General features: G+C 41.3%; 57 protein-coding genes (2 of these 57 running past the window's edge). 40 read left to right on the top strand and 17 right to left on the bottom strand.

Annotated elements, in window-relative coordinates; genetic code table 11:
- The 3 genes in view from ACFVAD_RS04365 to nagA are tightly spaced (at most 19 nt apart) and all read right to left on the bottom strand, a layout consistent with a single transcriptional unit that may run on beyond the window.
- A protein-coding gene (locus tag ACFVAD_RS04365) for a GntR family transcriptional regulator (protein WP_386636471.1) crosses the window boundary here: on the bottom strand, positions 1 to 224 show its 5' portion. The gene continues 505 nt to the left of window position 1, outside the view; the window shows 224 of its 729 coding nt (coding positions 1–224); the start codon lies at positions 222 to 224; the stop codon falls past the left edge of the window.
- Between the two features lie 19 nt (positions 225 to 243).
- On the bottom strand, positions 244 to 981 hold the full coding sequence (gene nagB, locus ACFVAD_RS04370) for a glucosamine-6-phosphate deaminase (RefSeq protein WP_386636473.1): 738 nt from the start codon (positions 979 to 981) through the stop codon (positions 244 to 246).
- 6 nt (positions 982 to 987) lie between these two features.
- Positions 988 to 2,178, bottom strand: coding sequence for an N-acetylglucosamine-6-phosphate deacetylase (gene nagA, locus ACFVAD_RS04375; protein WP_386636475.1), 1,191 nt, complete (start codon positions 2,176 to 2,178; stop codon positions 988 to 990).
- Between the two features lie 201 nt (positions 2,179 to 2,379).
- On the opposite strand from nagA, the gene nagE reads away from it, so the two are divergent.
- From nagE to ACFVAD_RS04395, 4 genes are all read left to right on the top strand, one after another.
- Positions 2,380 to 3,735 carry an N-acetylglucosamine-specific PTS transporter subunit IIBC gene (nagE, locus tag ACFVAD_RS04380; protein ID WP_386636477.1) on the top strand — a complete coding sequence of 452 codons (1,356 nt, stop codon included), beginning with the start codon at positions 2,380 to 2,382 and terminating at the stop codon, positions 3,733 to 3,735.
- A gap of 103 nt (positions 3,736 to 3,838) precedes the next feature.
- Positions 3,839 to 4,348, top strand: a complete 510-nt coding sequence (locus tag ACFVAD_RS04385; protein ID WP_386636479.1) for a GNAT family N-acetyltransferase — start codon at positions 3,839 to 3,841, stop codon at positions 4,346 to 4,348.
- A gap of 17 nt (positions 4,349 to 4,365) precedes the next feature.
- Positions 4,366 to 4,704, top strand: a complete 339-nt coding sequence (locus ACFVAD_RS04390; RefSeq protein ID WP_386636481.1) for a hypothetical protein — start codon at positions 4,366 to 4,368, stop codon at positions 4,702 to 4,704.
- Positions 4,705 to 4,714: 10 nt separating this feature from the next.
- Positions 4,715 to 5,266 carry a GNAT family N-acetyltransferase gene (locus ACFVAD_RS04395; protein WP_386636483.1) on the top strand — a complete coding sequence of 184 codons (552 nt, stop codon included), beginning with the start codon at positions 4,715 to 4,717 and terminating at the stop codon, positions 5,264 to 5,266.
- Positions 5,267 to 5,362: 96 nt separating this feature from the next.
- On the opposite strand, the gene map is transcribed toward ACFVAD_RS04395, so the two are convergent.
- Complete coding sequence (map, locus tag ACFVAD_RS04400) at positions 5,363 to 6,115, bottom strand: type I methionyl aminopeptidase (protein ID WP_386636485.1); 753 nt, start codon at positions 6,113 to 6,115, stop codon at positions 5,363 to 5,365.
- A gap of 172 nt (positions 6,116 to 6,287) precedes the next feature.
- Between map and ACFVAD_RS04405 the strand changes: the two genes are divergently transcribed.
- The 9 genes from ACFVAD_RS04405 to ACFVAD_RS04445 all read left to right on the top strand — a co-directional run bounded on the left by ACFVAD_RS04405 (position 6,288) and on the right by ACFVAD_RS04445 (position 15,353).
- Positions 6,288 to 6,911, top strand: a complete 624-nt coding sequence (locus ACFVAD_RS04405; RefSeq protein WP_386636487.1) for a TetR/AcrR family transcriptional regulator — start codon at positions 6,288 to 6,290, stop codon at positions 6,909 to 6,911.
- A 290-nt stretch (positions 6,912 to 7,201) separates the two neighbouring features.
- The gene (locus ACFVAD_RS04410; RefSeq protein ID WP_386636489.1) at positions 7,202 to 8,092 is read left to right on the top strand and encodes a GNAT family N-acetyltransferase; all 891 of its coding nucleotides are present in this window, start codon (positions 7,202 to 7,204) and stop codon (positions 8,090 to 8,092) included.
- Between the two features lies 1 nt (position 8,093).
- On the top strand, positions 8,094 to 9,341 hold the full coding sequence (locus ACFVAD_RS04415) for a GNAT family N-acetyltransferase (protein ID WP_386636491.1): 1,248 nt from the start codon (positions 8,094 to 8,096) through the stop codon (positions 9,339 to 9,341).
- 15 nt (positions 9,342 to 9,356) lie between these two features.
- The gene (locus ACFVAD_RS04420) at positions 9,357 to 10,949 is read left to right on the top strand and encodes a M3 family metallopeptidase (protein WP_386636493.1); all 1,593 of its coding nucleotides are present in this window, start codon (positions 9,357 to 9,359) and stop codon (positions 10,947 to 10,949) included.
- Between the two features lie 63 nt (positions 10,950 to 11,012).
- On the top strand, positions 11,013 to 11,480 hold the full coding sequence (locus tag ACFVAD_RS04425) for a GNAT family N-acetyltransferase (RefSeq protein ID WP_386636495.1): 468 nt from the start codon (positions 11,013 to 11,015) through the stop codon (positions 11,478 to 11,480).
- A gap of 196 nt (positions 11,481 to 11,676) precedes the next feature.
- The gene (locus ACFVAD_RS04430; RefSeq protein WP_386636497.1) at positions 11,677 to 12,915 is read left to right on the top strand and encodes a D-alanyl-D-alanine carboxypeptidase family protein; all 1,239 of its coding nucleotides are present in this window, start codon (positions 11,677 to 11,679) and stop codon (positions 12,913 to 12,915) included.
- A gap of 173 nt (positions 12,916 to 13,088) precedes the next feature.
- A complete protein-coding gene (locus ACFVAD_RS04435; protein ID WP_386636499.1) occupies positions 13,089 to 13,535 on the top strand; it encodes a PNPOx family protein in 447 nt (148 codons plus the stop codon).
- A 150-nt stretch (positions 13,536 to 13,685) separates the two neighbouring features.
- The gene (locus ACFVAD_RS04440) at positions 13,686 to 14,558 is read left to right on the top strand and encodes a GNAT family N-acetyltransferase (RefSeq protein WP_386636501.1); all 873 of its coding nucleotides are present in this window, start codon (positions 13,686 to 13,688) and stop codon (positions 14,556 to 14,558) included.
- Between the two features lie 30 nt (positions 14,559 to 14,588).
- Positions 14,589 to 15,353, top strand: a complete 765-nt coding sequence (locus ACFVAD_RS04445; RefSeq protein ID WP_386636503.1) for a hypothetical protein — start codon at positions 14,589 to 14,591, stop codon at positions 15,351 to 15,353.
- A 272-nt stretch (positions 15,354 to 15,625) separates the two neighbouring features.
- Here the strand turns inward: ACFVAD_RS04445 and ACFVAD_RS04450 are convergent, their stop codons facing one another.
- The 5 genes from ACFVAD_RS04450 to ACFVAD_RS04470 all read right to left on the bottom strand — a co-directional run bounded on the left by ACFVAD_RS04450 (position 15,626) and on the right by ACFVAD_RS04470 (position 21,244).
- The gene (locus tag ACFVAD_RS04450; RefSeq protein WP_386636505.1) at positions 15,626 to 16,579 is read right to left on the bottom strand and encodes an ABC transporter ATP-binding protein; all 954 of its coding nucleotides are present in this window, start codon (positions 16,577 to 16,579) and stop codon (positions 15,626 to 15,628) included.
- Positions 16,580 to 16,590: 11 nt separating this feature from the next.
- On the bottom strand, positions 16,591 to 17,589 hold the full coding sequence (locus ACFVAD_RS04455; protein WP_386636507.1) for an ABC transporter ATP-binding protein: 999 nt from the start codon (positions 17,587 to 17,589) through the stop codon (positions 16,591 to 16,593).
- Between the two features lie 14 nt (positions 17,590 to 17,603).
- Complete coding sequence (locus tag ACFVAD_RS04460) at positions 17,604 to 18,542, bottom strand: ABC transporter permease (protein WP_386636509.1); 939 nt, start codon at positions 18,540 to 18,542, stop codon at positions 17,604 to 17,606.
- The gene (locus ACFVAD_RS04465; RefSeq protein WP_386636511.1) at positions 18,539 to 19,471 is read right to left on the bottom strand and encodes an ABC transporter permease; all 933 of its coding nucleotides are present in this window, start codon (positions 19,469 to 19,471) and stop codon (positions 18,539 to 18,541) included. Before ACFVAD_RS04465 ends, ACFVAD_RS04460 begins: the two co-directional genes overlap by 4 nt.
- A gap of 78 nt (positions 19,472 to 19,549) precedes the next feature.
- Positions 19,550 to 21,244 (bottom strand): peptide ABC transporter substrate-binding protein, encoded by a 1,695-nt coding sequence (locus ACFVAD_RS04470; RefSeq protein WP_386636513.1) that lies wholly within the window; start codon positions 21,242 to 21,244, stop codon positions 19,550 to 19,552.
- A gap of 271 nt (positions 21,245 to 21,515) precedes the next feature.
- Between ACFVAD_RS04470 and ACFVAD_RS04475 the strand changes: the two genes are divergently transcribed.
- The 12 genes from ACFVAD_RS04475 to treR all read left to right on the top strand — a co-directional run bounded on the left by ACFVAD_RS04475 (position 21,516) and on the right by treR (position 35,725).
- On the top strand, positions 21,516 to 22,682 hold the full coding sequence (locus ACFVAD_RS04475; RefSeq protein WP_386636515.1) for an acyl-CoA dehydrogenase family protein: 1,167 nt from the start codon (positions 21,516 to 21,518) through the stop codon (positions 22,680 to 22,682).
- Between the two features lie 50 nt (positions 22,683 to 22,732).
- Entirely contained in the window at positions 22,733 to 23,005 is a 273-nt protein-coding gene (locus ACFVAD_RS04480) for a YhdT family protein (RefSeq protein WP_386636617.1), read from the top strand.
- Entirely contained in the window at positions 23,002 to 24,465 is a 1,464-nt protein-coding gene (panF, locus tag ACFVAD_RS04485) for a sodium/pantothenate symporter (protein WP_386636517.1), read from the top strand. Before ACFVAD_RS04480 ends, panF begins: the two co-directional genes overlap by 4 nt.
- Positions 24,466 to 24,499: 34 nt before the next feature.
- Entirely contained in the window at positions 24,500 to 26,740 is a 2,241-nt protein-coding gene (locus tag ACFVAD_RS04490) for a hypothetical protein (RefSeq protein WP_386636519.1), read from the top strand.
- 111 nt (positions 26,741 to 26,851) lie between these two features.
- A complete protein-coding gene (locus ACFVAD_RS04495) occupies positions 26,852 to 28,135 on the top strand; it encodes an MBL fold metallo-hydrolase (RefSeq protein ID WP_386636521.1) in 1,284 nt (427 codons plus the stop codon).
- Between the two features lie 84 nt (positions 28,136 to 28,219).
- Positions 28,220 to 28,699, top strand: coding sequence for a hypothetical protein (locus ACFVAD_RS04500; protein ID WP_386636523.1), 480 nt, complete (start codon positions 28,220 to 28,222; stop codon positions 28,697 to 28,699).
- A gap of 158 nt (positions 28,700 to 28,857) precedes the next feature.
- The gene (locus tag ACFVAD_RS04505; protein ID WP_386636525.1) at positions 28,858 to 29,391 is read left to right on the top strand and encodes a CBO0543 family protein; all 534 of its coding nucleotides are present in this window, start codon (positions 28,858 to 28,860) and stop codon (positions 29,389 to 29,391) included.
- Between the two features lie 100 nt (positions 29,392 to 29,491).
- On the top strand, positions 29,492 to 30,001 hold the full coding sequence (locus ACFVAD_RS04510) for a PTS sugar transporter subunit IIA (protein ID WP_386636527.1): 510 nt from the start codon (positions 29,492 to 29,494) through the stop codon (positions 29,999 to 30,001).
- 26 nt (positions 30,002 to 30,027) lie between these two features.
- On the top strand, positions 30,028 to 31,446 hold the full coding sequence (gene treP, locus ACFVAD_RS04515; RefSeq protein ID WP_386636529.1) for a PTS system trehalose-specific EIIBC component: 1,419 nt from the start codon (positions 30,028 to 30,030) through the stop codon (positions 31,444 to 31,446).
- Between the two features lie 113 nt (positions 31,447 to 31,559).
- Positions 31,560 to 33,242, top strand: coding sequence for a glycoside hydrolase family 13 protein (locus ACFVAD_RS04520; RefSeq protein ID WP_386636531.1), 1,683 nt, complete (start codon positions 31,560 to 31,562; stop codon positions 33,240 to 33,242).
- A 47-nt stretch (positions 33,243 to 33,289) separates the two neighbouring features.
- On the top strand, positions 33,290 to 34,990 hold the full coding sequence (gene treC, locus ACFVAD_RS04525; RefSeq protein ID WP_386636533.1) for an alpha,alpha-phosphotrehalase: 1,701 nt from the start codon (positions 33,290 to 33,292) through the stop codon (positions 34,988 to 34,990).
- A 27-nt stretch (positions 34,991 to 35,017) separates the two neighbouring features.
- A complete protein-coding gene (gene treR / locus ACFVAD_RS04530; protein WP_386636535.1) occupies positions 35,018 to 35,725 on the top strand; it encodes a trehalose operon repressor in 708 nt (235 codons plus the stop codon).
- Between the two features lie 50 nt (positions 35,726 to 35,775).
- On the opposite strand, the gene ACFVAD_RS04535 is transcribed toward treR, so the two are convergent.
- Positions 35,776 to 36,435, bottom strand: a complete 660-nt coding sequence (locus ACFVAD_RS04535) for an HAD family hydrolase (protein WP_386636537.1) — start codon at positions 36,433 to 36,435, stop codon at positions 35,776 to 35,778.
- A 767-nt stretch (positions 36,436 to 37,202) separates the two neighbouring features.
- On the opposite strand from ACFVAD_RS04535, the gene ACFVAD_RS04540 reads away from it, so the two are divergent.
- Both ACFVAD_RS04540 and ACFVAD_RS04545 read left to right on the top strand, forming a co-directional pair.
- On the top strand, positions 37,203 to 38,105 hold the full coding sequence (locus ACFVAD_RS04540; protein ID WP_386636539.1) for a chemotaxis protein: 903 nt from the start codon (positions 37,203 to 37,205) through the stop codon (positions 38,103 to 38,105).
- A 12-nt stretch (positions 38,106 to 38,117) separates the two neighbouring features.
- On the top strand, positions 38,118 to 38,831 hold the full coding sequence (locus tag ACFVAD_RS04545) for an alpha/beta fold hydrolase (RefSeq protein WP_386636541.1): 714 nt from the start codon (positions 38,118 to 38,120) through the stop codon (positions 38,829 to 38,831).
- A gap of 40 nt (positions 38,832 to 38,871) precedes the next feature.
- Here ACFVAD_RS04545 and ACFVAD_RS04550 read toward each other — a convergent pair whose 3' ends face one another.
- The 3 genes from ACFVAD_RS04550 to ACFVAD_RS04560 all read right to left on the bottom strand — a co-directional run bounded on the left by ACFVAD_RS04550 (position 38,872) and on the right by ACFVAD_RS04560 (position 41,558).
- On the bottom strand, positions 38,872 to 39,351 hold the full coding sequence (locus tag ACFVAD_RS04550) for a YkyB family protein (RefSeq protein ID WP_386636543.1): 480 nt from the start codon (positions 39,349 to 39,351) through the stop codon (positions 38,872 to 38,874).
- A 74-nt stretch (positions 39,352 to 39,425) separates the two neighbouring features.
- Complete coding sequence (locus tag ACFVAD_RS04555; RefSeq protein ID WP_386636545.1) at positions 39,426 to 40,949, bottom strand: HD-GYP domain-containing protein; 1,524 nt, start codon at positions 40,947 to 40,949, stop codon at positions 39,426 to 39,428.
- 111 nt (positions 40,950 to 41,060) lie between these two features.
- Positions 41,061 to 41,558, bottom strand: coding sequence for a L,D-transpeptidase family protein (locus ACFVAD_RS04560; RefSeq protein WP_386636547.1), 498 nt, complete (start codon positions 41,556 to 41,558; stop codon positions 41,061 to 41,063).
- 100 nt (positions 41,559 to 41,658) lie between these two features.
- On the opposite strand from ACFVAD_RS04560, the gene ACFVAD_RS04565 reads away from it, so the two are divergent.
- Both ACFVAD_RS04565 and ACFVAD_RS04570 read left to right on the top strand, forming a co-directional pair.
- Complete coding sequence (locus tag ACFVAD_RS04565; protein WP_386636549.1) at positions 41,659 to 43,173, top strand: Ppx/GppA phosphatase family protein; 1,515 nt, start codon at positions 41,659 to 41,661, stop codon at positions 43,171 to 43,173.
- Positions 43,174 to 43,258: 85 nt separating this feature from the next.
- Positions 43,259 to 45,340, top strand: a complete 2,082-nt coding sequence (locus ACFVAD_RS04570) for an RNA degradosome polyphosphate kinase (RefSeq protein WP_386636618.1) — start codon at positions 43,259 to 43,261, stop codon at positions 45,338 to 45,340.
- Between the two features lie 71 nt (positions 45,341 to 45,411).
- Here the strand turns inward: ACFVAD_RS04570 and ACFVAD_RS04575 are convergent, their stop codons facing one another.
- Both ACFVAD_RS04575 and ACFVAD_RS04580 read right to left on the bottom strand, forming a co-directional pair.
- Positions 45,412 to 45,597, bottom strand: a complete 186-nt coding sequence (locus ACFVAD_RS04575; protein WP_386636551.1) for a hypothetical protein — start codon at positions 45,595 to 45,597, stop codon at positions 45,412 to 45,414.
- A 91-nt stretch (positions 45,598 to 45,688) separates the two neighbouring features.
- Positions 45,689 to 46,552 carry a metallophosphoesterase gene (locus ACFVAD_RS04580; protein ID WP_386636553.1) on the bottom strand — a complete coding sequence of 288 codons (864 nt, stop codon included), beginning with the start codon at positions 46,550 to 46,552 and terminating at the stop codon, positions 45,689 to 45,691.
- Between the two features lie 224 nt (positions 46,553 to 46,776).
- Here ACFVAD_RS04580 and fadH point away from each other — a divergent pair, with 224 nt between their 5' ends.
- The 4 genes from fadH to ACFVAD_RS04600 all read left to right on the top strand — a co-directional run bounded on the left by fadH (position 46,777) and on the right by ACFVAD_RS04600 (position 50,894).
- Positions 46,777 to 47,547 (top strand): 2,4-dienoyl-CoA reductase, encoded by a 771-nt coding sequence (gene fadH, locus ACFVAD_RS04585; RefSeq protein ID WP_386636555.1) that lies wholly within the window; start codon positions 46,777 to 46,779, stop codon positions 47,545 to 47,547.
- 87 nt (positions 47,548 to 47,634) lie between these two features.
- Positions 47,635 to 48,204: a LysM peptidoglycan-binding domain-containing protein gene (locus ACFVAD_RS04590; protein ID WP_386636557.1), complete on the top strand. Its 570-nt coding sequence runs from the start codon at positions 47,635 to 47,637 to the stop codon at positions 48,202 to 48,204.
- Positions 48,205 to 48,320: 116 nt separating this feature from the next.
- Entirely contained in the window at positions 48,321 to 49,538 is a 1,218-nt protein-coding gene (locus ACFVAD_RS04595; protein WP_386636559.1) for an EAL domain-containing protein, read from the top strand.
- Positions 49,539 to 50,144: 606 nt separating this feature from the next.
- Positions 50,145 to 50,894: a DUF3993 domain-containing protein gene (locus ACFVAD_RS04600; RefSeq protein WP_386636561.1), complete on the top strand. Its 750-nt coding sequence runs from the start codon at positions 50,145 to 50,147 to the stop codon at positions 50,892 to 50,894.
- A gap of 101 nt (positions 50,895 to 50,995) precedes the next feature.
- On the opposite strand, the gene ACFVAD_RS04605 is transcribed toward ACFVAD_RS04600, so the two are convergent.
- A complete protein-coding gene (locus ACFVAD_RS04605) occupies positions 50,996 to 51,232 on the bottom strand; it encodes a glutaredoxin domain-containing protein (protein ID WP_386636563.1) in 237 nt (78 codons plus the stop codon).
- 220 nt (positions 51,233 to 51,452) lie between these two features.
- Here ACFVAD_RS04605 and ACFVAD_RS04610 point away from each other — a divergent pair, with 220 nt between their 5' ends.
- The 6 genes from ACFVAD_RS04610 (at position 51,453) to ACFVAD_RS04635 (ending at position 55,657) form a co-directional block, all read left to right on the top strand.
- Positions 51,453 to 51,692: a YkuJ family protein gene (locus ACFVAD_RS04610; RefSeq protein WP_204418601.1), complete on the top strand. Its 240-nt coding sequence runs from the start codon at positions 51,453 to 51,455 to the stop codon at positions 51,690 to 51,692.
- Between the two features lie 63 nt (positions 51,693 to 51,755).
- A complete protein-coding gene (locus ACFVAD_RS04615) occupies positions 51,756 to 52,145 on the top strand; it encodes a YueI family protein (RefSeq protein WP_386636565.1) in 390 nt (129 codons plus the stop codon).
- A 305-nt stretch (positions 52,146 to 52,450) separates the two neighbouring features.
- A complete protein-coding gene (locus tag ACFVAD_RS04620; RefSeq protein WP_386636567.1) occupies positions 52,451 to 52,969 on the top strand; it encodes a ribonuclease H-like YkuK family protein in 519 nt (172 codons plus the stop codon).
- 28 nt (positions 52,970 to 52,997) lie between these two features.
- Positions 52,998 to 53,168, top strand: a complete 171-nt coding sequence (gene abbA / locus ACFVAD_RS04625; protein WP_386636569.1) for an antirepressor AbbA — start codon at positions 52,998 to 53,000, stop codon at positions 53,166 to 53,168.
- Between the two features lie 169 nt (positions 53,169 to 53,337).
- Positions 53,338 to 53,784 carry a cyclic-di-AMP-binding protein CbpB gene (gene cbpB / locus ACFVAD_RS04630; RefSeq protein ID WP_386636571.1) on the top strand — a complete coding sequence of 149 codons (447 nt, stop codon included), beginning with the start codon at positions 53,338 to 53,340 and terminating at the stop codon, positions 53,782 to 53,784.
- Between the two features lie 364 nt (positions 53,785 to 54,148).
- Positions 54,149 to 55,657 (top strand): MDR family MFS transporter, encoded by a 1,509-nt coding sequence (locus tag ACFVAD_RS04635; RefSeq protein ID WP_386636573.1) that lies wholly within the window; start codon positions 54,149 to 54,151, stop codon positions 55,655 to 55,657.
- 574 nt (positions 55,658 to 56,231) lie between these two features.
- Here ACFVAD_RS04635 and ACFVAD_RS04640 read toward each other — a convergent pair.
- A complete protein-coding gene (locus tag ACFVAD_RS04640) occupies positions 56,232 to 56,972 on the bottom strand; it encodes a sulfite exporter TauE/SafE family protein (protein WP_386636575.1) in 741 nt (246 codons plus the stop codon).
- 129 nt (positions 56,973 to 57,101) lie between these two features.
- Between ACFVAD_RS04640 and ACFVAD_RS04645 the strand changes: the two genes are divergently transcribed.
- Positions 57,102 to 57,671: the 5' portion of a transcriptional regulator CcpC gene (locus ACFVAD_RS04645; protein WP_386636577.1), read on the top strand. Its footprint extends 324 nt past the window's final position; 570 of the gene's 894 nt are visible here — the first part of the coding sequence; it begins with the start codon at positions 57,102 to 57,104; its stop codon lies off the right edge, out of view.

The following is a 57,671-nucleotide window of genomic DNA, read 5'->3' on the forward strand; positions in this document are numbered from 1 at the left end:
TTTGCTACAAAAGTGCCGCTTCCTTTTTTACGATAGAGAAGCCCTTCGGTCACCAGTGAATTAATGGCTTGCCTGACGGTCATCCTGCTTATTCCGTAAGCTTCGGCATATTCTCTCTCTGAAGGTATAGTATCTCCAGGAACAAGATTACCTGAGTTAATTTGATCCTTAATGAAAGATTCTAGTTGGTAATAAAATGGTATGGGGGAACTTTTATCAATCATTTACCCTGTTTATCTCCTTTCAAGCAATAATACTGGAGTTCTGAAGAACCGTATTGTCTGCAATAATTCTAACACAAGGATGCTTTTTTAGGATAGATGCAGGAAAGGAGTCCGAAAAGCTGCCATTCATCAGTTGTTCATAAGCTTTGGCTTTGTTCTTTCCAGAAACTAAAAGTAGTATTTCTTTCGCATTCATAATGGAATCTATACCCATTGTAATAGCGTGAGAGGGAACATCTTCCATCGTTTCAAAAAAACGTGCATTCGCTTTTCTAGTCGATTCTGTAAGTTTTACAACATGTGTTCTGCTGTCAAAACTGGTTCCAGGTTCATTAAAACCAATATGTCCATTTTCGCCTAAACCTAAAATCTGGATATCGATAGGGCCATTGTCATGGAGTTTCTGTTCATAATTTATGCATTCTTTTTCGAGATCTTCTGCTTTTCCATTCGGAATATGAGTATTTTCTATACTGATGTTGATATGTTTGAACAAGTTTCTGTACATATATTCGTAATAACTGCTCGAATCATTTTTATCTAAACCAACATATTCATCCAGATTAAAAGTAGTAATACCTTGATAGGGGGTACCATTTTCCTTATGGTCTTTTATCAAATATTCGTAGAGTTTTTTTGGTGTGCTTCCTGTTGCCATTCCTATTACAAGGTTAGGATTCTGTTTTACTTTTTTTATTATTATTTCAGCAGCTACTTGACTTAGGTCGTCATAGGTATTAGCGGTGATAATATCCATTAGGGACTACTCTCCTTTATAAACTAATTGACCCTTACAAAAGGTCATCTTGACTTCGCAATTTTGATTCATGATTACAATATCAGCATCTTTACCAACTTCGATACTACCTTTTCTTTCCCAAACATTGAGTCTTTTAGCAGGGGTGGTAGAAGCCATTCTGACGGCTTCTACTAGTGTACAGCCTGTGAAATTTTTCATATTTCTTAATGCTTCATTCATTTTTAGAACACTTCCTGCAAGTGTGCCATTTTCAAGTAGTGCAGTATTGTTTGCCACTGAGACTTTTTGGCCACCCAATTCATATTCTCCATCTTCGAGCCACTTTGCTCTCATGGAATCTGTTATTAAAAGAATTCTATCTGCTCCCTTGGCAAGATAGGTTGCTTTTACGACAGCAGGGTGAACGTGAATACCGTCAGCTATCATTTCGACTAACAGGTCATCATGGGCAAGTCCCGCACCTACAACACCCGGTTCACGATGGTGGCTGCCTCGCATCCCGTTGTAAAAATGTGTAACGTGCTCTGCACCTGCTTCCATAGCGTCGAGCATTTCATGATAAACAGCATCAGAGTGTCCGATGGAAGTGATGACCTTATTTTTCGTTAAATGATGGACAAATTCTATTCCGTTTGGTTGCTCGGGTGCCATGGTAACCACTTTAATTTGGTTTCCGGATTCAACCTGCCAGCTTTCAAATAGTTGGATATCTGGATTCACAATATGTTCTAATGGCTGTGCACCTGCGCGCTTTGGGGATATAAATGGACCTTCCAAATGTATTCCAAGTAATTCACTGCCTATTAAATCATTCTTATCTATTTTTAAAAAGTTATTTACTGTGCGTAAGGCTGCTTCAATATCAGAACGCTCTTGCGTAATTGTTGTTGCTAAAAAGCTAGTTGTACCTTCCTGAGGCAATGTTGCTGCCATTGTTTTCAATGACTCTTCTGAAGCATCCATCGTGTCAGCTCCGTTTAAACCGTGGATATGGATGTCTATGAAGCCTGGAGCAGCAAACAGATCGGAGGGAAAACGAATTTCCTGCAGATTTTCAGTATTTTGATATTGATCCATAGCTCCGATTTCGAAAATTTTTCCTTCTTTAATTTTAATAAATCCAGTTTGTTGAATTGTTTTCTCTTTTATTAGATTGACGGAAAGCAGGGAATAACTATTTAGGAAAGTACTCATGTAAGTCTCCTTTCACGATTATTATATGTTAATTCTAACAGAATAATGTATAGTTGTATATACCACTTTTAATCTGTTAATCGTTAAACGTTAGATATTTTAAGTGTTTTCCAGAAATATTGGTATAGACAACTATTTAAAAGGTGTGCTAGTATTACTTCGTTGCAAGCACTTACAAAAGGATAAGGAGAATTGATAAAAATGATTGGTTTTTTACAAAAAATCGGAAAATCACTAATGTTGCCGATTGCGGTGCTTCCCGCTGCAGCAATATTATTAAGAATTGGACAAGAGGACTTATTGGATATTGAGTTTATTGCAAACGCAGGGAACGCAGTATTTGCTAATCTTGCTCTTATATTTGCTATTGGGATAGCGATTGGTTTCGCCAAAGACAATAATGGATCTGCGGCCTTGGCTGCTGCAATAGGTTACCTGGTATTAGTAAGTGGTACCCAAGCAATTAATGAAGAGATTGATATGGCCATACTAGGCGGGATAATATCAGGGGTTGTAGCAGGAGTGCTTTACAACAGGTTTCATGATATTAAAATGCCAGATTGGCTTGGTTTTTTTGCAGGAAGACGTTTTGTTCCTATTATTACCGCTACTGTGATGGTAATCTTAGCAGGAATATTTGGAGTCATTTGGGCTCCTATCCAAGAATTTATAAACAACATCGGCCAGTGGATAATAGATGCAGGAGCAGTCGGAGTTGGTATTTTTGGATTCTTGAACCGTCTTCTTATTCCAATAGGTTTGCATCATGTATTAAATAGTTTAGTGTGGTTTGTATTTGGAGAATATAATGGTGCAACTGGGGATTTAAATCGATTCTTTGCTGGTGACCCGTCAGCTGGTATATTTATGGCCGGTTTCTTCCCTGTCATGATGTTCGGTTTGCCTGCAGCAGCGCTGGCGATGGTTGCAACAGCAAAAAAACATCGCCGTAAAGCTGTATCAGGAATGCTGATTGGTATCGCCTTTACTTCATTTTTAACTGGTATTACAGAGCCGATTGAGTTTACTTTCATGTTCCTGGCTCCGTTTTTATATGTCATCCATGCATTGTTGACAGCAAGTTCCATGGTTATTGTTTACTTATTGGATATTAAGCACGGTTTTGGATTCTCTGCCGGTGCCATCGACTTTTTCTTGAATTGGGGAATAGCACAACAGCCGTTGTTACTTTTAATCATCGGCTTAGCTTATGGTGCAGTCTATTTCTTTGTTTTTTATTTTCTTATTAAAACCTTTAATTTAAAAACACCAGGTCGAGAAGATGAAGAGGATATAATTGAAGAAAAGGGAACAGGTGAAGATAAATATTCTGTAATGGCTCGTAATTTTATAGATGATATTGGTGGTAAGGAAAATATTGCTGCTGTTGATTATTGTACAACCAGACTCAGATTAACGATCAAGGATATGAGTAAAGTACAAGAAAATTCATTAAAACAACATGGGGCCAAAGGAGTCATAAAAGTAAACCAAACAAATCTGCAAATAATTGTTGGAACAGATGTCCAATTTGTAGGGGATAAAATGAAAGGGTAAGACCAGTCTAGTATGGCTGGTTTTTTTTATCTATTCAGATTTGAAATGAAATTATATACTAAATAAAAGTAGAAAGCATAGAATACTAGAAAGGTGAATCATCATGGAAAACCCACAATTAGAAATTAGAAATGCAGAGGAAAAAGACCTTCCTGCCATTGTCGACATTTACAACTCGACCATTGAGAGCAAAATGGTTACAGCCGATACAAATGCAATTTCAGTGGAGGACAAGCTTTCCTGGTTCCACGATCATAATGAGGTGAACAGACCATTATGGGTGGTTGTAGACAAAGAGAAGAATGAAATATGTGCATGGCTGAGTTTCCAATCCTTTTACGGGAGGCCAGCCTATCAGGCAACTGCCGAGGTCAGCATCTATCTGCATGAGAACACCAGAGGTAAAGGTCTTGGCGCATATCTGCTGAAATACGCATTGGAGGCATGCCCAGGACTTGGGATTGAAAATCTTCTAGGTTTCATTTTTGCACACAATCTCCCAAGTATCGGCCTTTTCAAAAAATTTGGTTTTAAAAAATGGGGCTATTTGCCGAATGTGGCAGAACTCGAAGGAGTAAAAAGGGATTTGGTAATCTTGGGTAGAAAAATATAGGTGTAAAGGTGATGTGAATGAAATATAAATGGCCATTATTGATAGTTGCAGGTGTATTTTTGGTGACAGGTGTGCTTCTCTCTTTTAATGAAAATGTTCGAGGTGCTGTCAAGCTTGCACTTTTGGGAAAGGAAGTTGTGATCATCTCCACTGAAGAGGAGACTGTGACGGTAATGGCCAGGATGGATGAAGGGGGAGGGTTTCAGGAGGTACTGTCCCTCATTGAAACAGAAGGCTGGCTTCTGACAGATCAGCTTGGCTCCACTTTCGTTTTTACCAGAGGGGACGAGAGCCTCGTTCTGATGCTGAAGATGTGGACAAACCAATATATTGTAGCGGAGATGACAGAAGGGTAGGGGAGAATTGTTGAAACCAGTACCAATGCTCAGGACAGAGCGCTTGCAATTGCGCAGCTTATCATTAAAGGACGCTGATACTATATACAGCTATTTTTCAAATCCGGAGATGACAAAATATTATGGGATGGAGCCATTCCAATCCAGGTTGGAGGCGGATAAATTTATTAAAGACTTCCTGGATGATTATAATATGCTTTTTCGCTGGGGCATTGTGGAGAAAAGCACTAATAAACTAATAGGTACTTGTGGATTCCATGCCATTTCCGAAAAGCACCTGCGGGCAGAGATCGGCTATGAAATAGAGGTGGAACACTGGGGGAAGGGATATGCAACTGAAGCAATCCGGTCGTTAGTACATTATGGCTTCGACACCATGAAGTTTCAGCGAATCGGTGCCAATGTATATCCGGAAAACGTAGGTTCCAGAAAAGTATTGGAAAAGGTGGGTTTCACCCATGAAGGAATGCTTCGCAGCTACCTGTTTCAAGGGGGAAACTTTCATGATGCAAATGTTTTCTCCATTTTGAAAAAGGAAGTGCTGGGAAATAGAGAACAGTAATCCTAGGGTTACTGTTTTTTTCGTACATTTCTTTCGACGGAAATACAAAAGCTAGCGACCAATAAAGATTGACCGCTAGTATAAGCATGAAGTCTATTAATTATCCTGAGAAGTCAGAATCAATGGTCCATCCTTCGTGATGGCGATTGTATGTTCATATTGTGCTGAGAGCATGCCATCGACGGTTCTGGCGGTCCAGCCGTTATCGTCCAGCATGGAAAACCATGATCCGATATTGACCATGGGCTCAATCGTAATTACCATTCCCTCCTTAAGGCGCATCCCCCTGCCTTTTGTTCCATAATGAAAGATTTGTGGCTCCTCGTGTATGTTCCTTCCTATACCATGTCCAGTGAAGTCCCGAACAACAGAATAGTTCCTGCCTTCCACATACTCTTGAATGGCCTGACCGATATCACCTGTCCTGTTGCCAGCAATTGCTTGAGCAATGCCGATATAGAGAGCTTCTTCTGTAACAGTCAGCAAGTCCTTAGCTTCTGTACTTACTTTTCCTACGGGATAGGACCAGGCAGAGTCTGCAAGTGCCCCATTCAAATTGGCCACACAATCTATGGTTACGATATCTCCTTCCTTTAGAGGCTCCTTTCGTGGGAATCCGTGACATATTTCATCATTGATGGAAGCGCAGGTTGAATATTTGTAGCCTCTGTATCCTTTTTGCTCCGGAGTTGCTCCGTGTGCAATAAGATATTCTTCCACAAACAGATCTATCTCAAGAGTAGTAACCCCAGGTTTTATTTTTTTCTTCAGTAGCTTGTGGCACGATGCCAGCAGTTTGCCTGCTTCGTGCATCATAATAATTTCACGTTCACTTTTAATTGTTATCATCCGGTTTCCTCCTCTCCTTCTTTCATTATAGATATCACTTATTCCAGATGTTCGAATAAAGGGTTGTGAAAAAAGTTTTCTTTTTCTTTAGAATTTACTGTCATTTTTTAAAGGATGGTGTATCATTGAAATAATAAACCGACTAGTCGTTTATATGGAAGGGAGAATGGAGATGCCACCTGCAGTTTCCGAAGAGTATAAGGAAAAGAAGAGAAAAATGATTCTCGAAAGTGCTCTGGCTTGTTTTGCAGAAAAAGGGTTCCAGGTCGCTACCATCGATGATATTGTGAAACACTCCGGCATGAGTAAAGGAGCCATTTACAATTATTTCAAAAGTAAGGACGAGATTTATATTGAATTAATGAATGTAAATTCCAACCAAAGCTTTGAGGTGCTCAGGGGGAAGCTTGAAAAACTGCCAACTGCGAAGGAAAGACTCGACCATTTTTTTGAAGTGTTCCGCTCGCAGGTAAAAGTGAATCCTAACTGGGAAAATACAAGTAGGGTACATATCGAGTTTTGGCTAAGCTCGGTTCGGAATGAGTTGACAAAGGATTTCATGTACAATCGTTACCAGATGGTCTATAAAAAGATCTTAACGGATATTATTCAATTCGGTGTCGATAAAGGAGAGTTCCCAGACAAGCTTGATGTAGATTTTATTGGGAATGTGTTTTGGAGCTCTTTCGATGGAATCTGTTTCTATCAATGTGTGATGGAAAATGATGAGCTCTATGAGAGGCTGGTCAACCAGTTGGAAAATGTCATCAACTCCATGGTTAACTCCTTAGAGTAGTTGGATAAAGAGAGAGGAATTTGTCGAAAAGATTAAATTGAACTTTTCGAAAATTCATGCTTAAATGAAAATAAACTGAGTGGTCGGTTTACTCACGCCTTTTTTTACTCTCAAAATAGACTGTCCGGTCAGTTTAAATAGAATTAAAAAGAAACTGACAAGGCGGGGATTGCCCATGTGGATTATCCGTATTAAAGGCTATCTAATCATTATTGAAAAAGAAACAAAGCGGGCGTATGAAGAAATATAAAAGAAAAACAAGCGCTTAAATGACAAAAGGGGGAAAAACATTGTTTACCATCAAAAAATTGAGTGAGTGCAAATTGGAAGAAGCGGTTGCTGCATGGAACACTGGCTTTGAAGGCTATTTTTTTGATGCGAAAATGGATGTGGATCGTTTTACAACTAGACTGGGGCATGAAAACCTATCAGCCTCATTATCGATTGTGGCATTCGACCAGCAAAAGCCGATCGGGATCCTGTTAAGTGGAGTCAAAACCATCGAAGGAAAAAAAGTTGCCTGGAACGGTGGAACAGGAGTAGCAACCGATTACCGAAGAAAAGGTGTAGGGAAATTATTAATCGATAAGGCTCTCGATATATATGATGAAGCAAATGTGGAAGTAAGCACCCTGGAAGCAATAACAGAAAACACAAAGGCCATCAGCTTGTATGAAAAAAAGGGATACAAAATTGTGGATGAAGTGGTGCACTTAAGGACTGAGGATGTTCCTGAATTTTATGGAGCACTGGACTACCAGGCTATTTTCACGTCTGCACATGATGCGCAGTATCTACCCATTTATAAACATGACACCCCATGGCAAAGCCAGTGGTTTTCCATGAGGGAAGGGCAGGCACTACAGCTGTTGAATAACGAGGGGGAAACAGTTGCATACGGGCTTTTCAAAAGGGAGTTTGACGGGGAAGGAACTCTGAAAGCCGTCACTGTCACACATTGTTATGTTAAGGAAGATAAAGGGAATACGGAATACTTGATCGATTCCTTATTTTCGTATTTGTTTCCACCATCCTCCGTCAACTATGTCTGTACCGTGGCATTCTTCGCCATCTCCAATAAAAGGGTTTATCAATTCCTGCTTGATAAGGGATTTACAAAAAGGATAGGCCAGGTCTGGATGAAAAAGGGAATAAAAGAAGGTGTCCGAGGGGGAGTCTAGCGTGGTAAGCATCCGGTCATTATCAAGGGTTGATATTCCTTCCTTTGTAGAGGTTGCCAGGAATGCCTATCCCGGTATGGGAGTGAATACCCTGGAAGATAAACAGAATCTGGTTGGGCGGCTTGAGAAGCAGACGGAATCTGATGGGAAAAATCTTTTTGGGGCATATTCGGGAAACACGCTTGTTGGCGGCATGCTTTTACATGACTTTACGATGAACTTTCTCTCTCATCAAATCGATCTTGGTGGAGTTGGATTTGTCTGTGTGGATCTGCTTAACAAGAAAGAAAAGATCGCCATGGAACTGATCACATATTTTGAACAGTACTATCGGGAAAAAGGAACAGTCATTGCTGCTTTATATCCTTTCCGCCCGGATTTCTATAGGAGGATGGGCTACGGATATGGGAGCAAGATGAATCAATACCGTTTCGCACCGAAAGAATTGCCTAAAGGTCCATCAAAACAAAACATGAAGAAACTCTCGGAAGAAAACGTTGGGGAACTTCACAAATGCTATTCAAGGTTTTCTTTGAAAAACCATGGCATGATTGTGCGGTCCGAGGAAGATATGTTGAGGTTATTCCAGGATCCCAAGCTTAAGATTTTTGGCGTCTGGCAGGAAGACGAATGCAAGGGGTATTGTGTATTCTCTTTTGAAAATAGTAAGTCTGGTAATTTCATCTCCAATCATATCCTAATGAAAGAATTCGTTTGGGAGACAAGGGAAGCATTAATGGAGCTTTGCACGTTTTTACAGTCGCAGCAGGATCAGATTCACCAGATTATCTGGAATACTCAGCAGGAGGCTTTTCACTTCTTGCTGAATGACCCAAGAAACGGCTCTGATAATCTGATGCCACATGTTTATCATGAAAGCAATGCAGCGGGTGTGGGGCTCATGTATAAGGTATTGGATGTTCGGGCATTGTTTGAGCAGACTACTGCAGATTCCTTCGGTTCGGCAAACTTGAATGTCAAATGGTGTGTGACGGATACTTTTGCGAAACTTACTCATGAAGCATCGGTCAATTTCCACGATGGGTATGCAGTTGTAATGGAAGATATAGAACCGGATGTTATTGTAAAGCTATCAATCAGTGAATTTTCATCTTTAATCATGGGTTCAACTAGTTTCACAGATTTATATCAATTTGGATTGGTTCAGCTTTCTGATGACAAATATCTCAAAGAATTACACTTGATTTTTTCAGCATTACCAAAACCAATATGTATGACAGGCTTTTAAACGGGAGGGAATTATATGACAGTAGAGCAATTCTTAAAAGAACAGAATGAACAATTTCAGATACTATTGAAAAAATCATCCTATGCAGGCTGGATGGCACAGACAACCGGGGAAAAAAAGTGGGCAGAGGAAGCAGGAAAAGCATCAAGTGAGTTCAGTCTTTACTACTCAGATGGTGAACGTTATAAAAAAGTGAAGGAATTACTTACCAAAGAAGACCTCTGTGCAGAGCAGAAGCGCCAATTGGAGCTATTGGAAACGGAAATGAAAGAGAATCAAATGTCCAAGGAGACGATTGAAGAACTTGCTTCCATGTCTTCGGAGCTGAATTATCTTTTTAATACGTATATGCCCGAAGTGGATGGCAGGAAGCTTTCAGCAAACGACATCCGGGATATTCTGGTAAATAGCACAAATAATGAAGAACGGGAGAAAGCTTGGAAAGCCAGCAAGGAAGTTGGGGCGGAAGTATCGTCCAAGCTGCTTGAGCTTGTAAAAAAGCGAAATGAAGCAGCTCGAAACCTCGGATATGAAAACTATTATAAGATGGCATTCGCGAATCAGGAGCTGGATATGGAAGAGATTTTCTCCATTTTCACCAACCTTGTGGAGCAGTCGGATGAAACCTTCCGTGCATTAAAAAGTGAACTGGATGCCTCCCTTGCGGAGAAATTCCAGGTGGAAGTATCTGAACTGCGTCCATGGCATTATTCTGATCCATTCTTCCAGGAAGCTCCTGCCAACAAGGATGTAAACCTTGATCCTTTCTTTAAAGGCAAAAACTTGGAGACACTTACAGCCGAAACATTCAATTCGATGGATATGCCGATTGAAGGGCTATATGCGTCCTCAGACTTGAATCCGCGTGATGGGAAAAACCCAACTGCGTTCTGCATGGATATGGACCGTGAAGGGGACATCCGGGTATTATGCAATAATGTGGATAATACATATTGGATGGGAACGATGCTTCATGAATTCGGGCATGCAGCCTACAATAAATATACCAATCGTGATTTGCCGGCATTGCTTCGCAGTCCTGCACATATCCTGACTACGGAAGCCATTGCAATGCTTTTTGGTAAGATGACGGAGAACCGGGAATGGCTATCGAAGTTCCTGAAGCTGGATGAGGCTACTCTCGATAAATTAGCTCCAAGTCTAGAAAAGCATGAACAACTAAAAATGCTCATTTCCGCAAGATGGATCATCACTTTCGTATTCTTTGAAAGAGCGCTTTATGAAAATCCGGATCAGGATTTAAATGCATTATGGTGGGAAACGGTGGAAAAGATTCAGCTTGTCAATCCTCCAGAGGACTGCAGCAACCCTGATTGGGCAGCGAAGATTCACTTTACATTGGCACCGGTCTACTATCAGAATTACCTGCTGGGGGAGCTTACTTCCGCTCAGCTTCATCAATATATTTTAACCAATATTTCCGAGGAGTTCTTCACTCCGCAAGTCGGAGCCTATATCAGAGATGAATTCCTTGCGCCGGGCAGTTCCCATCATTGGAACAAGAAAATAGAAATGGTAACAGGGGAACCATTGAATCCTGCATTTTTTTTGAAGGCATATTGTGAAAAAACACCTGTAAATCGATAAGTTAATAATAGGGAAGAAAACCTGAAGCAATATCGGTTTTCTTCTTTTTTTGGAGGAATATCCATGTTAGAGATGATGGTAAGCGGAAAATCATTTATCAAAGAAGAATTGGAAATCATGAATTCACAGCCGAAGTATAATATATTATCAGATGGTAAACCCCAGCTGGATATGAAGGACATTTTGACCGAACATGAAGACGATGAGGTAGAAAAAGAGAGATACTTGTTAAAGTGGAAAGGAAAACATATCGGGATCATTGATTTTACCATGTATAATCCAAAAGACGGGTTCCCGTGGCTGGGACTATTGCTTATTCATAAGTCTTTTGAAGGGCAAGGTTTGGCAAAGGAAGCATATCAGCATTACGAAAAATTGATGACGAACCGTCGAGTTTCAGCAGTTCGGTTAGGATGCTATAAAGATAATAACAGGGGCTTGGATTTTTGGGGGAGACTGGGATTCAGGAAAATTAAAGAAGTACAATACAAAGAAAAGCCTTTATTGGTAATGGAAAAGGAATTAAAGTAAATGGGTAACCCATTACTTCAATTCCTTTTTTATGATTCCTATTAATTTTACATTACATTTTTTACAAATTTGAAAATTACTATGAAAATAGTCATGTTTTACGTTACACTATTCAATGTGGAGTTTTTTCGAGTTTTTTTGACAAACAAAATTAAAGTAGAATACTAGACTTCTATTAGAAAGGTATGTCTCTTTCATGATAAATAAATGTATTAATATTGTACTATTAGCCACCGTGCTAATACTTGGGTTTCCTATTCAACATACAAATGCGAATCAAAATATAGAACTATTTAGTGAATCGGCCATACTGATAGACACGGAAACTGGCGATGTTCTCTATGAGAAAGACAGTGACAGAATCATGTATCCAGCAAGTATCACCAAGATTGTGACGGCTATTATTGCCATTGAAGAGGGAAATCTGGAGGATATAGTAACGGTCAGTGAGAAGGCGCGTAATCAGGATGGCTCGAGAGTTTATCTCTTGGAGGGCGAGAAGGTTACACTTCATAAACTTTTACAAGGTCTTTTGATCAATTCCGGGAATGATGCAGGAACAGCCATAGCAGAGCATTTGAACGGCAGTGAAAAAGAGTTTGCCAAGCGTATGACAGAGTTTGTGGAAAATGAAATAGGTACAGAAAATACCACCTTCAAAAATCCTCATGGACTTTTTGATCCAGAACATGTCACGACAGCAGAGGATATGGGGAAGATTGCCCAATATGCCATGAAAAACGAGACATTCCGTGAAATTGTAGGGACGAAAGAGATGGAGTGGATTGGCGAGGGCTGGGAAACTACCCTCTACAATCATCATCGACTGTTATGGGATTATGAAGGTACTACCGGAGTGAAAAATGGATATGTGCCTGAATCAGGCCATACCCTAGTCACAACCGCTGAGCGTAATGGAAAGGAACTGCTTGTTGTCACATTAAAAGCAGCTTCCAAATACTATTCCTATAAGGACACGATGAACCTACTTGATTATGGATTTCTCAATTTTGAAACGGTGGAAGTTTCAAAAGGTAAGATGATCAGTGATGCTGCCGGTAGAGAATTTATGCTGGCAAGTGATATCCATGTTTCCAAACGGGCGGATGAGGTAATCAGCTATGCAGTAAATGCTGAAGATCAGCTTATAGTGAAAACAGGTGACCGGGAAAACATTAAGGAAGATGTAATTGTGGAGCAGGTGAAGAATGAAATAAGTCCATTGGCATCCACAGGAAAACAGGACAGCCCTTCAGCTTCCTCCCAGCCTGAAAACCAAAAAAGCAGCTTCTTTTCTGTGGGCATTTTTTTAGTCATCCTTTTTGTCTTTTTATGGCTACTTGGCTGGAATCAAAAGCGCCGCAGAAGAAAAAAGAATCAGGGGAGATTTTCCGAATCCGTAAGCTATGCAAGAAGAAGTAAATATTATCATTAACTCCCAAAAAGGGGTCAGGAAAAGTCATATTTTCCTGCCCTTTTCTATTTTAGGAGTATATGAGGGAACTTCCGTTTGTGAATTTCAATAATTGGGTAATGAATGTAATATTTGGATTCGTACCCATTCCATGTATATAATATGAATATGTATTTTAGAGGAGGTTTTTCAAAATGGCAAGAGTAGAAGCAACGCTTAAACAGGAACTTATCGACTTACTTCAGGGTGAAAAAATTGTATCGTTGATCACGACGGATAAGAAAACGAAGAAACCGAACCTGAGTATCGTTTCTTGGCTGGTTGCCCATCAGGATGGGAAGACCATTAAATTTGCATTGGGACATAAAGCCGAAAGCGCATTTAATATTGATGATAATCCTGATCTGTTATTGGGAGTAGTTGGAGGTGGCAGCTGCTATTCCATTAGCGGAAAAGGGACGGTTTCGGATGTAATTGATAAAACAATGAAATATCGCATTGTCACTGTGGATGTTGAGTCTGTGGAAGATGTCATCTTCTATGGTGGACAAATCACGCAGGAGCCGGATTATGTAAAAACATATGATGCAGAGCTTGCAAAGAAATTGGATGAAGAAGTATATGAAATGTTGAAGAACTAGTTGTAGAAGGGACGTTCCTTAATTGGGACGTCCCATTTTTTGTGTGGCTAAAAATTCACAAAAGCTTCTAAAAATTCCCTTATTAATGATAAAATAAAGCATAGTAAAGCTTGACTATAAGATAACAGTGGAAGGGGAGTGTTAGCCTGAATGGACATCGTTTTCACCGACCGAGTAAATAGAATTCTGGAATTGGCGACAGATAAAGTGGAGGAGCATCAAGTTCTTACTCCTTTTCATTTATTTCTTGCTATATGTGAAGAGAATAGCGGAGTATGTGAAGAATTATCCTCCTATCTAGTAAAAGGATATGGATATACTTTTTTACATGATTTTTCTAAAAGTCTTCAACCTTTTCACTCGACTCCTATAACTCTACCTTTTTGTACAGTGCCTGTCTCTCCTGAAGTAAAGAGCGTATTTTTATATGCGGCAGGCAGGATGCAGAGATACAACCAGATCCGTTTGAATGAAGGGCATTTAATGCAGGCTCTTCTTAAATTGGAACCCATCATCCACTCGCTTCTTACCGAAAAGGATAGAGCCTTTGTGGAAAAAACGGTCTGCTCATCTCGGGATTTACTGGTAGCAATGGATTACTACCAGGTGCAGGAAAGTGTTGGGGCATCTACCTTCATCAGAAGAGCAAAGAGTAAAGACCTGGCAGCTATATTGGAGTTAGTGGAGAAGCAGTTTGGTTCAGGTTGGATAGAGTCCATTCGAAACGGCTTTCAAAAAGATGAAATATCCATTTTTCTAGCTGAAGAGAAAGATAGAATTGTAGGATTTGCATGCTATGAGTCCTTTGAAAATAAAAAAGGCACCTTCGGACCAATGGGAGTTGTTAAGGGTGAGAGAAGCAAGGGACTTGGAGCACAATTACTGCGCCATTGCTTGTCTGAGCTGAAGAAAATGAATTATCGATACGCCGTGATTGAGGGAGCCGGACCCATAGAGTTTTATGAAAAAGAGTGTCGTGCAGTGTTAATTCCAATCTATGAATCTCATAGAAACAATGGATAGTTTAAAATATTTCTGAGGGGAAGAATGAATGTGGAGGCTCCAAAGAACATCCTAAGGGTATGGAGAAAATTTGATGGTGTCGGAATGGATACCATCACCAAAGCTTATTTTTATGATAAAAGGGACAAGAAGCAGCGGTCTGTCATGGAAATGAAAGAGCATTTCGATAAATTTGGAGCTGGTGGAAACTGCTTTGATTTAGCAATCTGGCTCCTTGCTGAATTGAAAGAGGCTGGTGTTGAGGCTTATCCAATTGGTCATGATTTTTTTGATGAAAAGGCTCATGTAGCCGTGGTTGCATTAGGGGAAAATGGTGAAAAGTACTATTGTGATCTGGGGGACCAATGGATACAACCCATACTTGTCGAGAAAAATAACGATAGGCTTAGCGAGGGTATGTTAGAAGGTTTCTTCCCTGGGGCTTACGTAAAAGTTGAAGCAGAAGCCGAGGAATTCACTATATCCTATATCAGAAACCATGGTAAAATTTCCAAACAGACTTTTCCTTTAACCCCATATACAAATGATGATTTACTTAGAGCAGGTGAATTGTCCCAAGCGCGGATCTGGAAAGCTTTATGTGAAAAGAGGGTTAGAAGGAAAGGGACGCAAGAAGTTACCCATTGGGAATTTTATAACTGGGAAAGCTTTGAAAGCAGTCTTTCCGGTTTGAAGATTGAAGCTGCGCTTGCTTCAAAAGAGGAATGGGCCAAGAGGATAGCCTTGAACATGGAAATGGATCTGGATTTTGTGAATGAAGCACTTTCCAAGTTTGAGTACATAGAAAAAAGGTAGACTATAATCTTATGGTTATATTAATTTAAAAAATTGTTTTTGGTATACTAGCTGTTGATTGGAGCAATAGGCGAAGACTCCTGCGGGAGATAGCGGTAGACTTGAGACCCCGCAGGCAAAGCCGAGGAGGCTCAAGCACTGCCCCGCGGAAAGCGCAGCCTAGTGCGGAAATCAACAGCGGTGTTCAACGGAGCCTGGTTTAAAAAAAAGAGCCTTAAATAAATGGCTCTTTAGTATTATCTAGAGTATTTTTGTAAATTGGCATAAAAAGACTATTCATACAAGTGGCAAGCTACAAAATGTTCCGGCTTGACCTCCTGCCATTTCGGTTTCTCCACTCTGCAAGTTTCCATGGCTTGCGGACATCTAGTATGGAACACACAGCCGGAAGGGGGATTCATCGGACTTGGGACATCTCCTGCCAGTACAATTCTCTCCCGTCTTCCATTGGGTACAGGAGTCGGTACTGCAGACAACAAAGCCTGAGTATAAGGATGCAATGGCTCTTTGCATAGCTCATCGCTATCTGCAAGCTCGACCATCTGACCCAGATACATAACAAGTATTCGATCTGATATGTAGCGTACCATGGAGAGGTCATGAGCTATGAAAAGATAGGTTAAATTAAATCTATCCTGTAATTCTTTAAGCAGATTGACGACTTGTGCCTGGATAGATACATCAAGCGCGGAAATCGGCTCGTCACATACGATGAATTTCGGTTGAAGGGCAAGTGCTCTTGCTATTCCGATACGCTGCCTTTGTCCTCCGGAAAACTCATGTGGAAACCTTTGCATGTGATCCTCGTTCAACCCTACAAGTCTCAGTAATTCTTTAATCCGATCCTTCCTTGCCTTGCCTTTCAATGTTTGATGGATATCCAGGGGTTCACCAATAATCGCTTCAATGGTCATCCTTGGATTGAGGGAGGCATAAGGATCCTGGAATATGATTTGTACCTCTTTACGCAACGCCTTCATTTCCCTCGGTGATAAAGAGAAGATATTCTTTCCTTCAAAAAGAACCTCTCCGGCAGTAGCCTCAAGTAATCGAATCGCTGTTTTCCCGATGGTCGACTTCCCACAGCCGCTTTCCCCGACAAGTCCCACTGTTTCCCCCTGGTGGATGGTGAGATCTACCCCATCCACAGCCTTGACGGTTCCACCACTGATAGAAAAGTATTTTTGTAATTTCTTAATCTCTACTAAAGCATTGCTTCCTGCCATTCTCCGACCTCCTAACAATCCTTGTACATACGTTTGGCAATAGGGTGGTGTAACCAGCATCTGGCCAGTTGTTTGTTTTCTATTTCCAAAAGTTCCGGTTTCTCTGACTGACATATTTTCATGGCATGTGGGCAGCGAGCAAAGAACGCACACCCCTTCGGAGGATCCAACAGGTCTGGAGGAGTCCCGGGTATCGGCTCCAAGGTTTGTTTTCTGTCCAAGTCTATTCTTGGTATCGTTTTTAAGAGACCTTGAGTATAAGGATGAAGGGGATTGTTGAAAATATCCTCCACTTTCCCTGTTTCCACCACTTGTCCTGCATACATGACAACGACCCGTTCACATGTTTCTGCGACTACACCAAGGTCATGAGTGATCAGAACAAGGGAAGTCCCAAGCTTTTGTTGCAGTTCCTTCAATAGTTCAAGTATTTGAGCTTGAATGGTCACATCCAAAGCGGTGGTCGGTTCGTCGGCAAGCAATAGCTTTGGCTGACAGGCAAGTGCTATGGCAATCATGGCACGTTGTCTCATTCCTCCCGAAAATTCATGAGGATACTGTCGGACCCTTCTCTCCGGTTCAGGTATACCTACCATCCTCAACAGTTCAACAGCCTGTACTTCTGCTTTTTTGGATGAGATTTTGTTATGTTTCATCAGCCCTTCAGCTATCTGCTCTCCGATTTTCATAGTAGGATTCAAGGATGTCATTGGATCCTGGAAAATCATACTCATTTCTTTTCCCCTGAATAATTGCATTTTTCTCTCAGGTAAATCTAGCAGGTTAGAGGAAGCAAAGGTTATGTTTCCTTCCTTAATATCGGTAATTCCAGGGGGCAGCAGTCGCATAATCGCTTTAGCGGTCACGCTTTTTCCACAACCGGATTCCCCGACAATGGCCAAAGCTTCCCCCTCTTTTATCGTAAAGGAAACCCCTCTTACGGCTTGAACCTCTCCTGCGTATGTGTGAAAGGATACATGTAAATTTTCCACTTCTAATAGGTTTGCCAAAAAAGATTCCTCCTTTATTTCCTTAAGCGTGGATCTAGTGCATCCCGTAGACCGTCTCCGAATACGTTAAACGCAAACATGGTTAACGAGATGAGGATGGCAGGAACTAGAAGTTGATAAAAATTTCCTATAAGGATGCTTCCCAAAGCATCACTGGCCATCGTTCCCCAGCTGGCTTTTGGTGCGGGGATTCCCAATCCCAGAAAGCTTAGTGTTGCTTCCGCAAAGATGGCAGTTGGCACCGTCAATGTCATATTGACCAGTATGGGCCCCATTGTGTTCGGTATCATATGTTTTCGCAATTTCCAGCCAGTAGATGCACCCATCGCATTTGCCGCCTGGACGAATTCATATTCCTTCAATTGGAGCATCTGCCCCCGGACCAGCCTCGCCATTGGGATCCATCCGGTTATAGTTAAAGCGATGATAATGGATAGAAGACCGCGGTCCAAAATGACCATCATCAGAATAGCCATCAATAAAAACGGGATTGCATAAAGTACTTCTGCGACCCGCATCATGATGTTGTCCATTCTGCCGCCCTTCAAGGCAGAAATGCCACCGTATAATACTCCAAAAACAAAGTCGATCAGGGCAGCCATCAGTCCGATAAGCAGGGAATAGCGGGCTCCGTACCAGGCTCTCGTAAATAGATCGCGTCCTGATGAATCGGTTCCGAACCAATGCTCACTGTTTGGGCGGAGGTTCTTCTTCGTGAAATCCTGTTCGAAGTAATGATAACCGGTCAAATAAGGACCAATAATTGCCATGACGATCATTAAAATAATCAGAACAAATCCAACCATTGCCAATTTATTGGCTTTTAACCTTATCCAGGCATCTTTCCAGTACGATATTCTGGGGCCAGCAATTTTTTCCTGTTCGGAAGAAGTGTGCCCGACCTTTTCAAACATAGCTTCAAAATCTTTTGAATATTGTCTTTCTCCCATCATCCGTTGCCTCCTGTCACCTTAATTCTTGGGTCAATCCAGGTATAAGCAACATCCACTACAAATATAAGGAATATTAATATGGCACTGTAGAAGATGGTAGATCCAAGAATGACAGGATAATCACGGTTGAAAATTCCATTTACAAACATGTCTCCCATGCCTGGAATACCAAAAATGCTTTCCACAATGAAACTGCCTGTAACAAGATTGGCTGCTATAATTCCGATTACGGTTACCACAGGAAGGATTGCATTGCGAATTGCGTGCTTTACCACAATGGTATTCCTGGATAATCCTTTTGCTGTTGCTGTGAGTATATAATCCTGTCCCATCACTTCTAGCATACTAGAACGCATCAGTCTTGCTATATAGGCCATCGGCAACATTGCAAGAGATATTGAAGGAAGAATGGTATGAGCCCAGGATTTCCATGTTGCAACAGGGAGAAGTCTCCACTCAACTGCAAAATAGTTGATGAGGATGGTGGCAAGAATAAAACTTGGAACCGATACGCCAATAATGGCAAGAATCATGGCAATATAATCCGGCCACCTGTTCCGATTGAGGGAGGCGATAATGCCTAATATCAGACCGAAAGAAATGGCGATGATAAGAGATTGTATACCTAGGTGAAAAGATACGGGAAAGCCTTTACTGATATAATCATTGACCGTCAGTGTAGAAGATTTTAAGGATGGACCAAAATCCAGGTCAATCACAACGCTTTTTAAGTAAAGTCCATATTGAACGATCTTCGGTTTGTCCAGATTATAATAACGATTTAGATTTTCCCTAACGGATTCAGGCATGGTGCCTTCTCTTGCAAATGGGTCTCCAGGAACACTATGCATCAGGATGAAGGTAAGTGTAATGATGGCCCATAAAGTCAGGATTGCCCATCCTAGTCGCTTTAACGTGTATTTCAGCATGAATCGTGACCCCCGTTAACTAGCATTTTAAAAAAAGAAGGGAGGGACCCGAAATGGCCCTCTCTCTTCCACTTGTCATTACTTTATGTCAGCATACTTGAACTGTGGATAGCTGTTGATTGGGTCATAAATGCCTGTTACGGATGGCTTTAATACATACGGTTTTGTATAGAAATAGATTGGGATGATTGGCATTTCATCCATGAGTATCTTTTCTGCCGCGTGCATTGCTTCCATGCGTTCAGCTTGATCAAGAGTAGATTTTGCTTTCGAGATAAGCTCGTCATACTCGCTGTTTTTGAAGCGTGCATCATTGTATGGTCCATCACTTACCCAAAGATCCAGGAATGTCATCGGATCTACATAATCTCCAACCCAGCCTGCACGTGAAACAGTATAGTCACCAGCTTGTTCACTGTCCAATTTGACCTGGAACTCAACATTTTCAAGCGTAGTTTCCACACCAAGGTTTTTACGCCACATTTCCTGAACTGCTTCAGCGATGGCCTTATGTCCTTCGGATGTGTTATACAGATATACAAAGGAAGGAAGCTTATCCAGACCTTCTTCTTCAAGACCTTCAGCAAGAAGCTTTTTGGCTTCGTCTACATTTTCCTCAAATAATTTACCCGTATTTTCCTGGTAGTCTCCGTTCACATCAGGAATTCCTGGAGGAACGATGGAGTATGCAGGCGTTTGACCACCTTGTGCTACATGTTCCACAATTGTCTGGCGATCGATTGCCAAGGAAAGTGCTTTTCTGATTTTTGCGTTATTGAACGGTTTTTCCGTGTTATTGATATTAAAGTAGTAGACTGCCAAATCAGGTCCGATATGGAATTCAGCGTCATCGCTTGCCATTAATTGACCCTGTACATCCTGTGGCAATGGATACACTAGATCAAGTTCATCGGCCTGATACATTTGCCAAGCTGTGTTCTCGTCATCAATAATGACAAATTGAACCTCATCAAGCTTGATCATATCTTTTTCATAATATTTATCATTCTTTTTGATTGCGATGCTTTCTTTATGCTTCCAGTCAGCCAAGTAGAATGGACCGTTCGAAACATGTGTTTCTGCTTCCAAGGCCCAATCCTTGTTGGCTTCCTGAACTTTTTTGTTTACTGGATAGTAAGTATAAAAAGAAGTTAGATCCAGGAAGTAAGGTGTCGGCTGTGCAAGCGTCACTTCTAAAGTCTTGCTGTCTACAGCTTTTACCCCTACTTCAGCTTCCAATGCCGCTAGATCTGCACCTTCTTCAGCAGAGTTGTAAGCTTCTGCGCCTTTTAAGTAATAAAGCTGATAGGAATACTGGGCTGCAGTAGCCGGATTCAATACATGCTTCCATGCGTACTCGAAATCCTCAGCAGTTACTGGGTCACCGTTGGACCAGTAAACATCATCCTTCAATGTGAACGTCCAGGTTACTCCGTCCTCTGTATTCCATTCCTTTGCCATACCGGGTTGAATATCCCCTTCTGCATTCTTCTTGGTCAATCCCTCGAATGTATGCTCAAGTATCCAGGAATCGTGCGTTCCTTGAGCCAATGCTGGATGAAGTGATCCAGGTTCTGATCCATTGTTAAGTCGAAGTACCTTTGGAGATGAATCCTCTTCATCGGTGGTACCATCTTTTTCCGAATCAGTCGGACTCTCTGCTTCGTTGTTGTTGTTATTACTGTTGCTCGTGCTTTCACTAAAGCTGCAAGCAGACAATAAAAGTGCAACAACTAATAGTAAAGCGGAAAAAAGATAAAACTTGCTCTTCACAAAATTACCCCCTTGTATTTTACAAAAATAGAAATCTATGAAGATTTCATTTTTTATTGTACTACTGCAAATAGAAAAAAAACATAGCAATCAAAAAATAATTCTCTATATTTAAAATATTTTGACACTTACTCTTCTTTTTCTACAAGAAATTCTATTCTAGTAATATCCGACTAAATGGTAGGGAATAGGTGGACAGTACTAAATTATGAAAGGATTTTATTGTCTTTGTGATAAAATAATAGAAATACTGAAAAAAGGGGAAAAGAGCATGAATCATCTTCCTACTTTTGAAACGAATCGGTTTCAGAAGGATCTTCTTGAAGCTGCCAAGAATCTTTCTGCTTCTTTTGCAACTCGTGCTGCAAACTACGATCAGCAAGCAAGGTTTCCTTTTGAGAATTTCGATGAGATAAAGAAAGCCGGCCTTCTGGATGCAACCATACCTGAAAACTATGGAGGCAAGGGGTTTGGACTGTACGACTTTATTCTTCTTCAAGAGACGATCGCACAGGGCGATGGTCCGACAGCACTTTGCCTGGGCTGGCATCTGGGGATTATGATGAATATATCAACATACCTAGTTTGGCCGGAGGATACTTTTAAAAAGATATGCACTTCCATTATTCAAGATAAAAAAATCATCAACTCCGCCCATTCAGAAGCAGGTACAGGGAGCCCGGCAAGAGGGGGACTTCCCGAAACCCGTGCAAGAAAAACGGATACTGGGGAATGGGTTCTTAATGGAAGAAAAACATTCACTTCCTTGGCGCCAATCCTTGATTATTTCATAGTCTCTGCCACGATTGCAGATACCGGTGAAGTAGGGGAGTTTCTTTTATCCAGGGAAATGGAGGGTCTCTCGATTTGCGAAACGTGGGATTCTGTAAGTATGCGTGCCACAAGAAGCGATGATTTGATCTTGGATAATGTTAAAATTGATTCGGAAGGCCTTATTTATATCAAGAAAGGCAAAACGGAGCCAAAACCTCAAGGCTGGCTGCTGCATATACCTGCCTGCTATCTTGGCATTGCAATAGCTGCCCGAAACGAAGCTGTCCAGTTTGCAGAAGCCTATCAGCCAAACAGTCTTACGCATCCGATAAGCCATGTGCCGAAAGTGCGGGAGCGGATCGGCATAATGGATATTGAGTTAACTGCTGCGAGGCATTTTTTATATAGTGTAGCCAAGAAGTGGGACGATTCACCAGCCACTCGGAATGAACTGGTGGAGGATCTTGCAGCTGCGAAATATATTGCGACCAATACTGCGTTATCTGTAGTTGATGAAGCGATGAGGGTGGTTGGTGCCCAAAGCCTGCATTCGGAACACCCTCTTCAAAGGCATTATCGTGACGTCCGAGCAGGCTTGCATAATCCTCCTGCAGACGACCTGGCTGTGGAAATGATGGCTAAAAGGGCGTTTGGTCAATCTTAATAAAAGAAGAGTGAAAGGAGGATTTCGTTTTGGGAAAAAATGGAGATGAAATGTTTAAAAAGGACTGGCGTTATCCCATTGCGCATAAAGAGGCTTGGATAGGCGTCGGGTTGGCTGTATTTCATTTTATTTGGTGGTATGGTTTCGGCTATGGCTTCGGTTCAAGGCCGGTGGAATCCTATTCCTATATCCTGGGTTTTCCGGACTGGTTTTTTTATAGTTGTATTCTCGGCTTTATCGTAATAGTTGCCATTGTGATAGTTGTAGTGAAAAATTTCTTACAAGATCTTCCTCTGGAATCGGAGAAAGGGGACGAACGATGAAAATAGGTGTGATTCTTCCGCTTATCATTTTTTTAATTATTATATTTCTTATAGGAATCGCGGCATCTAGAAGTCTCTCCCGTTCCAACTCCTTCGTACAGGACTATTTTCTTGGAGGGAGGGAGCTGGGTGGACTGCTGTTGGCCATGACAATGGTCGCAACATATGGAAGCGCATCAAGCTTCATTGGTGGACCGGGGATTGCGTATCATACGGGACTGGGCTGGGTCATGCTTGCGATGATCCAAGTGGTGACAGGATATTTTGTCCTGACTATTCTTGGGAAGAAGTTTGCCATTATGTCACGTAAAATGAAAGCAATCACCCTGATCGATTTCCTGAAGGAACGTTATCAGAACAAGTGGGTGGTCATTCTGTCCGCTGCAAGTATCATCATTTTTCTATTTTCCGCCATGACAGCACAGTGGATAGGCGGGGCAATCCTCATTGAATCGATTACAGGCCTTTCTTATACAACTGCGCTGTTCATTTTTGCGGTCTCTGTCTTAGTCTACGTCATTATCGGAGGTTTTCGTGCTGTAGCTATAACAGATGGAATACAGGGTGTGGTGATGGTGATAGGGACGGTGATCATTTTAGCCGGGACAATCGTCGCTGGAGGGGGAGTCTCGGCCATAATGGGAGAACTTACTGCCGAAAATCCAAACCTGATTACTCCTTTTGGAGCGGACGGCACACTCACTCCGCTTTATGTTTCCTCTTTTTGGATTCTGGTGGGAGTGGGGGTAGTTGGATTGCCTCAAGTGGCAGTAAGGGCAATGTCCTATAAGAATTCAAAGGCTATGCATACAGCTCTGATTATCGGAACTATTGTGGTCGGATTCATTATGCTAGGGATGCATCTGACAGGTGTTTTTGGAAGAGCGGTGCTCCCAGGTCTTACGACACCGGACACTGTGATGCCCCTCCTGGCAATGGAGGTACTTCCTCCCTGGCTGGCTGGTATCGTATTGGCTGCTCCTATGGCTGCCATCATGTCTACAGTAGACTCCCTTCTTTTGATAGTCAGCTCATCCATTGTGAAAGACATCTACTTAAACTATGTAAGTCCTGTTGCTCCGGAAAAGAAGATTCGTCAAATGAGCCTGGGAGTTACAGGAATAGTCGGTATTCTTGTATTCTTTATGGCAATCAGCCCTCCTGATTTTCTCATTACTTTAAATTTATTTGCTTTTGGAGGACTGGAGGCTGCATTCATTTGGCCTGTTGTACTTGGTCTGTATTGGAAAAAAGGAAATGCTCAGGGGGCTCTGGGCTCCATCCTCGTAGGAGTACTCTCCTACATAGTGATTGTAACCTTTATGGATGGAGTATTTGGGATGCACAGTGTGGTGCTTCCAGTCATATTTTCTCTTCTTGCCTATATCATTTTAAGTGTTTTTGGAAAATCACATAATAAAGAAATGCAAAAAAGGATAATTGAAAAGTATATGATTTAGAGGAATTCTTACATTTAAAATTAGGGGACTATAAATGAATGCAATAAAAAGGGGACTTTTATTAGGTGAAAAATTGGTGGTAGGTTTTATCGATCGCCATTGGAAAGCAAGTATTCGTGGATTATTTGTTTATATTCTGGTGTCGGTTTTTATTATGGGCTTTTTTTTCTATACCGGAGCTGGTAAATGGTTTGATTTTTCGTTCACTCTAGTTACTGCCTTCCTCAGCATCGTAATAGGAACATTTATTTGTTGGATTGCCCTAAAGGTACTAGCTAAATTGCCCAACTTATTGGTCGCATGCACTATTGGGGCTGTTGCAGGGATTATTACGCTTGGGTCATACTTGGGACCGTTTTTTACGATGATGGGCTATATTCTACTGATATTGGGTGCATGGACAGGACTTTCTATTAAACTGGTAAGGAGCGCAAGAAAAAGAAGAGGCTTAACTTTTGCCGCTTTAGGATCCGTAACGATATTACTGCACGGACTGTTCCTTTTTTCCATATTTTCAGAAGGGAAAGAGGGGGCATGGAGAATGGAAGTCCTAGATGAAGGGATAAATCCTCCTTTTGCAAATCCTGCTGAAAATGGTGATTACGACATAAATAGTTTTACATATGGAAGCGGAGAGGATCAGAGAAGAGAGGAATACCGGGACGTTACATATCAAACGAACACAGTAAATATGTCTTCATTTATCGTTCATCCAAAAGGCTTCAATAAATGGTACCGTGAGTGGTTCTGGGGCTTTGATCTTAACAAAGCTCCTTTAAATGGGAAAGTATGGATGCCTGATGATTTGTCGCAAGGCCCTTTTCCATTAGTACTCATGGTTCATGGGAATCATAATATGGCTGATTTCTCAGACGGGGGATATAAGTATCTTGGCGAACTTCTGGCGAGTAAGGGATATATTGCAGTATCCATTGACCAAAACTTCCTTAACTCCGGGAAGTCGGGACATATTGGCTGGGATAATGCAGGAAGGGCATGGATGTTCCTAAAGCATTTGGATCAGTGGGGAAAGTGGAATAATGATAAACAGCATCCCCTATACGGAAAAGTGGATATGGAGAATATCGGGTTAATCGGTCATTCCCGTGGTGGGGAGGCTGTCAGTTTGGCTGCACTGATGAATGATCTGGACCGTTTGCCAAATAATGCGAAGGTGACCTTGAATTTCGATTTTTCCATCAAAGCATTAATCGGACTTTCCCCAGGGGACGGAAGATTCAAGCTTGGTGACCAACCAGTTGAATTGAAGGATATCAACTATTTGACTATTCAAGGGGCAAACGATACCGATCATACCAATTATTATGGAATAAGACAATATGAGAGGATCCGTTTCTCAGATGATTTTGATGGTTTCAAAAGCAGCATTTATCTTTATGGTGCAAATCATGGTCAATTCAATTCCGATTGGGAGGTGGACCAGCCTTCCCCATATTGGTGGTTCATGAACCGAAAGGAAATTATGGAACCAGGTCTGCAGCGGGAAATGACCAAGGTATACGTTGCAGCATTTCTCGATGCTACATTAAAAGGCAGGGAAGAATACCGTCAAATCTTTTCCAGCAAGGAGACCGCCTCTTCGTGGATTCCTACCGATCCTGTCAGGTTGAAATATGAGGATAACTCGTTCACACCTCTTGCAACCTACGAGGAGGATGTGGATGTAACTACCATGACGAAAGATGCGGGAGAGCTTCATGGCTATAACTTGCAAGTCTGGAAAGAGGTTAATCTTACTTTACGGAATAATGAGCCTCAGGGAAATGAAGCGGTAAAATTGGGCTGGCGGGGAACAAGTGGAAGATATACAGTAAAGCTTCCGGATGAAGTCTCTGAAACTCTTGGCCCACAGACAGTTCTGAGTTTCGATGCTGTACAGCTGCACCCCAGCCGATATGACTTCTATGGAATACGTGTTCCGGAAGGGTTCGAAGAGAAAAGCATCCCCATCACTGTCATGGTAAAACCAAAAGGTACCATTAAGCTGGATACCCGCATTGGAACAACAGTGGAAATCGAACCAACCTATTCCACCAAGCTATACAAATTCGACTGGTGGAATGAAAGATTCGGGAATAATTACGAGCATATGCTGCAGACTTATGAGGTGCCATTGGCGTTCTTGCAGGAAAACATGGCCAACATCGACTATCAGGATATTAATGAAATCATATTTGAATTCAATCAAACTGGAAGTGGGCTGATTTATCTCGACAACATCGGTTTGAAAGAGCGAACTAGGACATCCGAATAAAAATCTGCCTTCGGGTCCGTTAATTGAAAAAGCTTTTTGAAGAACGAATAATATAGCAGCTTCTCCCCCATAGTAACATTACGAGTGAAATGTTCGAGGGGAGAAGTTTTCATGAAAAAGATCATCTGGTCTTTTATTATTGCATTTGCATTCATCCATACCACTACACCAATACTTGTATTTGGTGCAGACCTATCTGCCAGCATTCAAATACAACCCCATCCTGCCTCTCCAGTTTATATAAATTCAAAAGCCGAAACTTCAACCGGAACCAAAAAAACGATAGCATCATTAAAGGTACACTATATTGATATAGGCCAAGGAGACGCCATCCTTCTTCAAACACCCAATGGCTCCCAGGTGCTCATTGACACCGGTCCGAGGGAGTCGGCACCAAAATTAATTAGCTACCTAAAAAAGCTTTCCATAACTGCAATCGACTTGCTGGTCATTACTCACCCTGATTTTGACCATATTGGTGGAATTCCTGCTCTATTTGAAGAAATTCCTGTAAAAAAAATACTTGATAGTGGAAAGGCGCACTCCACTCTGTCCTTCATCCAGTATAAGCAATACGTCTGGAATAATATTGTTCCGGTACAATATGCCAAGGAAAAGATGAAGCTTGAATTTGATCCGGATCTAAAAGTGAAGGTGCTTAACAGCGGTGTTGGTAAAAAGGAAACTAATGATGCTTCCATCGTTCTCCAGGTTGCCTATGGGGAAATAAAGTTCCTCTTTATGGGAGACACAGAGGAGATGGAAGAGAAGAGGCTGAGCAGAAAATACAATCTGGAATCCACCATTTTGAAGGTTGCCCATCATGGATCAAACAGTTCCTCTACAGCTGCATTCCTGAAGGATGTAAAACCAAAAATCGCAGTAATTTCCGCTGGAAGGAATAATGATTTTGGTCATCCACACCAGCCTGTACTGAACCGGCTGATTGAAAGCGGTGCAGATATTTATAATACTTCAGAAGCAGGGGATATCATATTCTCAACCGATGGAACTCTGTTGTTTGTCAATGATCGACCATGGCTGTATGCAAACAGCAAGGAAAGAAAGAAGACAAATTCGATAACAATTACAGATTTGGATGTAAAAGAGGAAACAGTCACCTTGCAAAACCAAGGGACAGAAACAATCGACCTGACGGATTGGAAGCTCATCAGCCAGAAAGGATACCAAACATTTGATTTTCCTGAAAATTATAAGCTTGCCCCAGGTGAGATGATGTATATTACTTCAGGGGCTCAAAAAAAGCATTTCAAAAAATATATCCATTGGCTAAGCGATCATTTATGGAATAACAAAGGGGATAAAGCACAACTTTTTAATGAAAAAGGAGAGCTAGTTGATGAGATAGAAAACTTCGAAGAAACTGAAAACTAGAATGATGTTTAAATTGTGGTGCAAGGTGATATGTAAAAGGGAAGGTAAAGAGCATCAAGCTCTACAGTTAGGAGCGATACAAGAATGAAACTGCGCAAGCCATATCGAATATTACTGCCTTTTGCGATAATTTCCCTTTTATTTATTGCGTACATACACATCTCAAAGGATAAAATTGTTTCCTCGGCTATACTCGATAAAACAAATAATGCAGTGGCAGTAAACATTCAGAATCCTTTCATTGTTCCCATTACCATCTACAATTCAAAAGTGGTGGATAAGGAAGATAAGGAGATGCCTGCAACTGCTTATAGTATCATTCTGAACGGCTCTTACGGCAGTTTGGATGCAACTGTCGACCAATCGGTAATTTCGCGGAAAACGGATGTGTTCGAGGAATTGAAGGAAGTGGAAATCCCTGGTGCAAGCAATAAAAAAGAGAAAAACTACACACTTTATATGAGAGAAGAAGAGAAGAAATCGAATATGGATACTGCCAACGAAGTATCTATTTCTTTTAAAGTATTTTCCTTCCTCCCATTCCAAACGAAAGTGAAACTTTGAACGGACGCTATTCAGATAGTGTCTTTTTTTTGTTGTTATGGTGGAAAGTACCCCCCTCTTAGAGTAAAAAAGGAGATTTAAGGAAAAAATAAATTGAGTTGTGACAAGTTTCGACAAAAAACCGAAACTAATGGCGTTTAGGGCAGGAAAGAGAGGGAATGTACATAGTGAAGCCACTCTACTTTATCGACTTTTATAAATGGATATTACTCAATAATATTGCTGACCCAAGATGGTGGCTGTTATTCCTTTCTATTTTTTGGCCTTGGATTGTTTGGTGGAAGCTTGTCGACAAAAAGCGCCTATTCGAAATTCTCGCATATGGGCTATTATGGGCGGCGATGGCTACCTGGCTGGATCTACTTGGGACATCAAATGGCATGTGGGAGTATCCTTTCAAATTATATAACAAAGTATCCTGCCTGCTTCCCGCAGATGTTTCGGTCATTCCCGTGCTGTTTATGCTTCTCTATCAGTATGGAGAAAGGTGGAAAACATTCCTTTTAGGCAGCGTGATTGTATCTACCTTGCTTTCATATATTTTCGAACCCATTTTTCTGAAAGTAAATATGCTTAATCTTATTACATGGACTCATTTTAAGTCATGGTTCTCTTTTATTTTTCTTGCACTCGTAACAAAATTAGTTATTACCCTATTGAAAAAAGCACAGCAAAAGTTTTTGGTTGACTAACATGTATATACAAGTTAGACTGTAAATCTAAAGATGTATATACAAGTTCATCTTTTAAATGTAAGCGTTTATTTTAGACTCTAAACCTGGAGGGAAAAATATGTTTAAGAAACTTTTCGGTATGAAGGATACAGAAGCAAAACCGACGGAAGAAGTTGTGTTTGCGCCATTAAGTGGAAAAGTGACGGAACTGACAGAAGTTCCGGACCCTACATTTTCACAAAAAATGATGGGGGATGGACTTGCAATCATTCCGACTGAAGGAGAAGTAGTCTCTCCGGTTGATGGGGAAATCGTTCAATTCTTCCACACAAAACATGCTATCGGAATCCGGTCTGTAACAGGAGCTGAAATACTTATACATGTAGGCCTTGAAACTGTTTCCATGAATGGTGAGGGCTTTGTGGGCCATGTCAGAGAAGGGGATAAAGTAAAAGCTGGGGATAGACTCATCAGCTTTGATCTAAATCTGATAAATGAAAAAGCGGCAAGCACCATTACACCTGTCGTAATCACAAACGGCGAAGTGGTGGAAAGCCTTGACAAAAAGCTTTCAGATAATGCTGTTAAAGGACAAACTGAGTTATTCCATCTAAAAGTGAAGAGCTAACGCAGAGAAAACGGGAGGATACGAATATGGACATTAGAAAGCAGGCAGAAGAGATTGTCCATGCCATCGGGGGAAAAGAAAACATCAGTGCAGCCACTCATTGTGTGACACGTCTCCGTTTGGCATTGAATGATGAAAGTAAGGTCGACCAGGAAGCGCTTGAACAAATAGAGAGTGTAAAAGGCTCCTTTTCCACAAACGGACAATTCCAGATTGTTATTGGACAAGGCACCGTCAATAAAGTCTATAAAGAGTTTGTAGAAATTACAGGTGTAGGGGAATCGTCCAAGGATGAAGTGAAAAAGGCTGCTGAGCAAAATTTGAACCCGATCCAGCGTGCAGTAAAGACACTGGCGGATATATTTATTCCAATCTTACCTGCAATCGTAACAGCCGGTCTCTTAATGGGGATCAACAACCTGCTTACTGGAGAGGGAATATTTTACAATGATGCTTCCATTATCGATAAACACCCGCAATGGGCTGATATTGCAGGCATCATTAACCTGATCGCAAATACCGCGTTTGTTTTCTTGCCCGGTCTGATAGGGTGGTCTGCTGCCAAAAGATTTGGGGGTAGTGAACTCCTAGGGATAGTCCTTGGTTTGATGCTGGTGCATCCGGATTTGTTGAATGCATGGGGCTATGCAGAAGCACAGAAGGAAGGAGACGTGGACACCTGGAATTTCCTTGGGCTTGAAATCGAAAAGGTTGGTTATCAGGGACAGGTCTTACCAGTTCTGGTGGCAGCTTTTGTATTAGCCAAGGTAGAAAAATTCCTGACAAAACGTGTTAGTGACGGTTTTCATTTATTGGTCGTTCCGCCAATTACATTATTACTGACTGGATTCATTACATTTGTAGCAATCGGACCTATCACATTCGCGATCGGAAACTTCCTGACGGATGGGTTTGTATCCATTTTTGATGCGGTACCTGCCATCGGTGGTCTGATCTATGGCGGATTGTACGCTCCACTTGTTATAACAGGAATGCATCATACGTTCCTGGCTGTGGATCTGCAGCTGATTTCTGCAATTGGAGGGACCTTCCTATGGCCGATGGTTGCCCTATCCAATATTGCACAAGGGTCTGCAGCGTTCGCCATGATGCTTGCTACCAAGGATGAAAAACTGAAAGGATTGGCGCTGACTTCCTCCATATCCGCTTGGCTCGGTATTACAGAACCTGCGATGTTCGGAGTAAACCTGCGCTACCGTTATCCATTCTTTGCTGCAATGATCGGATCTGCCATTGCAGGTGTGACCATCACGATTGCAGGTGTGATGGCACCTTCGATCGGAGTTGGGGGGATCCCGGCATTCTTCTCCATCCTGAATGAATTCTGGCCAATTTTCTTTGTAGGAATGGCAATCGTACTAATCGTGCCGTTCGGACTTACATTCTTGATTGCCAAAGTCAAAATGAGAAAAGAAGCACAATAAATTTGAGTGGAACACTGTAAAGGATTGTAAAAAAGGGCCAGGCCCCGACTTACAATCCTTTACAAATTTCAAGCGCAACATGGAAAATACTTTTCGTGAAGGAGAGATGAGAGATGCAAAAGGCTTGGTGGAAAGAAAGCGTTGTTTATCAAATCTACCCTAGAAGCTTTATGGATTCTAATGCAGACGGAATAGGTGATATCCAAGGGATCATATCCAAGCTTGATTACTTAAAGGAGTTTGGAATCGATACCATATGGCTTTCTCCAGTATATGAATCCCCTAATGATGACAATGGCTATGATATAAGCAACTATATGTCCATTATGAAAGAGTTTGGTACCATGAAGGACTGGGAAGAGCTGCTTATGGAGGTACATAGACGTGAAATGAGGCTGATTATGGATCTTGTGGTGAACCATACATCAGACGAGCATGAATGGTTCATCGAGGCTAAGTCATCAAGAGATAACCGGTATCGTGACTATTATATTTGGCGGGACCCAAAAGAGGACGGCTCCGAGCCGAATAACTGGGCGTCTAATTTTGGCGGATCTGCATGGGAGTTCAATGAGGAGACGGGTGACTATTATCTGCATCTTTTCTCCAAAAAACAACCAGATCTCAACTGGGAAAACAAAAAGCTGCGTGAAGAAATCTATACGATGATGAAATGGTGGCTTGATAAAGGAATTGATGGTTTTCGGATGGATGTCATCAATTTCATTTCCAAAGTGGATGGATTTCCTGATGGAGAAGTGAAACCTGGAAAGTCTTATGCTTCTGGAAGCAAGTATTATCGAACAGGTCCTTATATCCATGAGTATCTGCAGGAAATGCATCGAAATGTACTCTCTCACTACGATGTCATGACAGTAGGCGAAATGCCTGGTGTAACACCTGAACAGGCCATTGATTATACGGCTGAGGAACGGAATGAATTGAATATGGTGTTCCAATTTGAACATGTAGGTCTGGATAGTGGTCCGAACGGAAAATGGGATTTGAAGCCTTTGGTGCTTCATGATTTAAAAAAGAGCTTATCCCGTTGGCAGGAAGCGTTAGGTGAAAAGGGTTGGAATAGTCTTTATTTTAATAATCATGACCAGCCGCGTGCCCTATCCCGCTATGCAGATGATGGGAAATACCGGATACAGTCTGCCAAAATGCTTGCCACACTCCTGCACATGATGAAAGGTACTCCGTATGTGTACCAGGGAGAAGAGTTGGGCATGACCAATGTGGCTTTTGAAGCCATAGAAGATTATCGTGACATTGAGTCCTTGCAAGCATATGAAGAGCTGAAAAGCCAAGGATGGAATGAAGAGATGATCATGAAGAGCATCCATGCCAAAAGCAGGGATAACGCAAGAACACCTATGCAATGGAGTGCCGAAGAAAATGCAGGGTTTACCAAGGGAACGCCATGGATTAATGTGAACCCCAACTATCAAAAGATAAATGCTGAAAATGAGCTGAGTAATCCGGACTCGATTTTCTATTACTATCAAAAACTCATCCATTTAAGAAAGCAGAACGAAATAATCATATATGGAAATTATCAATTGCTTTTGGAAGATCATCAGGAAATCTATGCTTATGTAAGAACCTATCAGGATAAAAAGCTTTTGGTGATCTGTAATTTCTATGAAAACAATCCGGTATTCGAGTTGCCAAGAGACATTCACTTCATGACAAAACAGCTTTTGGCAAGCAATTATGAAACCGAAGAACAGAGCGACATTTCAAGATTCACCATGCAACCATATGAGGCAAGGGTGTATCTGCTGAACTGATCAGAAGAGAAGCTTGAAATTTAAAGTACAAAAAATGAGGTGTTGAGATGAGCAAGATTGAGAAGGAACCATGGTGGAAACGTTCAGTTGTGTATCAAATCTATCCGAAGAGCTTCAATGATACAACTGGAAATGGTGTTGGAGATATTCAGGGGATTATACAGAAACTGGATTATTTAAAGGAGCTCGGGGTGGACGTCATCTGGCTGACTCCGATCTACAAGTCGCCACAAAAGGATAACGGGTATGATATCAGTGACTATTTTTCGATTCATGAAGAGTATGGAACAATGGATGACTTTGATCAACTCCTTAAGGAAGCCCATGGTAGAGATATAAAGGTGATCATGGATATAGTTGTTAATCATACTTCAACCGAGCATGAATGGTTCCAAAAGTCCAAGGAAGCAAAGGAAGACAATCCTTATCGTGACTTTTACATCTGGAAGGACAGCAAGGAAGAAGATACGCAACCGACGAATTGGGAATCCAAATTCGGCGGCAACGCTTGGGCATTCGATGAAAAGACAGGACAATGGTATTTGCATCTTTTCGATATTACGCAAGCCGATTTGAATTGGGAGAACGAAGAGGTGCGAAAACAGGTATATGACATGATGACCTTCTGGTTTGAAAAGGGAGTGGACGGCTTCAGACTGGACGTGATCAATCTGATATCAAAAGATCAGAACTTTCCTGACGATGATGGTTCTGTACCCCCTGGTGATGGGCGAAAGTTCTACACAGATGGTCCCAGAGTTCACGAATATATGAATGAAATGTATGAAAAGGTCTTTTCCAAGTACGATAGCATGACTGTAGGGGAAATGTCCTCCACCACGATAGACCATTGCATCAAATATACACGGCCGGATCGTAACGAACTGAGCATGACCTTCAATTTTCATCACTTGAAAGTCGATTATCCAGGCGGGGAGAAATGGTCAGTAGCGGATTTTGATTTCCAGCAACTGAAAGATATTTTATCGACCTGGCAAATCGAAATGAACGCAGGAGGAGGATGGAACGCTCTATTTTGGTGCAACCATGATCAGCCTCGTATCGTATCGAGATATGGTAATGACAAGGAGTACCGACAAGAATCAGCTAAAATGCTTGCTAGCAGTATGCATATGATGCAGGGAACTCCTTATATTTACCAGGGCGAGGAGTTTGGGATGACCAACCCCGGGTATGTGGAAATTTCCGATTACCGTGATGTTGAATCGTTGAATACTTTTCGTTTGAAAAAGGAGGCAGGGATGTCAGAAGAAGAGATCCTTGAAATCTTAAGGCATAAATCCCGTGATAATTCCCGCACCCCTGTTCAATGGAATGACGAGAAGCATGCAGGGTTCTCCACAGGCAATCCCTGGATTGGCGTAGCGGGGAACTACTCGGATATCAATGCAGAAAAAGCGCTTAGTGACAAGGATTCCATCTTCTATCACTATAAAAAACTGATTAGGCTACGCAAGGAATACGACATTGTGACATATGGTGATTTTCAGTTGATTCTGGAAAAGCATCCGGAAATCTTTGCATATATCCGCAATGGTAAAGATGAAAAGCTGCTAGTTGTCAGCAATTATTATTCAAAAGAGACGGTCTTCACACTACCTGATGATGTGGATGTTGAGGGATACAAGGCTGAAATTCTGTTGAGTAATTATGAGGATTCAAGTGAAGTGTTCAGAGAAGTGACCCTGCGCCCTTATGAATCCATTATTTATCACCTGAAAAAGTAATGATAAAATGGTGATAGGTGGTTAATCATGAAAAATAATAAATTTCAAGCGATCTATCAGGAGCTTGCAAAAAAAATGGAAGAAAAAGAAATCCATGTTGGAGAAAAGCTGCCTTCCGAGCATGAATTAATGGTACAGTTCCATACATCAAGGGAAACCATACGGAAAGCGTTAAACCTCCTTGCTCAGAACGGGTATATCCAAAAGATCCGCGGGAAGGGATCAATCGTGCTCGATCGGTCCAGATTTGATTTTCCGATTTCAGGTCTTGTCAGCTTCAAGGAGCTGGCGAGGAAAATGGGGAAACCTTGGATTACAAAGGTCCATGAACTTAAGCTGGTATTGCCCACTGATGAATTACAAGATCGATTGGGAAAGGACGAGCTTTGGAAGGTGGTACGGTCACGGCAGGTTGATGGAGAGAGTATCATTTTGGACATGGACTTTTTCCAAAAAAGACATGTCCCTCTATTAACGGAAGAGATAGCTGAGCAATCCATCTATGAACACCTGGAGGAAGAATTGGGGCTTTCGATTAGCTTTGCCGACAAGGAAGTGACGGTAGAGGAAGCGACCGGACTGGATCGGGAACTGCTGGACCTCAATGGCCTCTCTCATGTGGTAGTGGTCAAGAATCTTGTACACCTCGATGATGCGAGTCCTTTCCAATATACCGAATCGCGTCATAGGTTGGATAAGTTCCGGTTTGTGGACTTTGCAAGAAGGATGAAATGAAAACAAGCACCGCTCTCAAGTAAAAGAGATCGGTGCTTGTTTTATTAAAATTATTTGTCCATATTAAAATCCTTCAATATATCATTTAGCTCTTTTTCCTCCATCGAAGTCAAGCGTAAATGGTAATCTTTGAACTCCATATGGGACGTTACCGGGTTAGGAACAACAATACAATGAATTCCGGCAGCCATTGCAGCATTGGAGCCATGCAGGGAATCCTCGAAAGCGATCGCATCATGTCCGTTGACACCCAAATTATGTAATGCCTTTATGTATAATGCAGGATCTGGTTTGACCTTTTCGACATCATCCCTGGTGACTATCGTTTCAAAGTAGCCTATAATTTCAAGTTTCTGCAAATAGCCTACTACCCATTCCCGTCCTGAGCTTGATGCGAGTCCAATTTTTAATCCATTCTTTTTTGCAGCCTTCAAGTAAGCTAAGACACCAGGACGGAGATCGGGTTGCGTCGCTTTCTTCATATAGCATGCATTTGTCAATTCTTTAATTCTTTCCTCTTCCATTTCAGGCACGGCTTGTTGAAGGAATTCATACAGGACCCTGCTGCTGGTGCCGATGCAGGTACTGTAATCCTTCATGGACAAATCGTGTTGATGCTCCTGCTTCATTATTTCCTTGAAGCATTCATACCATATCGTTTCTGTATCGATGATCAGTCCATCGAAATCAAATATTACTGCCTTTATCATTAGCTCTCCTCCTATCTTTCTCCATTATAGCTCAAATCAGAAAATAACTTTATCAGGGCAACTTTTACTAGCATTTACATGCAACAAGAGATTGATTAGTCTATGAAGGTTATGAAAAGTGAGGGGAAGATACATTTCTTAAATAAAGGTATTTAAATTCTTATATGTAGAATTGTAAGTATTACTCAATAGACAATGTAAAGAATGTAGAAAATGAATCTTTTTAAGATGATTTCGTTTGTACTTATCCTTTTCTGGAGTAGTTCTTTTTATCCAACATTTTTTTGTAGCAGGTATTTTGTTTGGTAGTGCAATAATACTTCTATTTCTGAAGGTGAAATGCTTGACTACAGAAGATAAGTACTCTGGGAAGCAGCACGAATCGACGGCTTACTTACCGTCTCTGCCATCCTTACAAAAGGAATGCTATTATTTGTATTTCTTTACTTTTCGATACCGATGAATTTGGAAAAACTGCGATATCAATCTTTATCTGAGTATCTTTTTGATACTGTAATAATTACCATATCCACAGGCATTATGATGGGTTGGATCCTCTTTATGCAACTCGCAGGGGATTATGAAAAATACATAAGGGTATCTGGTGAGATTGACGGTTAGGAAGAGGGAATCCTATGAATCTCACACATTATAAGCTTCCTAAAATTCGGAGTGAGTTTGAATGAAGTCTACCTCCTTAACTTTTCTAAATAATCTCCGATAATGAAGGTAGGTAAGTTAATTACTTTCGGAAGGGCGTACATGATATGGAAAATAGATCTGGCATTTTGTTGGACTCCGGTACGAATGAGGTGGAATTCCTTGAGTTTCTAATGGCTGAAACAAGCTTTGGAATCAATGTGTTAAAGGTGAGAGAAATCATCAATCCTGTATCCATCACCAAAATCCCCCATTCGCATCCCAATGTGGAAGGCATCATCGAATTGAGGGGGGAAGTTTTACCGGTTATCAGCTTAAGAAAAGCTTTATCCATTGAGGAAGGTAGTTCCTATCAGGAGGATAAATTCATTGTTGCCGAATTCAACGGAATGAAGGTAATCCTTCGTGTGGATCATGTAACGCAAATTCACCGCTTGTCATGGTCACAAATGGAGAAGCCTGCTTCACTTAATCAAGGATTTGAAGATCATGTTACAGGTGTCATCAAAAAGCAGGAGAAAATGATTCTGCTCGTGGATGTGGAGAAAATCCTGTTTGATATATATCCAAATGTTGATGGAGGGGTGCAAGGAATCACCCCGGATATAAATCCGGCAAGAAGTGAAAAGGTTATTGTTTTGTCTGAGGATTCCCCTATGCTCAGGAAATTGTTGCAGGAAACCATGCTTGCAGCGGGTTTTGAGCATTTGATCTTTTTTGAAAATGGAAAAGAAGCCTGGACCTTCTTTGATGAGAAGGTTAGACATGGAGATCAGCAGGTGGATCTATTGATTACGGATATTGAAATGCCATTGATGGATGGCCACCATTTAACGAAAAAATTGAAAGACGATTCTACGCTCTCAACGATCCCGGTTATCATCTTCTCTTCATTGATTACAGACCATCTACATCATAAGGGGGAACTTGTAGGAGCGAATGCACAAATAAGCAAACCTCAATTGGGCAAATTAATTCAATTGGTGGATGAATGGTTATTATTGAATTAAAGGGGGATATTGATGATTCTACATACAGAAATTACAGGTGAGGGGCATCCTTTAGTCCTTATACATTCGGGAGGGATGTCCGCTTCTTCGGAGTATGAAGAACAGAGGGACTTCTTTATAGAAAAAGGTTTCCAAGTTATCCGTCCTGATTTAAGGGGCCATGGCAAATCGGTTGGGTTGATCGATAATTATTTTGCTAATTGTACAGAGGATATCATGGATACTTTGGAGAACCTGAATATTGAATCCTGTCACTTGGCTGGTGTATCACTAGGTGGGATAGCAGCACTGCTTTTTGCTCAAAAATATCCTCATAAAGTGAAAACACTTACTTTCTCCGGGATATTTCCTGAGAGACCGGAAAACTGGGAAGAGTTGACCAAGCAGGAGGCGGCACATCATGAAGTCCTTTTTAAAAGGGAAGAAGTGATAGAATATATGAATCAGATGCACGGTGAAAATGATTGGAGAGCGATGCTTGCTTCTTGGCAACAGGAAGATTTTTACCCGTTTGAGGAAACTGGAGCTGTAAGAGATCTCTCGATGCCCACCATGTGTCTGGTCGGGGGAGAGTCCTCTTTGGAATTCGAAGCGGCATGCTGTTACAAAAAAAGTAATGAATCCATCCAGGTTTCCATCATTCCGTTTGCAGGGCATCTTGTTCATCGAGATCAGCCGAAACTATATTCGGAAACTTTGCTTGTTTTTCTACAGCAGCATCAATAAAAAACGCCAACCAATCATTCGGGATTGGTTGGCGTTTTTTTTAGTAGCTTTCTCCTAGGCGTTTGAATACAGGTTTTTGATAGGTTTTCTTACCAGGTTGTTTTTTATCTTCTGTTGGATAGTAGTTCGCGTATTGCTGAAGCAAGTTTTTAGCTACCGACAAGGACATGTTCGCTTTCGGATTTCGATAATGGTCATTCAGTTCACCAAGATGAGGCAGTTCCGAGAAATCCTCCTTCGTTGGTGGCAGATGAAAGAAATAATCCCCCGCTGACACTAGCACATCCGACTGCTGACGGCTGTTTTTTGGATTCTTGGAAAAGTGCAGCCCCTTTTTGATGGCTTTGCCTTCTGCAAGAAGCTTTTCAAGTGCTTGGCGCTTTAAAGAGTATAGAAATTTTGGGTCTGGTGCAGTTTTCGCATGGCGATTCACCGTAAAAATGGCACGAGAGAGGTTTTCAATAGAAGATTGCAGTGGGGCTTCTGTATTTCTTTGATTAGTATAGCGTTGATTGGGCATTCGATAATAAACTCCTTTCTTTTCTCCATTATACTTATGTTTGTTAAAAAAGGGAAGGGAAGACCCATATTGTCTTAAATACTGGAAGCAATAGGGGCTTTCTCCTCTCTTTCCTTCATGATTGCCAGAAAAAAATCAACAAACTGAGGATCCCATTGAGTGCCTTTTCCTGATTGTAGAATGGATAATGCTCTTGAAATGGACATCCCTTTCCGGTAAGGTCTATCGGATGTCATGGCATCAAAAGCGTCAGCTACTGCGATAATCCTTCCAAAGAGGGGAATCTCTGTTCCTGATAGCCGATCCGGATAGCCATAGCCATCGAATCTTTCATGATGGCTTCGCACACCGGGGATCAATTTTGCCATCGCTTCTTTTGGAAGAACCTGCTCAAGAATGTTCGCTCCGAGAACAGGGTGGAGCTTTATCTGCTCAAATTCTTCATCAGTAAGCTTACCATCCTTCAATAAGACATCATCCCTGACTCCTATTTTCCCGATATCGTGGAGAAGAGCAGTGTTTTTGAGATGCTTTAGCTGTTCCATTGGGAGATTGGCCCTCCTGCCAATCAGAACCGAAAATTCACTCACACGCAAGGAATGGCCGGCTGTGTATGGATCCCTCGCATCAAGAGCTGTAGAGAGGGTCTGGTAGAAGCTTTCCAATAGAAGTCGATTCGTTTCATTGCGCTCCTTTAAACCTTGTACCATGGAGTTGAAGCCGCCGATCACATTCGAAAACTCATCCCCATATAGCTCTTTTGCAGGTACAAGTTGATTTTCCTTCACATCCTTCATACCTTTTAATAAAGTATTGATTGGCTGAATGATATCACGGAAAAGCAGAAAAGCCCCGAATGAGGAAAAGGCGGCTGCCACAAGTAAAATGATTATTGCCCAATTCCAAAAATCCGGGAAATAGGCCTCTAAGTGCAACTCATCCAATCGGACCTGTGTCGCTAAACTGAATAGTAATACAGGGAAAATCCCGATAAATAGAGCGCTCAATAAAAACTTTGTTCGAATAGATACAAGAACATCCCCTTCAAGGGATAATGCTTGTCTATGTACATTCCTTGAAAATTCCTGAAGGGAGGCAAGCACCGGTTGAATGGCACGTGTTGTCAGGAAATACTCAATGAAAGCATGCATTCCGGCAATCAATAACGCCCCGATTGTAGCATATAGTACATAATTCGGAGGCATTTCAAGCCATTCAAGATGGATGCAGAGGAGTACCAGGCTTATGGCTGGGATGGAGAGGCCAAGAAAATGTGGTCCCAGAATCCGCTTTACAGTAAGCATTGGAAATCGGTGTGTATGTATAAAAGCGTGTTGACAGTCCAAATAGGTAGGTCCTGATGCACAGAGAATTTTTCTGATAACCTTAACATGTCTCTTAAATACAACATATTCGCATATTCCCATCACTAGGGCTGAAGTAAATAATATGAAGAACATGACATGGGTCTCAAGGAATGACAGATCCAATGTCGAAAAAATTAAAATGCCGCCTACGCCTAATACTGCTATCGAGGAACCGATAAGATAGTTTAGTAGAAGTTGACGGACAAAGTTATAGTATACGTTCTGATACAAGCCATCGCTTCCTTTGAGAGTACTTTTTCTATTACCATTATAATCAAAAATTGGAAACGCGGCTAGTACAATTGGAGGATAAATGTGGGAAGGGCCGAAGTAGGAGGACGCTTATGGACGAATAAACACTGCCGTTCCGTTAGGTACAATGGATGCAAGTTCATTGACTGCGGTGTTCTGCATTCGGATGCACCCTTTGGAAACCGCTTTCCCGATGGAGCTCGGGTCGTTCGTACCGTGTATACCATAGGATCTTTTAGATAACGTGAGCCACATGGTGCCATATGGTCCTCCTGGATTCGGTTGTCTGTTCACAATCACAAAATCCCCGACAGGTGTATAAAACAGCATTCTACCAACAGCAATCGGGTAGATTTTTCTTACAGCACTGTTTTCCTTGAGTGTCAAAGTGCGATTGGACACAGAGACTTCGATTGTAAATGGAATACTTTCTTTGGGAGGCAAGCCCGGAATGACAATCTGCTGACCTACTAATATAAGGTTGGGGTTGGCAAGTGCGTTCACCGCCAAAAGCTGTGGAACTGTCCGACGGTAATCCATGGCAATGGAAGTTAAGGTTTCCCCTGGTCTTACTATATGAACAGCCAATAAGATCACCTCCAGATAAGTTTGAAAAGCTACTGTCAAAGGTATAATATTTCTAACTCTTCATACATATTACAGCCACATTAAAAAAGGATGTTGTCCGATGAAAGATAAATACGGAATTATTGATATTGGATCAAATACAATGCGTCTCGTTATCTATAAAAGAGATAAAAGTGGACGTCTTAAAGAGATGGAAAATGTTAAGTCTGTTGCAAGGCTGAGAAACTATTTGAATCATGACGAGTATTTAACAGAAAATGGCGTGCATAAATTAATAACAACCTTATCAAGTTTTCGTGCCATTACCGATTTCCATCAATTGGCGGAAGTGAAATGTGTTGCTACGGCAACCATTAGGCAAGCTGCCAACCGGGAAGAGCTTCAAGAAATAGTACAAAATGAAACGGGTTTTTCCATGAGGATATTATCAGAATATGAAGAGGCATATTACGGCTATCTGGCAGTAGTGAATACTACACCTTTTACAGAAGGAATAACGATCGATATTGGAGGGGGTAGTACAGAAATCACCTATTTCAAAGATAAAGAACTTATGGAATACCACAGCTTCCCATTTGGAGCGCTCTCCTTAAAAAAGCTATTTGTAAAAAGTGAATTGCCTACCCAAAGTGAACAGGAAGAGATGAAGCGTTTCATAGAATCCCAGTTCCAATTACTGCCATGGATTCGAAACAATAGGATTCCAATTATTGGTATCGGTGGAAGCGCAAGAAATATGGTCCAAATAGATCAGGCTATGAAAAATTACCCGTTGGCTGGCCTTCACTTATATGAAATGTCTCCCGAAGACATCCAGGTGTTAGGTTTGTATGTAAAGTCTCTTTCTTTTGATCAACTGCAAAAGCTGGAGGGGTTATCCAAGGACAGGGCTGAGTTGATGCTTCCTGCCATGATGGTGTTTGATGAACTGGTATCCATCACGAAAGCGACTTCATTTGTACTTAGCCGTAAAGGGCTGAGGGAAGGTGTTTTTTTTGAGAGCATGAAAAACCCTGCAACCAAAGCTGCCAATATTCTCACAGACAGTATTGATGAATTGGCCAAAGACTTTGAGATAAATATGGAGAATGTGAACCAGGTAACCGGAATTTTGATGTGCATGTTAGATGAATTAAATAGATTGAAAGTGTTATCTGTAAATGAGCATGAACGAAAGGAGCTGAAAAGGGCTGCCAACGTTTTTCACTTGGGTGAATACATTGATGCGGAATCAAGCAGTCAGCATACGTTCTATTTGCTGGCAAACCGTACGATAGATGGCCTAATGCATAAGGAACGCCTCAAGTTGGCACTGATTGCATCCTTCAAAAACAAGACTGTATTCAAGCAGTATGCCAATCCGTTCAGAAAATGGTTCACTGAGGAGGAGTTGAGGGCTTTTCGATTGTATGGGGCCATGCTGAAGTTTTCCTATAGCTTGAACGCCACCAAAAGAAATGTGGTGGAAAAGATGGAAGTGACTCGTGAATCGAAAGGGCTTTTATTCCATATCAAAACCCGACAGCCCGCTGATGCGGAAGAATACCAGGCGGAAAGGCAAAAGAAACATTTGGAAAAGCTGATAAACCATCCAATACATCTGAGATTTATCTAGGAACATTGTCAGATTAAGCTTGCTTGTTGAAGAAAGAAAAAACGGCAAAGGGTGTTCCCATATGGATGCAGCAGAAACACAAAAGATGGAATTGAATAATCCTCTCTATTACAACAATAGGGAGCTTAGTTGGCTCGCTTTCAATAAACGGGTGTTGGAAGAGGCGTTTGACTTGACCAACCCCTTATTGGAAAGATTTAAATTCCTCGGTATATTCAGTTCTAATCTTGATGAATTCTTTATGGTCAGGGTGGCAGGAATAAAGGACCAAGTGAAAGCAGGCTACAATAAGCCGGAAAATAAAGCTGGCCTGACCCCGAAAGAGCAGCTTGGCAGAATATCGCAGGAAACCCACCAGCTTGTTCATTTGCTATATCGAACTCTGCTTCAATTAAACGAAGAATTAGCAAAAGAAAATGTGCGTTTTTGTCATATGGAAAGCTTAAATCCTCTTCAAAAAAAGTATCTGGAAGATTATTTCGATGAACAGATCTTCCCTGTACTTACTCCTCTTGCAGTAGATGCGTACCGACCATTTCCCATGCTTCTCAATAAATCTATCAATTTAGCAATAACTTTGGAGGACGATGAAGAACCCGAAGAACACAAAATAAAACGGGCTATTGTACAGGTTCCTTCTGTATTGGAGCGCTTCATCAAACTCCCGGAAAACAGCAATAGGATCAGCTATATCATGCTCGAAGATGTCATCACTTCCTTTATCCACAAATTATTCAAAGGCTATGATGTTATCGCAGTCACTCAATTCAGGATCACTAGAAATGCAGATATGACAATTCATGAAGAAGGATCACGGGATCTTTTGAAGGAAATAGAAAAAGAGTTGAAAAAACGGAAATGGGGGGCTGCTGTCCGACTTGAGGTTCGATCCAGACAGATGGACCCTTCGATTTTAACTTATTTAATGGAAGAGCTGGAGGTCCATAGCAAGGACATTTATGAGTTGGATGGTCCGCTTGATCCAACCTATCTTTTTTCGCTTTATAAGAAGCTGTCACCGATAAAGGAGCATTTGACGTTTGAAACGCTCATCCCACAGCCCTCCAAACAGTTGGGATTTCAGGAAGACATTTTTGATAAGCTTTTGGAACAGGATATATTACTGCATCATCCCTATGAATCCTTTGAGCCGATCCTGGATTTTGTCCGGGACGCTGCAGATGATCCCGACGTTCTTGCTATCAAGCAGACTCTGTACCGAGTAAGTGGGGACTCCCCGGTAATAGAAGCGTTGAAACGATCAGCGGAGAATGGCAAGCAAGTCACTGTTCTGGTGGAATTAAAAGCCCGCTTTGATGAAGAGAATAACGTACAATGGGCTAAAGAATTGGAGAAGGCAGGCTGTCATGTTATTTACGGTATAACAAATTTGAAGACCCACAGTAAGATCACGTTGGTGGTGCGACGGAGGAGTAATAAGATAGAGCGTTTTGTGCATCTTGGAACGGGAAACTATAATGATGCGACAGCAAAGATTTATACCGATATCGGACTTTTAACAGCAAATCGGAAAATTGGAATTGACGCCACAAACTTTTTCAACTATTTAAGCGGGTTTACCGAAAAACCGGAATTTCATCATTTATTTGTAGCACCAATGGATATACGGGAAACGTTTATTCAGTTGATAGAACAGGAAATTCAATACCATCTTCAGAACGGAAATGGAACAATCATTGCGAAAATGAATTCGTTGACAGATAAATCACTTATCATGAAACTTTATGAAGCGTCAATAGCAGGTGTGAAGATTGAACTCATTGTCAGAGGGATATGCTGTTTGCGTCCCGGTCTGAATAAGGTAAGTGAAAATATCAGGGTTCGCAGCATCGTAGGCAGATTCCTCGAACATAGCAGAATATATTATTTCCATCATAACGGGGAAGAAAAAATTTATTTGTCTTCTGCTGATATGATGACCCGTAATATGGAAAAAAGGGTGGAAATACTCTTCCCTGTATTTGCGAGCCCCTTAAAAAAACGGATTAAAAGTGTTCTTGCATTGGAATTGTCAGACAATGTTAAAGCAAGGGAACAGGACGAAAACGGTGTCTACCATTATGTCCGCCAAGCAGATGAACATAGGATAAATTGCCAACTGACCCTTTTTGCTCTTGCGTATCATGTCAGGGAAGACGAGGAATAGTATGGCACTGCAAAAAGCCGTCGCATGAAGGTTGCGATGGCTTTTTGCATCCTCCCATATCATTCAAATCCTTAACGATAATAAGGATAAGGATACGGGTATGGTGGAAATGGAGGATATGGAGGATAGTAAGGATAAGGTGGGTAATATGCTCTCGGAGCTAGCAGGGAACCTACAGCAAGTCCGCCCAAAAATGGAAAGAACGGGAACCCAAACCCGCCTATCAGTCTAGTTCCGTAAGGATTATTTCTATACATATGGACATACGCCTCCTTTTTTAGTCGTAATATTGTATGGCAAAAAAGGAGGTTGTGCGCTTGTCATCATTCCTATGTCAATGCCCATTTATTATTCGGACGTTTCAAGGGTGAAAACGGTAATTTCAGGAGGGGCTAGAAAACGGTAAGGCTGCCTCGTTGTCCCAAGTCCGCGATTCACATAAAGTGTCAGATCATTCAATTGGTAAAAGCCCTCATAGTATTTTGTTCCAAGCGGCGGCGTGATTAAAGGCCCGATAAATGGAAGCTGGACCTGACCGCCGTGGGAATGGCCAGATAGCTGCAAGGAAGCATGGAACTCTTCGGAAATCTCCTTAGCAGCATCAGGTTCATGGGCAAGCAGAATAGAAAAGGCGTCCTCGGGAATGCCGTCCAAGGTCGAACGGAAATCAGGCCTCCCCAGCATCAGGTCATCCACCCCTGCAATGTAGATGCGACTATTATCTATTAATTCAATAAAGGTATTTTCGTTTTTTAATACAGTGAAGCCTGAGGCAATCATTATTTCCTCATAGATTTCCGTTCCATAACCTCCATGATCATGATTTCCGAAAATGGAAAACTTGCCGTGTGGTGCTTTGATTTTGTGCAAAATAGAGATCAGGTGATCAGCTTGGGGATAATTTAATGGATCGTCCATTAGATCACCAGTGAAAAGAACCACATCCGGTTGCTCATCATTTATCTTTTTTACTACACTTTCCAAGTCTTTCTTTTCGAAATGATGTCCTACATGTGTATCGGAAAACTGTACCACTTTCATTCCAGAGAAGCCTTTTGGGATTTTTTTATGGGATATAATATGAGATTCTCGTTTTATCCGTTTCGGTTCTATATATCTAGCATACCAATAACCGATTCCGCTCGAAATGAACGCGATAAAAGGTATGGTGAGCATTCGCTTCAAAAAAAACCTTCTTGTTATTTTATTCATATGAAAATCAACCTAACCTAAAGAGTTTTGAGTTTCTAAATGTGCACCTGCATGATTGGTCGGTGCGCATGCATTAGTTTTCATTATACCATCATCTTTCACACAGTTCCTTGGTCTATTATTCTATTTTTTATGTGTTTATTAATGGAAAAAAAACAATAAAACATTTTGAGTATTTTGATAATTAAGATAGAATAGAGAAAAAGCTATTAGGGGGAATAAAAATGGAAGAGAAAAAAGTCGCAATCATTACCGGTGGATCAAGTGGCATGGGGAAATATATGGCTATTAAATTTGCCAAAGAAGGGTACAATGTAGCGATTACTGGCAGAGATTTGGATAGGCTGGCTTCTGCAAAGGAGGAAATTGAAGCACAAGGCATTGGTGGAGTAATAACTGTTCAGATGGACGTCAGGGAACCTGAGCATGTGGAGCGTATGGTGAAAATGACAGACGAGGCATTCGGACGTATCGATGTCCTTGTAAACAATGCTGCAGGCAATTTCATTTGTCCAGCAGAAAAATTGTCGGTAAATGGATGGAAGTCGGTCATTGATATTGTATTGAATGGTACATTTTATTGCAGCTCTGCTGTAGGAAAGTATTGGATGGAAAGAAAACACCAAGGAAGTATGATAAATATGGTGGCCACTTATGCGTGGAATGCGGGAGCAGGTGTTGTGCATTCTGCAGCTGCAAAGGCTGGTGTCCTGTCCTTGACGCGGACATTGGCTGTGGAATGGGGAACCAAATATGGCATCAGGGTGAATGCCATAGCCCCTGGACCAATTGAAAGGACAGGCGGGGCAGATAAGTTGATGCAATCGGAGGAAGAAGCAAGGAAAGTAGCTGAAAGTGTTCCTCTTAAACGATTTGGTACTCCGGAGGAAATTGCGGAACTCGCTTATTTCCTGAGCTCAGATAAAGCGGCGTACATCAATGGGGAATGTGTCACGATGGATGGAGGACAATGGCTTCAACCATTCCCATTTTAATTTGTCCGTTAAGTATGCCAATGAATCATATCCCTTCCATTTGGATACATACTAAGAGTAATTAGTATGTATCCGGGAGGGATATTTGTGAGTTTGTTTTATAAACATGAATGGGACGAGGAAAATAAGCAATTGACTCTATTTATTAATCCGTCAGAGGCTTTTTATGAATTTGCAGTGGAATTTGCCGAGCAAAAAAGCGGAACGGAAAAAAAGGGGAGTCTCCTGGTCATAGCAAGGCAATACTCCAAACAATTCCTTCCTCCTCAAACGAAAGTGAATAGCTACCGGGTCAAATTCCAGAACTTTTTGGTTGCCGTCATGAAGGAAAAACAAAACGAGGCTATTTTAGAATCGGATACCTTGGAATATGGGTTCTACAAAGTCATGCCGGACGATACGATGAAGGATATATGTCAGCTTCTGCAAATGGACGAGGCACTATTGAGGAGTGAAAACAACCTATCCAGTGATACGCTCTTTGTGGGTATGGATCTTAAGGTCCCAGTCTATCGGCATACCGTTGTGGCATCTGACAGTCTACAAAAAGTTGCAGAGCGCTTCGATACATCCAAGGCTGCTATTCGTTCAATGAATAAACTGCAGACAGATTGCTTGTGTCCTGGAATGGAATTGAAAATACCGAGAAGCGAATAATATCCATTCATTTACCCTTCTTCATTAAAAGCTGCTGAGAACCAGCAGCTTTTTTGTTTTTTTCTTTCCGAAACATGATATAATTTTCGAAAATAACGGCAAAAGGGGAGAAGGGTATGGATCCACTAGATATCATGACAAACATAGAAAGGGTCATTCCCTATTATCAAGCCATATTCAGTGCAGACCAGCAGGAGGTTGTGGGATATGAGGTGCTTGGAAGAATACAAATGGATGAAAAGAATGTTCTTAGTCTAGGCCCTTTTTTCCATGATGAAAATGTCCCGGACGAATACTTTCTCGAAGTGGAAAAGAAAATAATCCATCAAGCCTTGAACGATTACACTTCCGGAAAAAAATCCTTTCTTCTTTTCATCAATCAGAATGCAACCGTACTTTTGGAGGACCAAGGGGAATCATTGTTAGAGCTTTTGCTTTCCTATGTGCCAAAAGGGTTGAAGCTTAAAAATATTGTCCTTGAAATTGATGAACATACCTATGATGGGGATACAGAGCATCTTCAGCATCTCGTTAACTATTACCGGACCTTTGGCATACAAATAGCCGTATCAAACATAGGTGAATCAGGTTCTGACCTTGATCGAATAGGCAGGCTATCCCCGAATATTTTAAAAGTGGACCTGAAAGTACTTCGTCAAAGCCATGAGTTAAGTGCGCATCAGGATGTGCTTTTTTCGCTTGCTGTATTGTCCCGGAAAATCGGTGCGACCCTGCTGTATGAGAATATGGAAGCCTCCTATCAGCTTCAATATGCTTGGCGGCATGGTGGAAGATACTATCAGGGATATTATTTACATAAACCAGGTCCCGCGTTTATCCAGGAAGATTACGCTAAAACAGTCCTGATTGATAAATTCCAGCATTTTATCCGCTATGAAAAGAGAAAGCTTGAAGCCATCCAGCAACTGACCGAAATGCTCCAAAATAAAATTCAGCAGTTTGTGGGCAGGAACAAAAAGACCGAGGAGCTGGATGATTGGCTGCTTGCGATTACCAAAGACTTTTCCGAAATCAGTTTCAGGATGTACGTCTGTGATGAAAATGGTTTTCAGTTATCATCCAACCTTATGAAGAAACAAGGAAAATGGGAGCTTCAGCCTGAATACAAACAAAAAAACTGGAGCTGGCGTCCATATTTTTTGGAATATGTAATGAAGATGAGGGTTGAGAAGAAAGGACTATTATCAGATTTGTACAGCGATATCGAAACAGGCGAGACTGTTCGTACCTTCTCCTATCCAATAAATACCGGACAGTTCATCTATATAGATCTGGCATATGAATATCTATATGAAAATCAGGACTTTTTATAAAAGGAAGGTATAGAAACAGGCCGAAAGTAAACCTTAAGAGTAACAAAGCTCGCGAGGTGAGAGTAATGGGATCTTTTGATTTGATGTTATTTATACTAGGTTTTTTAGTAGTTGTAATAGGAAGTATATATGCTTATAGGATAGGCAGACGTTCAAACTCCAGTCAGACCTCTGAAATGGATTCTGCGATAAGTGAAAAGGTACAGGATCATTATGTACTGAGAAATCCAGTGTTTTTGGCCTATATTATTGCCATTTCATTAGCATTAATATTTATTGCGTATATAGCCCTATCATCATATTGAAGACTGACGAGAAATCTGGTCAGTCTTTTTTTTGTTCAAAGCTGCATACAGCTGATCATTAAGAATCTAGCTATTGCGGAAATCAACAGCGGCCTTCAATGACGTTACTAGGAGAAAAGACCTCTTTTAATTTTTTTGATTAATTTCATAAGAGAATTTGTTTGTAAGTGTGCTTGTAGGGTAAAAAAATAGTATATCGAATATTTTGTCAAATGGACAAGGAATTTTGCGAACGGTTACCGCCCATTATATAGGATAAACTTGGTAGAATGAGAGGACATAACAATAGGAGGAGAATCATTTGCTCAAAGCATATATCAGATTATCAGTTGCAGTTATCTTCATACTACTAATTGGAGTATCATATGTGGCAGCGGAAGCTCCGACTCAGGAAGAAGAAATATTCCCATTTTTGAAAGAAGCTAAAGCGGTCCAGATTTCATTGGGAGAAAAGCATAGGGATATGACAGAAATCCAAAGCGTGTTAGATCCATATTTTTCACGTAATTATCAGGAACAGTTTTTGGATGCGCATCTGTTTAAAGAGGATCAAGGCTATATCACATATGGAACAGACGTGCCGCACTTTTACATTCCGTTCTTTTCTTATGATGAGAATACGAAGATCAAACAGGATGAGGCTACCGGAAAGATTTTTGCCTACGAGTTCTTTGATGTAGATGAATCTGAGGGTCACTTGTATCCTGATCATTATGAATTTGTGGAATTGGTAAAGAATGAGCAGGGACTTCAAGTTGTCAGTTATGGGTATGACGAGGAACAGCCCGGTTTTCTAAAAGAAGTCAGTGATGCAAGAACGGTGGAAAGTCCAACGAACGAGAAGAAAATAGCGGCAATGAATTTAGTGAATAATGAGCAAAAAGAGAAGGGAAAAACATTTCCGCCATATCAACTGACCCGACCATTTGCAGGATTTGTTTTCTTGCCAGGTACACAAAACCCGAAGTTGGCGTTCTATCAGTTCCTGCCGATGTTCGCCTCCCATTATTTCCTTCACGACGCCGAACCTAAAATGCTAGTCACAAGATAAAGGCTAAAAAGAGCTGAGTATCCAGCTCTTTTTTATTTTTTAATAAAATACTTTTATTCTTAAGGATTTTAATGGTATGATGTACTCTCTTGCTTATTGGGTTACTCTTCTATACGGAGGAGCTTTTGCAAGGTTTGTAAATCGAATCCTTTTACAACATCCTCATCCACTGTTACAGTTGGAGTGGAAAAGGACTGGAGGTCATAGACCAAATATTCCTTTGCACGCGGATCTTCTGAAATGTCGATATTTTCAAAAGGGATGTTATGATGTTGTAGAAACTGCTTAACCACCTGGCAAGGTGGGCAGTCGGGCTGTGTATACACGGTAACTTTCATTTATTTACACTCCTCGTTAGAAAAAAATTATTTACACTCCTCGTTAGAAAAAAATTCACATTTTTTTTCACTCTTTGCGATAGTTTTAGACTACAATAAGAGGGAAATAAAAATGTAGCATGAATATAAAAAAATTTCTACTTTTTTCCCTGCAAAAAGGAATGTTCAAGGCGATGTAGGTGAATGATATAGGTAGAAGGAATAGAAGGAGAGTTGTGACATGTCACTATTAGTAGGGATTGTAAAGAGATTGAATGACTTAAAAGAAACTTCCGAGGCTGGAAATGAGCCGGCTCAGCGTTTCTTTGAAGTAAATGGAGAAAAGGTATGCAGCGTAAAGTTTTTTGATAAAACGAATACATATGAGCTTGAAGTGTTTATTAAAGGTGAAAGTCCACAAACGTATCAATTCGATAATATCGATATGATCGCAATAGAAATTTTCGATCTGATCCATTAATGGCGAAAACTCGCGTGATGCGTATTTTTTTGTTAGGTTAGCCAAAACAAAAGGGAGAGTATCATGGGTAAAAATATAGATGATTATATTGACAGTGGTTTAAAAGGAACTCCTGAAATAAAACCGAGTGAGAGAAGAGAATATTTATCCCAGTTAAGGGAACGTGTCATTCTGGCGCTTACCAATGGGCAAGTGATGCAAGCGAAGGTTTATTTGCCGCTTGGTGACTTGATGAAGAGATATCCTGGTTCCCGTCTTTATCTGGACGGCGACATCAATTATGCACACCTGACCAAATATACGAAAATGGCAAATCAGCATAATATCCCATTTACGATAGTGGATGATAAGACTTCCTCCACTAATATCGGTCTGGTGCTGGCGAATCCCCATGCCGTCGACAAGGATGAGATTTTCGTGGAAAACGGAGAGTTTAAGAAACATTTACGTTAGGAGTGGTAACAAATGATGCCATTGGTTCATTGTCCAAAGTGCAACAAAGAAGAAGCGCTGGATAAGGTATTGACCGCACAATCTAATCAAAATGTAATCTTTAAATGCCCTCACTGTACTTATACGAAGCGTCAAATCCATACAAGCAAAGGCTGACCAAGCTCCTATTTAAAGGAGCTTGGTTCTTTTTATGTCCGAAAAGCAGTTCAATTTTTATTCAGCTGTCAATGGAGTGAAAATCATTAATTTTTTCTGTCTTTTCATCATATATGTAAGTAGGAAAGTACAAAAAAGGAAGTGGCTTAATGGATAACCCCAGTAAGTTTTACAATATTTCCCACGGCTACCTTACTTTTGAACAAGCTTATAAACAGATACTTTCTTTTATCCAGAAAGATGTAAAAGCCTGCTACTTATTGTCCATTGGGACAGATTCGCATGTGCATCGAACAGAAACAAGATTTATGACGGCTATTCATTTACATCGGGTGGGAAAGGGAGCCTGGGGATGTGTCAGGCCTTATATTGCTACCAGGGCAATTCGAAGCTTGCACGAGAAGATATCACTTGAAACTGCTTTAAGCCAGGAAGTTGCGATGCTATTTTCGAATGAACGATTAGCGGCAATCCAGGATCTGATCATCCCCCATTTGGAGCAAGGTGCCGATTTCCGTTTTGAAATTCATCTGGATATTGGTAAAAGGGGAGCTACAAAGGATTTCATTCAGGAAATGACAGGAAGAATTGTTGCAATGGGATTTGATGCAAAGATTAAACCCGACGCATATGCTGCATTTTGCTATGCTAATCGATACACCAAATAGCCATCGGAGAATAGGGGATGAGGAATGGATGGTTGATTTTAACGAAGAGGAAAAGGAATTACTGATAGCATTGTTGATTTCAACAAATTTTGCTAAAGAACTTGTCGCGAGTGTAATCAATGATATGGAGACGGGAGAAAAGAAGCTTGAGAGCTCTACCTATAAAAAGCTGATTAAGATTTATGATAAAATTTCATAGGGAAAAATAAAAGCTGCCGAATTGGCAGCTTTTTCTGTCGAATGAAAAGCGGAGGTTATTGTTATATAATAGTCGAGTCCCAATTAAATTTATGCTACAATGATAATGGTCAATTATGAAAATCGTCATATACTGTTTTTGAGAGTAAATATAGAGAGGAAGAACATTCATGATCAGCCTCCAAAAAGGTGAATTATTAGGAACAACCCTACCTGAATTGATAATTCCTGCAGAACGTGTGGCACATGTGCAAGTGCGAAATAATTTGGAACATGCATTGCTGGTTCTAACCAAATCCGGCTATACAGCTGTACCGGTTCTGGATCCGAAATATCAATTACATGGTCTAATCAGCACAACACAAATTATGGATTCCATCCTGGGCTTGGAACGCATTGAATTCGAAAGGCTGGAAAAAATGGTTGTGGAAGATGTGATGAATAAAATAATCCCAAGATTAAATGTGAACGACAGTGTGGAGAATGGCTTGGAACTTCTTGTCGACCATCCCTTCGTTTGTATTGAAAACGATGAACACGTATTTGAAGGGATTCTTACAAGAAGAAGTATACTGGAAAGACTTAACACTCAAATTAAAAAGCAAAGCAAACGTTAAAAAGACCTTTAAGGGTCATTTCAGACTGTAGACAAACTCGAGGTAATTCGAGGTTGTCTACAGTTTCTTTGTGTGTCTGTAACATAAAGCCCGTTGATTTCCGTTCCAGCCACTGCGCTTATCCTTAGGCTCCCGAGGCCGCCTTAGGATAAGCGAACGCCTGGAACGGAGACCAACAGGGAGTTTAATGTTGACACCTTATCTTTAGCCCAGCCCTATTTAAAACAACAATCTTTACGAAAAGAGCCTTTTTTAATTGCGCCTAAATGGTTGCATAATAATGAATGAACGCTACAATTTACATAGAGGCACGAAATAGTTTCGCCATAAAAACAAATTTCATTGTTAGGGAGTAGGGTAGTGTATGGTAACTGCTGAAAGGGAAAGAGAAGCGATCGGACTGGCCCGGGAAAAAAGGACGAAGCGCCCATTTGTGCTGGCGGCAATCATGCTGGCTATGTTCATGGCAGCCGTGGAGGCTACTATTGTTTCTACAGCAATGCCGGCAATTGCAGCTGACTTAGGAGGCTTTTCATTGTATAGCTGGGTATTTTCATCGTATTTGCTGATGAATGCCGTTACGGTGCTGATCTATGGGAAGCTTTCAGATCTCTTTGGAAGAAAACCGATTTTGATATTTGGAATTGTCGTATTTCTGATCGGCTCTATTCTTTGCGGCATGGCAGGATCCATCGAAATGCTTATCGTGTTCCGATTTATCCAAGGGTTCGGGGCAGGTGCAGTCATGCCGATAGCCTCTACCATAGTAGGAGATATGTATACAAAAGAAGAAAGGGCAAAGATCCAGGGATACTTATCGAGTGTATGGGGCATTTCTGCCATTTTAGGACCGGCTATCGGGGGATTGTTGGTACAATACGTAAGCTGGCGCTTTGTATTCTGGGTGAATATCCCTCTTGGAATTCTTGCAATCATTGGTCTTTTGCTTTACTTGCATGAAGGCATCGAGAAGAAAAAGCATTCCATTGATTATGCAGGTGCAGGGCTGCTTTTTGTATCAGTTTCTAGTTTGATGTATGTCCTGGTTGAAGGGGGAGTGCGCTTTGAATGGACCTCGATGCCCATCATATCGTTAGTCTCCATTTCTGTCATTACCTTTGTGCTTTTCATCTTCCAGGAAAAACGTGCTATAGATCCGATGATGCCATTTGATATTTGGAAGGAACGTTCCATTCTGATTGCCAACTCCACATCCCTTTCAACCGGGGTGATGCTGATCGGGATATCAAGTTTCCTGCCTGCATTTGTACAAGGTGTAATGGAGAGGCCTCCCGTCGTTGCAGGCTTTACCCTGACGACCATGTCGATCGGGTGGCCGATTGCAGCAATGATTGCAGGGAGGGTCCTCTTGAAAATTGGGTTCAGGACAACCTCGATCATTGGGGGAGTGGCCTTGATTTTAGGAAGCATCATTTTTATGACCCTGAGTCCGGACGATGGTCCATTGTGGGCGGCATTCGGCTCCTTTATGATAGGGGTGGGTATGGGTTTTTCCACTACATCCTTTATCGTATCCATTCAAAGCACTGTTCCTTGGCAGAAGCGTGGCGTTGCAACCGCTTCGAATATGTTTATGAGAACACTGGGGAGTACCATTGGAGCGGCTCTGCTCGGAGGGATTCTAAACTCCCGGATACAGGAGCATTTGAAGGAGAACGGGATGAACGGTGAGTTTTCTCTTGATTCCACCACGCTTCTTTTAAATGAGGAGCAAAGAAATCAGCTGTCTGAATCGATGAGGACGCTCTTGCAGGATGGACTGACGTCCGCATTGCAGACAGTATATTTAGTGGTAGCGGCATTTGCTGTTATCAGTTTTCTGCTTATCCTTCTACTGCCAAAAAAAGAATAGAATAAAAAGGCCTCCAATGTCCGGCATGGACGTTCGGAGGCCATTTATTTCTGAATTAAAAAGGTTGTTTTCGCACTCATTGTTGATATTTAGATAAAATGTACACATTAAATTTAGCCCGTTGATTGCAGCTAGGGACACAAGATTCCCAGGTGACGGATGGGAGCCTCCTCACTTTCGCCTGTCGGGTCTCCCATGCCCTCTGATCTCCCGCAGGAGTCAAGTGTCCTCCGCTACAATCAACTCACGGGTTAAACATTATTTGCTATAAGAAAGATACTTATAACAAAATAAATTCGCTATTGAAATGAAAAATTGAGATAAAACGCAATTTTTGTACCATTAGTAAGACAATTTTCTTTTATGAGTCGCCCCTGTTGGTTGGAGTGCAAGGCGTGAGACTCCTGCGGGAGCAGCGTGTCAAGGGAGACCCCGCAGGCGCTTTAGCACCGAGGAGGCTCCCGAGGCCTTCCTGGATAAGCGAGCACCTGGAACGGAGACCAACAGGGTGTTTAATGTTGAAATCTTATCTTTAGCCCAGCACTATTCTTAAAGCAACAATCTAAAGAGCCTATTAAAAATAGATTTTTAAAAGTAGATATCCTATTAAAAATATAGAGAAAGCAGTCAGGATATTCTTCCATGGCAATGTGGAAAGTTTAGGTGCGAGCCTGACAGCAGTTTGAGCCCCTATAAACGAGCCGATACCAAGTAGAACACCAACTCTCCAATCAAACAGTCCCATCGAAAAATAGACCAGGAAAGAAATAAAGCAGCTGGAAAGCGTCTGAAGCCTGGCGAGACCGATGCTGGTGATAAAAGAGTACCCTGCATTAAGAAACGAGTGCATTAGAAGCGTCGCCTGCCCTGGACCAAAGAGGCCGTCAAATGCCCCGATAAAAATATAGGTGGGAAAGAATAGCTTCGGGGCAGGCTGCTCAGAAGCCACTTTTGGTCTACGGGATTTCACTATATTGAGGACAGTTGCAAATATCAAAAGGACAAGGGCAATCTTTAACAAGATTCCCTCGGTTAGATAGGATGCAAGTAAGGCCCCAGACAATCCGCCCAAAAGAGTGAAAGGAACAATCTTAAATCCTAATTTAAGATCTACTTCCTTCCTCTTCCAAATGGTATAAAAGCTGCCTGTGGAACTGAATGTATTAGAGAACTTATTGGCGGCAATGGCAGCATGAATAGGTACTCCCAGTACAAGCATTGCAGGAAGGCTGATGAGACCTCCCCCACCACCCAAAGTGCCGATGAAGGTGGCGATAAATCCAACCAAAATCAATAAGAAAAAAGTAGGTTCCATACGCATCTCCGCCTTTTGCAAAATATTTTCTATTACATTGTATGAATAATAAAGTCATAATGAAATATCGAAAAAATTAAGATATACTATAAGAAAAACTTATATCCTGGGATTGAGGGTGGTGGCTTCATGAATTCATCGGAATTTTACATACTATCCGTTTTGGCTAAAGAAAAGAATATGAGAAAAGCTGCAGAAAGATTATTCGTTTCGCAGCCGGCTTTATCGCAGCGTCTGCAGAGCATTGAAAAGCAATGGAATACAAAAATCTTCATACGAACGCAAAAAGGGCTGCTGATCACGCCGGCAGGTGAAAAAATTGTGGAGTTTGCGGATGAGGTCATCGCAAAGGATGCAAAGGTGAGGGAGGAAATCTCTTCTCTGGACAAGGAAGTCTATGGAACCTTAAAGATAGCAGTGGCCACAATTATAGGTCAATATTGGCTTCCGAAAATATTGAAGAAATATATTCAAAAATATCCCAATGCCAGAGTGTCTTTAGTCACAGGGTGGAGCAGTGATATAGTGAAAAGCCTTTATGAGGACGAGGTCCATATCGGGATAATAAGAGGAAATCCTGAATGGAAAGGAATCAAACAGCATCTCTTGAGTGACGATCTGTACGTTGTAGATACCGAAATTGAAAATCTGGAGGAGCTCCCGCATACAGAACGCCCTTTTATTCAATTCAAAAGCGAC

This window comes from Sutcliffiella sp. NPDC057660, assembly GCF_042800035.1.
Taxonomy (GTDB): Bacteria; Bacillota; Bacilli; order Bacillales; family Bacillaceae_I; genus Sutcliffiella_A.

Bases quoted from the DNA above. Each gene is read 5' to 3' on its own strand.
- nagB (WP_386636473.1), bottom strand. From the start codon at position 981: ATGGATATTATCACCGCTAATACCTATGACGACCTAAGTCAAGTAGCT.
- nagA (WP_386636475.1), bottom strand. From the start codon at position 2,178: ATGAGTACTTTCCTAAATAGTTATTCCCTGCTTTCCGTCAATCTAATA.
- nagE (WP_386636477.1), top strand. From the start codon at position 2,380: ATGATTGGTTTTTTACAAAAAATCGGAAAATCACTAATGTTGCCGATT.
- ACFVAD_RS04385 (WP_386636479.1), top strand. From the start codon at position 3,839: ATGGAAAACCCACAATTAGAAATTAGAAATGCAGAGGAAAAAGACCTT.
- ACFVAD_RS04390 (WP_386636481.1), top strand. From the start codon at position 4,366: ATGAAATATAAATGGCCATTATTGATAGTTGCAGGTGTATTTTTGGTG.
- map (WP_386636485.1), bottom strand. From the start codon at position 6,115: ATGATAACAATTAAAAGTGAACGTGAAATTATTATGATGCACGAAGCA.
- ACFVAD_RS04405 (WP_386636487.1), top strand. From the start codon at position 6,288: ATGCCACCTGCAGTTTCCGAAGAGTATAAGGAAAAGAAGAGAAAAATG.
- ACFVAD_RS04420 (WP_386636493.1), top strand. From the start codon at position 9,357: ATGACAGTAGAGCAATTCTTAAAAGAACAGAATGAACAATTTCAGATA.
- ACFVAD_RS04425 (WP_386636495.1), top strand. From the start codon at position 11,013: ATGTTAGAGATGATGGTAAGCGGAAAATCATTTATCAAAGAAGAATTG.
- ACFVAD_RS04430 (WP_386636497.1), top strand. From the start codon at position 11,677: ATGATAAATAAATGTATTAATATTGTACTATTAGCCACCGTGCTAATA.
- ACFVAD_RS04435 (WP_386636499.1), top strand. From the start codon at position 13,089: ATGGCAAGAGTAGAAGCAACGCTTAAACAGGAACTTATCGACTTACTT.
- ACFVAD_RS04440 (WP_386636501.1), top strand. From the start codon at position 13,686: ATGGACATCGTTTTCACCGACCGAGTAAATAGAATTCTGGAATTGGCG.
- ACFVAD_RS04450 (WP_386636505.1), bottom strand. From the start codon at position 16,579: ATGGCAGGAAGCAATGCTTTAGTAGAGATTAAGAAATTACAAAAATAC.
- ACFVAD_RS04460 (WP_386636509.1), bottom strand. From the start codon at position 18,542: ATGATGGGAGAAAGACAATATTCAAAAGATTTTGAAGCTATGTTTGAA.
- ACFVAD_RS04465 (WP_386636511.1), bottom strand. From the start codon at position 19,471: ATGCTGAAATACACGTTAAAGCGACTAGGATGGGCAATCCTGACTTTA.
- ACFVAD_RS04475 (WP_386636515.1), top strand. From the start codon at position 21,516: ATGAATCATCTTCCTACTTTTGAAACGAATCGGTTTCAGAAGGATCTT.
- ACFVAD_RS04480 (WP_386636617.1), top strand. From the start codon at position 22,733: ATGTTTAAAAAGGACTGGCGTTATCCCATTGCGCATAAAGAGGCTTGG.
- panF (WP_386636517.1), top strand. From the start codon at position 23,002: ATGAAAATAGGTGTGATTCTTCCGCTTATCATTTTTTTAATTATTATA.
- ACFVAD_RS04490 (WP_386636519.1), top strand. From the start codon at position 24,500: ATGAATGCAATAAAAAGGGGACTTTTATTAGGTGAAAAATTGGTGGTA.
- ACFVAD_RS04495 (WP_386636521.1), top strand. From the start codon at position 26,852: ATGAAAAAGATCATCTGGTCTTTTATTATTGCATTTGCATTCATCCAT.
- ACFVAD_RS04500 (WP_386636523.1), top strand. From the start codon at position 28,220: ATGAAACTGCGCAAGCCATATCGAATATTACTGCCTTTTGCGATAATT.
- ACFVAD_RS04505 (WP_386636525.1), top strand. From the start codon at position 28,858: ATGTACATAGTGAAGCCACTCTACTTTATCGACTTTTATAAATGGATA.
- ACFVAD_RS04510 (WP_386636527.1), top strand. From the start codon at position 29,492: ATGTTTAAGAAACTTTTCGGTATGAAGGATACAGAAGCAAAACCGACG.
- treP (WP_386636529.1), top strand. From the start codon at position 30,028: ATGGACATTAGAAAGCAGGCAGAAGAGATTGTCCATGCCATCGGGGGA.
- ACFVAD_RS04520 (WP_386636531.1), top strand. From the start codon at position 31,560: ATGCAAAAGGCTTGGTGGAAAGAAAGCGTTGTTTATCAAATCTACCCT.
- treC (WP_386636533.1), top strand. From the start codon at position 33,290: ATGAGCAAGATTGAGAAGGAACCATGGTGGAAACGTTCAGTTGTGTAT.
- treR (WP_386636535.1), top strand. From the start codon at position 35,018: ATGAAAAATAATAAATTTCAAGCGATCTATCAGGAGCTTGCAAAAAAA.
- ACFVAD_RS04535 (WP_386636537.1), bottom strand. From the start codon at position 36,435: ATGATAAAGGCAGTAATATTTGATTTCGATGGACTGATCATCGATACA.
- ACFVAD_RS04540 (WP_386636539.1), top strand. From the start codon at position 37,203: ATGGAAAATAGATCTGGCATTTTGTTGGACTCCGGTACGAATGAGGTG.
- ACFVAD_RS04545 (WP_386636541.1), top strand. From the start codon at position 38,118: ATGATTCTACATACAGAAATTACAGGTGAGGGGCATCCTTTAGTCCTT.
- ACFVAD_RS04550 (WP_386636543.1), bottom strand. From the start codon at position 39,351: ATGCCCAATCAACGCTATACTAATCAAAGAAATACAGAAGCCCCACTG.
- ACFVAD_RS04565 (WP_386636549.1), top strand. From the start codon at position 41,659: ATGAAAGATAAATACGGAATTATTGATATTGGATCAAATACAATGCGT.
- ACFVAD_RS04570 (WP_386636618.1), top strand. From the start codon at position 43,259: ATGGAATTGAATAATCCTCTCTATTACAACAATAGGGAGCTTAGTTGG.
- ACFVAD_RS04575 (WP_386636551.1), bottom strand. From the start codon at position 45,597: ATGTATAGAAATAATCCTTACGGAACTAGACTGATAGGCGGGTTTGGG.
- ACFVAD_RS04580 (WP_386636553.1), bottom strand. From the start codon at position 46,552: ATGAATAAAATAACAAGAAGGTTTTTTTTGAAGCGAATGCTCACCATA.
- fadH (WP_386636555.1), top strand. From the start codon at position 46,777: ATGGAAGAGAAAAAAGTCGCAATCATTACCGGTGGATCAAGTGGCATG.
- ACFVAD_RS04595 (WP_386636559.1), top strand. From the start codon at position 48,321: ATGGATCCACTAGATATCATGACAAACATAGAAAGGGTCATTCCCTAT.
- ACFVAD_RS04605 (WP_386636563.1), bottom strand. From the start codon at position 51,232: ATGAAAGTTACCGTGTATACACAGCCCGACTGCCCACCTTGCCAGGTG.
- ACFVAD_RS04610 (WP_204418601.1), top strand. From the start codon at position 51,453: ATGTCACTATTAGTAGGGATTGTAAAGAGATTGAATGACTTAAAAGAA.
- ACFVAD_RS04615 (WP_386636565.1), top strand. From the start codon at position 51,756: ATGGGTAAAAATATAGATGATTATATTGACAGTGGTTTAAAAGGAACT.
- ACFVAD_RS04620 (WP_386636567.1), top strand. From the start codon at position 52,451: ATGGATAACCCCAGTAAGTTTTACAATATTTCCCACGGCTACCTTACT.
- abbA (WP_386636569.1), top strand. From the start codon at position 52,998: ATGGTTGATTTTAACGAAGAGGAAAAGGAATTACTGATAGCATTGTTG.
- cbpB (WP_386636571.1), top strand. From the start codon at position 53,338: ATGATCAGCCTCCAAAAAGGTGAATTATTAGGAACAACCCTACCTGAA.
- ACFVAD_RS04635 (WP_386636573.1), top strand. From the start codon at position 54,149: ATGGTAACTGCTGAAAGGGAAAGAGAAGCGATCGGACTGGCCCGGGAA.
- ACFVAD_RS04640 (WP_386636575.1), bottom strand. From the start codon at position 56,972: ATGGAACCTACTTTTTTCTTATTGATTTTGGTTGGATTTATCGCCACC.